Below are 54,649 nucleotides of genomic sequence, written 5' to 3' on the forward strand. Positions count from 1 at the left end.
GCGGGAGGGGGTGGGGGAGGGCAGGGTGTCTCACCGAGCCGCCCGCCCGACGCATCAGGCCAGCGGCGACCACGTGATCTCGTCCTCGCCCTGGTCATTCTCCGGCACCGCATCGGCCCCCGGACCCATCTGCTCCAGCAACTTGTCGAGGACCCAGTCGACGCCGATGCCCGCCGCGCCCGACAGCGGGATCACGTCTGCGCCGCTCGCCTCGGCCAGTTCGGCCGACAGCGCCTCGATCAGCTCGTCGTCGAGCGTGTCGATCTTGTTGAGCGCGATGATGTGCGGCTTGTCGATCAGGCCCGCGCCATAGGCCTCCAGCTCGTCGCGCACGATGCGGTAGCTTTCGGCCACGTCCGCGTCATTGGCGTCGACCAGATGCAGCAGCACGCGGCACCGCTCGATATGCCCCAGAAAGCGGTCGCCGATCCCCGCCCCGTCCGCGGCCCCTTCGATCAGGCCGGGAATGTCGGCGACCACGAACTCACGCTCGCGATGCCGCACCACGCCCAGCTGCGGCCGGGTGGTGGTGAAGGCATAGGCGCCGACCTTGGCCTGCGCGTTGGTCACGGCATTGATGAAGGTCGACTTGCCCGCATTGGGCAGGCCGACAAGCCCAGCATCGGCCAGCAGCTTCAGGCGCAGCCAGACCCAGGCCTCCTCGCTGGGCCAGCCGGTGCCGTGCTGGCGCGGCGCGCGGTTGGTCGAGGTCTTGTAGGTGGCGTTGCCGCGCCCGCCGTCGCCACCGCGCAGGAACACCTCGCGCTGGCCGACCTTGGTGAAGTCGAGCAGCACCTCCTCCTTGTCCTCGGACAGGACCTGGGTGCCGACCGGCACCTTGATGACCAGATCGTCGCCGCCGCCGCCGGTGCGGTTCGAACCCGACCCGCCATGCCCGCGCGGCGCCCGGAAATGCTGGGTATAGCGAAAGTCGATCAGGGTGTTCAGGCCTGCGACGGCCTCGAAGACGATGTCGCCGCCCTTGCCGCCGTTGCCGCCGTCGGGGCCGCCATATTCGATGAACTTTTCACGGCGGAAGGATACGGCGCCGGGGCCGCCCGCGCCGGAACGGACGAAAATCTTGGCCTGATCGAGAAAATGCATGGCGTCGCCTTTACCGCTGACCGCGCCGACTGACCAGCCCGGCCTTTTATGGCGGGGACGATCAGGCGACCAGCGTGGCCGCGCCGCATCGCACGCCGTTGACCGTCACATCCGCCTGGCCGACATGCAAGCCCAGCAACCCGGTCAGATCGCCGATCAGCGTGTCGAGTATGGGGGCGACCGGCGTCAGCGCCGCCCCGACGATCCCGGTCAGCCCCGACAGGTCGAACCCCTCCAGCCGCAACGTCACCTGCCGGATCAGCGACGCGGCGACCCCGCGCACCGCCGAATTGGCGGTGACCGTCTTGGTCGTCCGCTGGCTGATGTCGCCCCGGTCGAAACGGACCTGCTGCCATGCGCTGTCGCTCGCCAGATCGAGCCTGGCATAACCCCAGACCCGCGCCAGCACCGCCTGGCCTAGCACGGTCTGGCCCGTGATGGGCGAACGGCTCATATCGTCGAAGCGGCTCCGGTCGACCTGCGCGATGGCCAGCGTGCCGGGGGAGGGCAGGGCGTCGATCGTCACCGTCTGTGCGGGGCCGGCGCAGGAGACACCGCTCAACCGGGCCTGGGCCGCCGCGGTTTCGACGAAGATCGGCAGGCGGATATTGGCGAGCACGGGCACGCCGATATCCGTGTCGATCAGGAATCGTTGCTGCGCGGTCCGCACGACGGTCGAGCCGTCCTGTGTCACCGCCAGCCAGGGCGTGCCGGCCGGGCGTTCGCCGACAGCGACCAGTATCCTGGTCGACAGCAGCCCCATGACCGAACCGCCCAGGTTCAGCGCGACCTGTCGCTGCCCGTTGGCAACCGACAGCGATTCGCGCAGGATCGAATAGGCGTCGATCCCGATCAGGTCGCGCGACGGCGCCTTGGTCGCATTGCCCAGCGGTCCCAGATCGATCAGCCGGGTCAGCGGGACCCTCGACCCCGGTACGCGCAGCGCCATCCGGCGCAACACGCCGGCTGCATCCGGCTTGCCGGTCGCATCGGCCATGGCGCCAAGCACCTGCGGCAGCGTGACGTCGGCGGCCAGGATCCTGTCGAAGCTCGCGCCCGTCAGGCCGATCTTGGTGCCCAGCCCCTGGAGCATGGGCAGCAGGTCGACCTGGGCGCCCACCAGAGCCTGGTAATCGCCGATCGACAGCGACAGGTCGCTGCCCGCCAGTCCGTTAAGCAACGCACCGGGCAATCCGCCGGACACATTGACCAACCGGGTGCCGACCGAAAAGGCCGCCATGTCGATCCGCCGCGCCACCGCCCTGGCGGACACCGGCGCGGTGTTACGCCCGGTAAGCACCCGTCCGAAGAACAGCGGGACCGGGCGGCTGAGCGCGACACGCAACGCTCCGGCATCGGCGCCCGGCACGAATCGGTCCTGCGGCGCGATCGCGGCGTCCGCGCGGTAGCGACCCGGCGTGATGGTGCTGGTCACGTCGCCCAGCCCATTGGCGGCGAGCAGACGACGAATCGCTTCATCGCGCCGATCGGGGCTGGAGGAGGCCGCCGCCAAAGCGGCCTGGTCGGCGATGCCCTGCAACCGGCGCTGCGACAGGGTCAGCATGCCGACATCGACGCCGAATGCGGAAAAGCCGATCAGCGCCATGGTCATGATCGCGGTCAGGATGCTCACCGCGCCGCGCCGATCCCCCCGCAACCTGCGCATCACAATCCGCCGACCATCGCGATACCCTTGGCGGTCATGGTGCGCCCCGGGGAGGGAATGAAGGGCAGGTTGAGCAGCGGATCGGACGTGGCGTCGTAGCGGATCGACACCGTGATCATATTGTCGACCTCGACCGCGTCCACCTGCCCTCGGCTGCTGCGCAGGATGCCGGTCGAGTCGATCATGCGTCTGGCGGTGTCGATGGCGATGCCCTTGCGCTCATTGACGCTCATGCCCGCCAATGCGGCGCGGGCGGCGTCGTTCGCGGCCTGCTGGACCAGATGCGCGGTCAGGAAATACTCGCCGAAGCTGACGATCCCCATCAGCATCGCCAGCAGGATCGGTAGCACCAGCGCGAATTCGATCAGCGCCGCGCCGCGCCGGTCATGCAGCGGCAGGGGCCGGGCCAGACGGGGACGACGGCGCCACACGGATCGGGCGATGGAACAGGACACCGAAGGTTTGCCTCCCTGCGGCAGAATGAACGTCTGCCGACATAGAACGCTGAATTTCTTATCGATCGGTTACCATGTCGGATCGACGACCAATTTCGCCTCGATAATATAGATCAGTGTCCAAAGTGGATCAATAGATGGGGTCCCTTGTTCTGGTTTCGACCGATTTGAGCATGACGACGGCGTGACGGTGTAACCTAATGGCGGGTGCTGCGACTCGCGCCCTGTGGTTGCGATACTCGGATTGGCTGAAAATGAATTTGGATGGATGGCGGCAAAGGTCGGATATTGCAGAGAATAATTGATCGCGATACGCCCCGAGCGCGCGCTCCATCGACATTGTGGCGCACGATTCTCGTCCATTCCCCTTGCCCTTCGAAAAGGACGTGGGCGCAGCATCGGATTGATGGGCTTTGGCCGACTTTGTCACGCATATCGGGACGGGCGGGGATCACGTCCGCGCCATAGCATGGTGACGCCGCGCGGGGACGCAGCGACCTGGCCGTTCCTGCTAGGCCCGAATCCCTCCCTTCATGGGCAGGAATTCGGGCATCGCATCACTCAGGCGGCCAGCGGCATCGCGGAATTTCGCTCGACTTCCAGGTCCAGCGCATAATGGAGGCTGGGCGACAGCGTGTCGCGCCCGGCCGAGGCACGGGCCATGCGGTGGCCGGAGGGGCGGAAGCCGAGCTTGGTCAGCACGCGGCCCGAGGCGGGGTTGTCGGCGAAGTGCCACGCCCCGAGTCGCGCGATGGGCAGGGCATGGCGCGCCATGGCGATGACCGCATGGCCCGCTTCGGTCGCATAGCCGCGACCCCAGGCCGAAGGCGTCAGCCAATAGCCGAGTTCATGGCCTGTATCGCCTGCGATGATCGCGATTCCGCCGATCAGCTCGGGCGCGCCGCCGTGATCCAGCGCGGTGATCAGGAATTGCGGTTCGGTCGGGCCGCAGGGCCGGGCCAGCCACTGTTCGGCATCGCCGATGGTATAGGGATAGGGGACACGCGCCGCCATGCGGGCGACGGCTTCATGGCCGATGGCCCGGGTCAGGGCGGCGGCATCTTCCGGCCAGGCGGGCCGTAACAACAATCTTGGGGTCCGCGCGAACATCACTCGACAACTCCTCGTCGCGTCGGGCGCTTGCCACACGCCCATGACGGGACGGCGACACTGGCCCAAACGGTGGAGGGAGCATGAAAAAAGGGAGCCGGGGTGACCCGTCTCCCTTTTTTGCTGGTTCCTGCGCGGAACCCGGGTCACCCTGGTGGGCAACCCGGCGCGGTTGCCCGATTATTCGGCCGCTGCGGCCAGTTCGACCGAGCAGAATTTACGGCCGAGCTTACCTTCGTGGAACGCGACGCGGCCATCGACGAGCGCGAACAGGGTATGGTCCTTGCCCATGCCCACGTTGCGACCCGGATAGAACTTCGTGCCCCGCTGACGCACGAGGATGTTGCCAGCGATGGCTTCCTGGCCACCGAACTTCTTCACGCCAAGGCGACGGCCGGCCGAATCACGACCGTTACGCGACGAACCGCCTGCTTTCTTATGTGCCATTGCGAACTACTCCTGGATTTCGTTGGGGTGGCGCGGCTGAAATTCAGGCGCCGACCGACACGATCTTCAGGATCGTGTGCTGCTGACGGTGGCCGTTGCGACGACGATAGTTGTGGCGACGGCGCTTCTTGAAGACGATGACCTTGTCGGCCTTCGCCTGAGCGATGATCTCGGCGGCGACCGTGATGCCGTCGACGGCCTTCAGCTCCGAGCCTTCGCCCGCCAGCAGAACGTCACCCAGCGTCACCGACGCGCCGGCTTCGCCCTCGATCTTTTCGACGACGATCTTATCTCCGGCGGCGACGCGATACTGCTTGCCGCCCGTGCGCACGACTGCGAACATGGCTGTTATCACTTCCCAAATACATGGCTCCCGCGCGGGAACGCCCGTCGGGAAAGAACGGCCAGCTAGGCAAAGGTGGCCGGATTGTCAACCGGGGATTCGCATTTTCGGGCCTTCGACCGGCCCCGCCCGCATGCCCGAAAGGCCTTAATGCCGGTGTTCGCGCTTCAGCAGATAGCGGCCATCGGCATAGCCGGTGAACAGGCCCGCAATGGCGGGGTGCTCGATCGGTTCGTCGCTGTCGTCGTGCAGCAGGTTCTGCTGGCTGACATAGGCGACATAGCTCGATTCGGCATTCTCGGCGAGCAGGTGGTAAAAGGGCTGGTCCTTGGCCGGGCGGATCTGTTCGGGAATGGCGTCATACCATTCGTCGCTATTGGCGAAGACGGGGTCGACGTCGAAAATGACGCCGCGAATATCGAACATGCGATGCCGCACGACATCCCCGATCGCGAACCGCGCGGTCGCGATCATCGGAGCCTCCACGTCCAGGCGCGAGGTGAGGGGGAGGGTGTCGGTCAGGTCCATGCCCCATGATTTAATGTCTTTGTCGCGCCGCACAAGTTTAGGCGCTTGCAATGCGCAAAAAGCTGATCTAACAGCGCGCCTCCAATCGATCAGCCCCGGCGGTTTCCCACCGCCCGGACGTCCTCGCGGAGAGGTGGCAGAGTGGTCGAATGCACCGCACTCGAAATGCGGCGTACCGGCAACGGTACCGAGGGTTCGAATCCCTCCCTCTCCGCCACTTACTGACGATCGCCCCGGATGCACCGGGCAAATTCCCCCGGCCGGCATGGACAGCCTAGAACGTTCGGCGTCGGCCTGTGCGATACGCTGTCGATCGTCGTCGGGTTTGCGTGGGGAGCTGCGGCCATAGAGCGCACGCGCCGCGTCGCGCCTGAGTCTGCGTAGACCAGTATAATCAGGTCGGCATGGAAGGACGGGATGCGCCGAAGCGAAGATCCCCGCCGACATGACGTTCGAGTGACGGGGTTCGATTGGCGGGCCAAGGGACGCCCCGTTCATTCCGTAGTGACACAGTGCCTGAACGGGGCGCCGAGGACGTGCGGAAGCTCGACCTCGCACGCCCAGTAACGTGCTTTGGTGACAAAAGCTGCGCCTTCCTTTGCGCCGTACAAAAATAAAGCCTTCGGGAAGGGCCGTGGCGACCTGTCCGATGGGTGCCGATGTCACGGAAATGACTTGGATATGTCACGAAAGTTTCTCCCAAAATGCATCTTCGCGTCATGAGACGCGCCTAACGCCCGGGCAGGGATCGACAGGGGGACTTGTCTTGAGTCGGTCATCGGGCGGCGTTCGCCCGGCTTAGTAACGATAAGATCGGGAGTTTTTCGGCGATGGGCAGCTTCAAGCGCTTCGGCCTCATTCTCATGACCAGCTCGGCCTGTGCCGCCCTTTCCGCATGCGGTGGCGCCGACAGCGTCGCCTCGCCGGGGGCGGGCAACGTCGTGATCGTACAGCCCCAGCCGACCCCGGCCCCGTCGCCCACGGCGACGCCGACCGCCAACATCACTGCCGCGCAGTTCGCCGCCGTGACCAAGGTCAACGACGTGACGATCACCGCCGACGAGCAGCTGGCGATCGTCAATGCAGGCACGAACAACAACGTCAACGGCACCGGCGGTGCGCTGAACGGCATCTATCCGACCAGCAGCACCTCGCTGGTGACCGCGACCGATCCGTCGACGCTGAACAGCTTCTACACCTCGACCAACTATGTCGGCGCGCTGAACGGCCCGTCGGACACCGCCTTCCAGGGCTGGACCTGCAACTCGACCTCGGCCGAATTCGGCGGCTCGGGGGCGCGCTGCACCGCGGTTCCGTCGATCGGCACCTATGCCGCCGCGACCTCGGTCTGCCCGACCGGCACCACCGATGACGGCACCAACAGCTCGTCCTCGCCGACGCTGCGCTATTGCCGCCTGCCGCAGACCATCACCGCCGACCTGACGCTGCCGAAGATCGCCGGTGTCGTGTACCGCCTGCGCGGCCAGACCGAAGTCGGCACCGATCTGGGGTCGACCGGCGGCACCGGCGTCACGCTGACCATCGCGCCGGGCGTCGTGGTCGCGGCGGACTCGTCGGAGGCGACCAACGACCTGCTGCTCGTCAATCGCGGCTCGAAGATTTCGGCGGTCGGCACCCGCGATGCCCCGATCGTCTTCACCTCGCAGCAGAATCTGGCGAACAACGGCGTGTCCGACGCCAGCCAGGGCCAGTGGGGCGGCATCATCCTGCTCGGCCGCGCGCCGACCGCCGTATGCGCCACCGGCACCGGCCCGAACAACGCATCGGGTTCGTCGACCACCTGCCAGCTGGCGATCGAGGGCGTGACGGGGCGCTTCTATGGCGGTGCGAACCAGACCGACTCGTCGGGCCAGATGTCCTATGTCCAGATCCGCTATTCGGGCATCGCCATTTCGGACGGCAACGAGCTGCAGGGCCTGACCCTGGGCGGCACCGGTTCGGGCACGGTCCTGGATCATATCCAGAGTCACAACTCGGCCGATGACGGCATCGAGATCTTCGGCGGCACGTCGAACCTGAAATATATCGCGATCACCGGCGCGGACGATGACGGCTTCGACATCGACAATGGCTATCGCGGCTTCATGCAGTTCCTGATCGCGGCGCAGCGGACGATCGGCGCGACGGCGGACAGCTTCTCGACCGAGATCGACTCGAACAATGCCGAGGATTTGCTGCCGCGCACCTTCGGTCGTTACGCCAACTTCACCTTCGTCCAGACCGCGCTCGCGCCCGCCGCGATCCGTCTGCGCGGCGGTGCCGACATGACCTTCATCAACGGCATCGTGAAGGCGCCGTCGAATGTCGCCTGTATCAACCTGATCGCGGGCGAGGGTTCGGGTTCGGGCCGCACCACGATCCGCGCCGCCGACTCCTCGCTGCAGGATGTCGGGCCGCCGGTCTTCACCTCGGTCTATTTCAGCTGCAACGGCCGCTAAGGCCCCGCTGACCATGCGTCCGGCACCGTTCGGGCGCTCTCGGCAGGCCGGGGTGGCGAACATCGCCGCCCCGGCTTTCCTCCATAAGATATTCATACGGGATGACCCGGCCATGCAGCGACGCCTCGCTTATGCCTCCCTCCTTCTGCTGACCTCGCAACTCGTCGCGCCTGCCCTGCTGGCGCAGACGGCGGGCGGGGCGACGCCTGCGCCGACGCAGACCAGCACCACCGCGACCAGCCCCGACGGGCAGGCGACGCCGCAGAGCCAGACCCCGACCGGCCAGGACGGCCAGGCGGCGGACGAGCCGGTCGAGATTTCCGCGCCCGGCGTCGATGCCACGGCGGGCAACGAGATCGTCGTGGTTGGCCGCAACATCCCCAACACCATCCGCGCCACGCCGCAGATCGTCTCGGTCCTGTCCGCCGCCGACATCGCGCGCACGGGCGAGGGCGACATTGCGGGCGCGCTGACCCGCGTCACCGGCCTGTCGGTCGTCGGTGGCGGCTTCGTCTATGTCCGGGGTCTGGGCGACCGCTATTCCTCGTCGCTGCTCAACGGCTCGCCGCTGCCCAGCCCTGAGCCGCTGCGCCGTTCGGTCCCGCTCGACATCTTCCCGACCACCATCGTCGGCTCGGCGCTGGTCCAGAAGACCTATTCGGTCAACTATCCCGGCGAGTTCGGCGGCGGCGTCATCAACCTGACGACCAAGGCGATCCCGGCGAAGAACTTCATCTCGGGCGGCTTCACCGTCGCGGCCGACGATGCGACGACCAGCGAGCTGGGCTATACCTATGCGGGCGGCGATGCCGACTGGCTGGGCTATGACGACGGCACGCGCGGCGTCCCGCAATTCGTGCGCGACGTGCAGGCGGGTAAGGGCTCGGGCATCGTCCCCGCGTCGCAGGTGCTGGGTCTGTCCAACGCCTCGACCACCCTGCTCCAGCGCAACAACCAGTTGCCCGCCAATCTGTCGGGCGAGCTGTCGGCGGGGTCGGTGTTCGACATCGGCAGCGACCGTCTGGGCGTGATCTCGTCGCTGTCGCTCTCCAACACCTTCCGCACCCGCTCGGCGATCCAGCAGGACTCGGTGTCGGCGGACGGCACGATCCGCAACGATTTCCGCACGCTGCTGACCGACAACCGCATCGTCGCCAACGCGCTGGTCGGCCTGGGCTATGAGTTCGGTGACAATACGGTGCGCTGGACCAACGTCTATATCCACGACACGCTGAAGCAGGCGCGCGGCTCGGCGGCGGAGGTCTACAACAATGCCAGCGGGCTTCGCTTCCAGCAGAACACCAACTGGTTCGAGCGCCAGCTGATCGAAAGCCAGCTGGTCGGCGAGTTCAAGCTGACCGACGCGTTGAAGTTCGACGCGCGCGGCGCCTTCGCCAATTCGAAGCGCAACGCGCCCTATGAGCGCCAGTTCGACTATCTGTGCTCGGGCCGCACGACCACCGGCCTGCCTATCAGCTATGACGGCGCGAATGGTGCGGGCGGTTTCCAGTGCAACGGCGCCTATCAGGTGACGCAGCGCTTCACGCCCTTCGCCTCGATCATCTTCTCGGAACTGAACGAAAATCTGTGGACCGGCCAGGCGGACCTTTCCTACAAGATCGATGGCGATCGCCCGATCACGCTGAGCACCGGCTATTTCTACCAGGGCACCGACCGCTATTCGAGCCGTATCCAGTTCAACTACCAGACCAGCGACGGGGCGGGCACCGCACCGGGCTTTCCGTACAATCTCTACCGCCCCGATTACCTGTTGAGCCCGGACGTCATCAACAATGCCTGTCCGTTGCGCGGGCAGGGGGCCTGTACGCTCCAGCTGCAATTCTCGACGCAAGCCGGTGCCTATGCGTACGACGCCAAGCTGAACGTCCATGCCGGTTACGTCCAGGCCGAGGCGGAGGTCGCCAACGGCCTGCGCGCGGTGGCGGGTGTCCGCTACGAGACGGCGGTCGAGACGGTGACCCCGGTGCAGAGCGCGACGACGCGGCTGAAGAACGATTACTTCCTCCCCGCGGGCACGCTGACCTGGAATTTCGCCGCCGACATGCAGCTGCGCGCGAGCGGCGCCAAGACCATCTCGCGACCGCAGTTCCGCGAATTGGCGCCGCAGCAGTTCCGCGACCCGGACTCGGATCGCCTGTTCTTCGGTAATCCGAACCTGCGCGACAGCGAGTTGTGGAACCTCGAAGCGCGCTACGAATGGTTCTACGCGCGCGACCAGCGCTTCACCCTGGCGGGCTTCTACAAGCGGATCAAGAATCCGATCGAGCAGGTCGGTTTCTATACCGGCGCGGACGATCGGTTGCAGACGGGCTTTACCTATCTGCCTTCGGCGACCCTGTACGGCGCGGAAGTCGAGCTGCAGAAATATGTGCCGCTGGCCGGGATCGGCGACTTCTTCGCCACTCGTCGCCTCGTCGCGATCGCGAACTACACCTACACCAAGTCGAAGATCAACGCGGACGCGTCCTGCGTGCCCAACCCGGCGGCGGCGCAGGGCTCGCCGGGGCTGGCAGGCTGCGCCTCGGGCTTCGGCCCGGCGCGGCTGCTGTTCCGCGACGGCGCGTCGCTGACCGGCCAGTCGGACCATCTGGTCAATCTGCAACTGGGGGTCGAGGATACGGCGGCGCTGTCGCAGATCACGCTGCTGTTCAACTATGCCAGCAACCGCGTGACCAATCGCGGCCCGTCCAACCTGTCGGGTACGGGTTTCCAGCCCGACATCGTCGAAGTGCCCGGCATCCGCCTCGACCTCGTGGCGCGCCAGGGCTTCGAGTTGATGGGCGGCAAGTTCGAACTGAAGGCCGAGGCCCGCAACCTGACCCGCACGCGCTACAATGAGCGGCAGGATTTCGGTAATGGCCGGTTCGTGTATTTGAACCGGTATAATCTGGGTCGTGTGTTCTCGCTGGGGATCAGCACGACCTTCTGATTTTTGGGGTATGCAGGGGGCCGTCATCCGGGAGTGTCCGGGTGGCGGCCTTTTCGTTTTTGGTGCGGGAGGGGCGTGGGCCTCGACTTCGCTCAGCCTGAACGGTGGTGGGGGAATTGGGGGTCTTATACCGACAGCCGTTCAGGCTGACCGAAGTCGAAGCCCACGGGATGACGCCCGCCCATAATCCACGCAGGATCAGGTTCGTATCCGGCGGTTCCCGTGAAACGGATATGACGAACATGTTTCAGGGCTTTGACGCCGTGCTGTAACATGCCATGCCTAGAGCCCGAAAATGCGTACGGGGTGGGTTTCATGCGGTTGAGGCTCGACGCGCGCGGACGTCGCTGGTTGCGACGCCTGCCGGTCGTGAATGTCTATTCGGTGGCCGAACTGGCGCTGATGGCGGTCCTCGCCGTTCAGGGCGCGCGGCTGCTATGGGTGATCGTCACGCCCGTCTCGCCGCTGGGCGAGTGGCGGCCGCTGGCGCCTGCCATTGCCGGGTCGACATCGGCCATATTGGAGGGATTCGACCCGTTCTTCCGCTTGCAGGGGCAGCAGGCCGCCCCCGCCGCCGTCACCACGCTGCAACTGACGCTGTTCGGCACCCGGCTGGACGAGGCATCGGGGCGCGGCTCGGCGATCCTGGCCGGGCCGGATGGGGTGCAGCGCTCGGTGTCGGTCGGCGAGGAGATCCAGCCCGGGGTCACGCTGAAGGCCGTCGCCTTCGACCATATCACCATCGATCGCGGCGGCGCGACCGAGGATTTGTATCTCGACCAGTCCGATGCGCCGCCCGCCGCCGCCGGAGCATCCGCTCCCGGTGCGCCGTCCGTGCAAGCGCCCGGATCGGTTCCCCCGGCGGGCGGCGTGGCGATCGCGCAGTTGCGCAGCGATATCGGCTTTATCCCACGGCTCGACGGCGGGCGGGTGTCGGGCCTGGCCGTCCGGTCGCAGGGCTCGGGTGCGGCGTTCCGCGCGGCGGGGCTTCGCGAGGGCGATATCGTCACCGCGCTCGGCGGGCGTCCGGTGACGGGGCCGGGCGATCTTGACCGTCTGGCGGCGGACTTCGCACAGGGCGGTTCTCTTTCCATCACGGTCGAGCGGGGCGATCAGACGCTGCCGCTCTCCCTTCAGATTGCGGCACCACGGCCATGAAGAAACTCATCCTCGGTTCGGTCCTGGCGCTGGCATTGGCCGCAGGCGCACACGCCCAGACCACGCTCAACGTCCGCGATGCCGATATCCGCGCCTTCATCGCCGATGCCGCCAAGGTGACGGGGCGGACCTTCATCATCGACAGCCGGGTCAACGGCAAGGTGACGGTCGTGACCGACCGGCCGCTGTCCCGGTCCGAATATTTCGAGATTTTCCTGTCCACCCTGCGCTCCAATGGGCTGGTCGCGGTGCCGACCTCTGGCGGGGCGTTCCGGGTGCAGCCGGTGGACAATGCCGCGTCGCAGCCCAGCCGGATCGGCGTGGGCGGCGCGAACCGCAATTCCTATGTGACCGAGATCATTCGCCTGCGCGCGATCGACGCGAACAGCGCGCTGGAAACCGTGCGCCCGCTGGTCAGCGCACAAGGATCGGTCACGGCCAATCGCGGCGGCAACAGCCTGGTCGTGGTGGACTTCGCCGACAATATCCGCCGCATCCGCGAAGTCGTGCGCCGGATCGATGCCGACAACGCCTCGACCCGCGTCATCGCGCTGCGCAATGCGGGCGCGCGGGAGATCGCGACCGCGCTTCAGACGCTGGCGGGCGGCGGCGGGCAGGGCGGTGCGCCCGCGCAAGGCTCAACCGGCGTGTCGGTCGTCGCCATCGACAGTTCCAACTCGATCGCGCTGCGCGGCGATCCGTCGAGCGTGGCGCGCTTCGCCCAGGTCGCGATCGATCTGGACAACAAGGCCAAGAGCGGCACCGAAATCCGCGTCGTCTTCCTCGAAAACGCCGATGCCGAGCAACTGCTGCCCGTACTCCAGCAACTGGTCGGCCAGACGCCCGATCCGGTGCAGGAGACCACCCTGTCGCGGGGCAGCTTCACCCAGACCAATGCCCAGGCGGGATCGGCCGCGGGCGCTTCCATCGCCCAGCGTATCCAGCCGGTGGCCCAGCCCCAGACTGCGAGCGCACCCGGCGCGGGCGGGCAGAATGGCCAGCAGCCCGCGATCAGCACGCAAGGGGGGCGCACCGCGGCGGTCGTGACCCGCTTCACCGGCGCGAACGCGATCGTCATCGCCGGGCCTGCGGATATCCAGCGCCAGATCGGCGAGGTCATCCGCCAGCTCGACGTGCGCCGCGAGCAGGTGCTGATCGAGGCGATCGTCGCCGAGGTGTCCGACCAGACCGCGCGGCGGCTGGGCGCGCAGTTCCTGCTCGGCAGCCTGTCGGGTGGCGCGTTCGCCGCCTCGACCTATGGCAATACCGCGCCCAACATCCTCCAGATTGCGGGCGCGGTGGGCGCGAACACCATCGGCGGGACCACGACCACCGTCGTTGCACCCGATGGCACGCGCACCACGACCAATGTCCCCAACCAGGCCTATAGCCAGCTGACCCAGTCGGCGGTGCAGTCGATCCTCGGTACGACGGGCGGCTTTGCGGGCTGGGGCGGCAAGATCGGCGACACGGTGTTCGGCGCGATCATCAACGCGGTGAAGAGCGACACCACCTCCAACCTGCTCCAGGTCCCGCACATCATCACGCTGGACAACCAGCAGGCGCACAGCCTGGTCGGTCAGGAAATCCCGATCACGACCGGCCAGGCATTGTCTCCCAATTTCGACAATGCCTTCCGCACCGTGCAGCGCCAGAATGTCGGCATCCAGCTGGACGTGAAGCCGCAGGTCAATGCGGGCGGCTCGCTGAAACTCTATGTCCGCCTGGAGGTCAGCTCGATCGCCGGACCCGTGTCGAGCAACAATAGCGAGCTGATCCTGAACAAGCGCGCGTTCGAGAATGTGTTCACCCCCGACGACGGCCAGATCACCGTCATCGGCGGCCTGCTCGACGATAACGAGCGGCGGACGATCGAGAAGATTCCGTTGCTCGGCGACATTCCGGGGCTGGGCGCGCTGTTCCGGTCCAAGGCGCGCAGCCGGTCGAAGACGAACCTGATGGTCTTCATCCGCCCGACCATCTTGCGCACGCCCGAGGACAGCCGCCGCGTCACCGAACAGCGCTACGGCTATCTCCGCCAGCTCCAGGGCTATGCCCAGCCCGGCGTCGAACCCTCGATCGACGAACTGGTCCGCGACTATATGAACGCCGCGCCGCCGATCCCGCACGCGCCGATGCCCGGCAATATCGAGGACCCGCGCATCGCGGTTCCCGTCGCCAAGTCGGTCGAACCGATCAAGCGCCGTGACTGACGACGAGCAGCCTATCACCACGGGGGACACCGTCCCCCTGCCGCTGGGCACGCCCCTCCCGCAGGCGGAAGGGGATGGGGGAGAGCCACCCGCTCTCCCGCTCCCCACGCCCGACGAAGCGCTGGAACTGGTCGCCCCGCTGACCATTCCTTATGCCTTTGCGCGTAAGTTCGGCACGGTCGTCCACACCGCCGACCCGCTGACCATCGCCCTGCGCGAAGGCGCCGACCCGCGCGCACTGATCGAGCTGCGCCGTCATATCGGTCGCCCCTTCGCCATCGCGCGGGTGGAAGGTCCTGCCTTCGACCGGCTGTTGTCCGACGCCTATGCGATGGACGGACAGGCGACCGCGATCGCGGCGGTGGGCATGGGCGACGAGCTGGACATGCTGGCCGACGGCATCCCGACCGCCGAGGACCTGCTCGACACGGCCGACGACGCGCCCGCCATCCGGCTCATCAACGGCATCATCGCCGACGCCGCGCGCAACGGCGTGTCGGACATCCATATCGAGCCGTACGAGACCGGCCTCGTCGTGCGGATGCGGATCGACGGCGTGCTGCGCGAGACGCTCAGGATGCCGCCGCATGTCGCGCCGGTGGTGGTCAGCCGCATCAAGGTCATGGCCCGGCTCGACATCGCCGAGCGGCGCGTGCCGCAGGACGGGCGCATGGCGCTGACCCTGGGCGGCAAGCTGCTCGACGTGCGTGTCTCGACCCTGCCGAGCCGGGCCGGGGAGCGCGTGGTGCTGCGTATCCTCGACAAGGAGAATGCGGGTATCGACCTCGACGCGCTGGGTATGAACCCGGCCATGTACGCCCTGCTGCGCGAGGCGTTGAGCGAGCCCAACGGCATCATCCTCGTCACCGGCCCGACCGGCTCGGGCAAGACGACCAGCCTCTATGCGGCCTTGCGCCTGCTCAACGACGGCAGCCGCAATATCCTGACCGTCGAGGACCCGGTCGAATATGCGGTCGAGGGCGTCGGCCAGACCCAGGTCAATGCCAAGGTCGGGTTGACCTTCGCGGCGGGCTTGCGCGCGATCCTGCGCCAGGACCCGGACGTGGTGATGGTCGGCGAAATCCGCGACCGCGAGACCGCCGAGATCGCGGTGCAGGCCTCGCTGACCGGACACCTCGTCCTGTCGACGGTCCACACCAACGATGCGGTCGGCGCGATCACCCGGATGCGGGACATGAAGGTCGAGCCGTTTCTGCTCGCCTCCACCTTGCGTGCCGTGATCGCCCAGCGGCTGGTGCGGCGGCTGTGCCCGGCGTGCCGGCGCCCGGTCGAGGCCAGGAACACGGTCGCGCCGCTACTCGGCATCGACGCCCATGCCACGGTGTATGAGGCGATCGGCTGCCCGCAATGCAACGGCAGCGGGTATAAGGGCCGGACCGGCGTCTATGAGGCCGTGCGCGTCGACGACACGATCCGGCGACTGATCAACGAAGGCGGCGACGAACAGGCGATCGCGGCGCACGCCTTTGCCCGGCAACAGCCGCTGGCCGCCGTGGCGCGGGCGCTGGTGCTGGACGGCATGACCACGGCGGAGGAAGCCATCCGCGTATCCCGCCGCGACTCCGACGCGGGGTGAGGGGGGTGTATACTGCCCAACCACTATGCACCACCCCGGCGAAGGCCGGGGTCCAGTTGCCGTGCCGTTGGTGGTTGGTCATGGTCGGCCGTCCCGAGGCCCTAAGTTCACGCGGAGACGCGAAGACGTGGAGAAGAAGTTTCTGTTCGCGCAGAGGCGCGGAGGGCGCAGAGGTGTCTCGTGCGCGGCAGCGCACTGCATCTATAACTGACAGAAGCAAGAGGGCCGCTGGCGCGGCGGGTATGCCCTCTCTGCGTCCTTTGCGCCTCTGCGCGAACTCATTATCTCTCCGCGTCTCCGCGTCTCCGCGTGAGAAAAAATTTCCATCCGATACCCCGCTTCTGAATCAGTATCGCGACTGGACCCCGACCTTCGTCGGGGTGGTCGCCGTTGAGATGGCAGGGCACTGACATGGCCGGGTTCGACTATGTCGCCATCGACACCAGGGGCACGGAGAAGCGGGGCTTTATCCCGGCCGAAACCGCCGACGCCGCCCGCGCCGCGCTGGAGAAGCAGCGGCTTTATGTCGTGTCGGTCAAGCCCGGTAGCGGCGACACCGCCGAGCGGCGGCCGCTCTTCGGACTGAAGCTCGGCCGCGCGCGCATGTCGGTCAAGCAGCTGACGCTCTTCACCCGCCAGCTCGCCACGCTCAACCGCGTCTCGCCGCTGGAGGAAAGCCTTCGCACGATTACCCGCCAGACCGAGCAGGAGCGGGTGCGCGCTATCGTCGCGACCGTGCATCAGGGCGTCACCGAAGGGCGTCGTCTGGCCGATGCGATGGCGCGCGAGCCCAAGAGCTTCCCGCCCCTCTACCGTGCGATGGTCGCGGCGGGGGAGAGTTCGGGCACGCTGCCGACCATCCTCGAACGGCTGGCGGCGTTGCTCGAACGGCAGGCGGAGATTCGCGGCAAGCTGATCACCGCGCTCGCCTATCCGACGATCCTGGCGGTCGTGGCGATGGGCGTCGTCACCGCGCTGATGATGTTCGTCGTGCCGCAGGTGGTCGAACAGTTCGATACGGTCGGGCAGGAGCTGCCCTTCCTGACGCGCATGGTCATCACCGTATCGGACCTGCTGGTCGGCTGGTGGTGGCTGATGGCGGGGATCGTCGTGCTCGGCGGCGTCGGGTTCTGGCGCGCGCTGAAGGTGCCGTCGATCCGGCTGTCCTTCGACAGCTGGCTGCTGAAGCTGCCGCTGCTCGGCCGGTTGTTGCGCGACCTGCACGCGGCGCGGATGGCGCGCACGCTGGGGACGATGGTGGCGAGCCGGTTGCCGCTTCTCGAAGGGCTGACGTTGACCGCCGGGACCATCCATAACCGCCGGTTGCGCGTGGCGTCCGACGCGATCGTCGATGCGATCCGGGGCGGCGGCAGCCTGTCCGCCGCGATGCGGCGCGCCGGGGTCTTCCCGCCCTTGCTCACCTATCTGGCCGCCAGCGGCGAGGCGGCGGGGCGGCTGGACGAGATGCTGGAGCGCGCCGCCGATTATCTGGAGCGCGAATTCGACCGCTTCACCGCCACCGCTTTGTCGCTGCTGGAGCCGGCGATCATCGTCGTAATGGGCGGCGTGGTCGCCACCATCGTGCTATCCATCCTGCTGCCGATCCTCCAGCTCAACACGCTGGCGGGACAATGAGTCGAGAGGACATGTCCATGCGTACCCCCAATCCCCGGCGGATCCGCCGCAAGCGTCCGGCGAACGGCTTTACCCTGGTCGAGCTGATGGTTGTCATCGTCATCATCGGCCTGCTGGCGACGATCGTGGCGCTGAACGTGCTGCCGTCGGGCGACACCGCCAAGATCCAGAAGGCCAAGGCCGATATCTCGAACATCGAGACGGGGCTGGAGATGTACAAGCTCCAGAACCTGACCTTCCCGACTACGGCGCAGGGGCTGCCCGCGCTGGTGTCGATGCCCGCCGGGCTGGCCGATCCGTCTCGCTATCAGAAGGGCGGCTATCTGAAGAAGCTGCCCGACGATCCCTGGGGCCGCCCCTATCTCTATGCCTCGCCCGGCCAGCATGGCGAGGCGGATATCTGGACCTATGGCGCCGACGGCAAGGAAGGCGGCGAAGGGGTCAATGCGGATATCGGCAACTGGGATAAGTGACGCGGGCTGCCCGCCTGGATACCGGTGACGGTGGCGGGCGCGGCCTGCATGGAGGGCGCGGAACGTGGCCTTCGACTTCGCTCAGGCTGAACGGGGGGGGAGGTCTGGTCCCGACCTCCGTTCGCACTGAGCGAAGTCGACGTGCATGGGCCAACGGCTTCACCCTGGTCGAACTGATGATCGTCATCACCGTGATCGGCCTGGCCTCGGCGGTGGCGGTGCTGTCGCTGCCCGACCGGCGGGGCCGCGTCACCGACGAGGCGTTGAAGTTCGCCGCCCGCGTCCGCGCCGCGCATGACGTGGCGGTGGTCGAGGCGTCGCCGGTGAGCATATGGGTCACGCGCGGCGGTTATGGTTTCGACCGGCGGGCGAATGGCGCGTGGAGCCCGATGACCGCCAAGCCCCTGCGCGTCGCCCAGTGGGAAGACGGCACCCAGGCGGTGATTCCCGATGCGAGCGGCCGGGTGCGGATCACCTTCGACGTGACGGGGCTGGCGGACCGCCCGGTCGAACTGCGCCTGACGCGGGAGCGGGCGAGCAGCATCGTGCGGATCGGCGCGGACGGCACGGTGCGTGTCGATGGGTAAGGAGCATTTTTATCCTCCCCGGCACGGGGAGGTGGCAGCGCAAAGCGCTGACGGAGGGGGGCTTCCTCATGAGTCGACCCTTGCGGCGATCCCCCTCCACCATCCTGTGGATGGTCCCCCTCCCCGTGCCGGGGAGGATGGCTTCACCCTGATCGAGATCATGGTCGCGCTGGCGGTGTTCAGCCTGGCGGCGATGGCGCTGGTGCGGCTGGAGAGTGCGACGATCCGGGGAGCCTCGACCCTGGACGAGACCGTCGTGGCGCAGATGGTCGCGCGCAACATCGCCGTTTCGGCCGTCACCGACCCGCAGGCGCCCGCGCTGGGCCGGACGACGGGCGCGGAGGTGAATGGCGGGCGCAGCTGGAAATGGACGCGGATCGTCAGCGGCACGGGCGATGTGCGGGTCGTGCGGATCGACGTGGCGGTGACGAATCCGGGGGGCCGCGTCGTCGGGCGGATGACGATGGTCCGCCCGCCCATGGCCGCGCCGTCGGTCGGGGTGTCGGTGTCGTGACGGGCGTGTCGACCCATCTGTTCCCCCGCGCAGGCGGGGGGCCGGTTCCTTCCGCTGTCGGTCGGGCGGGCCAATCGAGCCACAGATTGCCAACGGAGCGAGCACCGGACCCCCGCCTGCGCGGGGGAACGGGGGAACAGGGCTTCACCCTGGTCGAGGTCATGGTGGCGCTGCTCATCTTCGCGATGCTGGCCGCCGCTGCCGTGGCGATCCTGTCGCTCAGCGTCCGGGTGCAGGGGGTGACGGGGCAGAAGCTCGACGCGATGGCGGCGGTCAGCCGCACGACCGCGATCCTGTCGGCCGATCTGGCGCAGGCGGTCGACCGGCCGACGCGCGACGAGGGCGGCGTCCTGACCCCCGCCATGGTCGCCGGGCCGGATGCGATGCGGCTGGTGCGGGGCGGCTGGAGCAACCTCGACAATGCGGCGCGGCCTTCGGTGCAGAAGGTCGCCTATCGCCTGAACGGCAACGTGCTGGAGCGGGTCGCCTGGCCGCTGCTCGACGGAGCCGCACCGATGGAGCCCGCCGCGCTGATGGACCATGTCCGCGAGTTGCATCTGCGTTACCGCTTCAACGGCGCGTGGCTCGACCAGTGGCAGGGGCAGCCGGGCGTCGCCCTGCCGCAGGCGGCCGAGGTCACGATCGTGCGCGACGACGGCATGATCTATCGCCAGCTGTTCCTGGTCGGCACCGGCTATGTCGGTACGGCCGTGATGCCCCAGCCCGGTCCGTCTCCCAGCCCGACGCCGACACCCAATGGCTAGACCGCTGCCGCCAGCGGGCGAGCGCGGGGCCGCGCTGCTGACCGTCCTGATCCTGGTTGCCGTGATCGCGGTGCTGGCCGCCACCGCGCTGGAAAAGCTGCGCCTGTCGACCCGGCTGGGCGGCAATGCGGTCGCGATCGAGCAGGCGCGCGGTTTCGCCTATGCGGCCGAGGCGCTGGCGATCATCCGCATCGGCGACCTGCTGGAACGCGCCCAGGGCAAGGTGTCGCTGCTCGGCGGATGGAGTGACCGGCCCTTCGCATTGCCGTTGGGCGATATCGCGGGCGGGGGCAGCGCGGTCGCGCGGGTGACGGACGGGGGCAATTGCTTCAACCTCAACGGCCTGGTGCAGGACCTGCCCGGCCAGCCCGGCATGCTGGTCGGCAATGCGGTCGAGGTCGCGCATTTCGCCAAGCTGATGCGGCTGCTGAACGTGCCCGGCCAGGTCGCGCAGCAGGTCGCGACCGCCGCGTCCGACTGGATCGACAGCGACCAGAACCCGCAAGGGGGCGGCGCGGAGGACCCCATCTATCTGGCGCGCGATCCGTCCTATCGGACCGGCGGCGCGATGATGGCGGATGTCAGCGAGCTGCGCATGGTCAGCGGCGTCACACCCGAGCTTTATGCCCAGCTTCGCCCCTGGCTCTGCACCTTGCCCGAGGCGAAGCCGACGAGCGTCAACATCAACACGCTGGCCCCCGAACAGGCGCCCCTGGTCGCCATGGCGCAGGTCGATACGATTTCGCCCCCCGCCATCGCCCAGGCCCTTTTGCGCCGCCCGCCGCAAGGCTATGCCGACGCCGGTGCCTTCTGGGCGCAGATACCGGGGGCGAGCGGGGGCGGCGGCGTGGCGGTGACGACGCGCTGGTTCAACTTGCGGATCGATGTCGGTCTGGGCAGCGTGACGGTGCAGGAGCGGGCGCTGGTCGACGCCACGCGACAGCCGCCGCGCCTGGTGGCACGGATTTGGGGGGAAGAGTGATGAGTGCGACCAACCTCCTGTTCCTGCCGCCGGGCGAGGGCGGCGACTATCGCTGGATGCGGATCGAGGACGAGCGCGTCGCCGCCGCCGGAGACGGCCTGCCGCAGGGTGATGGCGAGATCATCGCGGTCGCGCCCGCCGATGCGGTGTCGCTGCACTGGGCCGAGATTCCTGCCCGCTCGACCGCCCAGGCCGCCGCCGCGGCGCGCCTGCTCGCCGCCGAGGTGAGCGCCGCGCCGATGGACGAACTGCACGTCGCGGTGGGTGAGGACGAGGCAGGCAGCCGCCCGATCGGCATCGTCAATCGCGGGGCGATGGCGGGTTGGCTGGCGCGGCTGGGCGCGGCGGGGGTCGATCCGGTCGCCGTCGTGCCCGCACCGCTGCTGCTGCCGCGTCCTGACGAGGGGTATGTGCGTGGGCATTTGGCCGGGCAGGGCGTGGTCCGCGGGCGCGCGTCGGGCTTTGCCGACGAGCCGGGCTTGACCGAGATCGTCACGGGTGACGCGCCGCTCGACGATCTGGATGATGCGGCGGTCGCGGCCGCGCTGGGCGCGGTGGCGGCGGTGCCCGCGCTCGACCTGCGGCAGGGAATTTTTGCGCGGCGGCGGGGCTTTTCGATCGACTGGCGGCTGGTCAAGCGGCTGGCATGGCTGGGCGTCGCCATCGTCGTCGCCACGCTGGCGATCGATTTCGTGCGCTGGACCAAATACAGTTTCGCCGCCGACGCGACCGAGGCGAAGATCGAGCAGGTCGCCCGCACCGCCCTGCCGCGCGGCGAGACGTTGGTCGATGCCGATCGCCAGCTGACCGAGCGACTGTCGGGGTTGCGCGGGCCGGGCCAGGGGTTCAGCCGGACGGCGGCGGCGGTGTTCGCGGCCGTGCGCGCGGTGCCCGGCACCGAGCTGACCGCCCTCGACTTTCAGCCCAGCGGCGACATCCGTTTGGGTGTCGCGGTCGATCGCGAGGCGCTGGCCACCGACCTGAAGCGCGCGATCGAGGCGGAGGGCTTTACCGTTCAGCCCAGCACCTTCGTCGCGGCGAACGGCCGAATCACGGGAGAATTCACGGTGCGCGCACGATGAAGGCGCTGAAACTCTGGTTCGATGGGCGCAGCCTTCGTGAGAAGCGGCTGCTGCTGGTCATGGGGGCACTACTGGTCGTGACGCTCCTATGGGGCGGCCTGTTGCGCCCGCTGGACGACGGCCTGTCGAGTGCGCGGGAACGCCACGCCGATGCGGTGATCCGGCTGGGCGAGGCGCAAGCCATCGCGGCCGAGCTGAACCAGCGTCGCCGCCGTCCGCCGGCCCTTTCGGGCACGCTGGCCGACACGGTGCGTCTGTCGGCGGAGCAGGTGGGCTTCGGCCTTTCGGCGCTGACCGAGGACGGCCCCGGCCGGGTGCGCGCGCAGATCGCCTCGGCGCGGCCATCCGCGCTGACGCCGTGGCTGGCACGGCTGGAGCGGGGCGGCGTGCTGGTCGAGCAGGCGACATTGACCGACAATGGCGACCGGACGGTCGGTGTCGCCCTTATCCTGCGGACGCGGGTGTCGTGATGCGGTTGCGGATGACCACGCGGCCCTTGGTGTTGTTCGCCGCCATGCTGACCGTGGCGCTGATCGTCTTCCTGCCGATGCGGCTGGCGCTCGGCGCAACGGGTCTCGCCGATCAGGGGTTGAGCGCGCGCCGGGTCGGCGGCACGATCTGGGGCGGCAGCATGATCGAGGCGCGGTTCGGCGCGGTGGCGCTGGGTGATCTCCGCGTGTCGCTGTCGCCGCTCGCCCTGCTGGTCGGGCGGGCGAAGCTGGCGTTCGAGGGAGCGGGCGCCGATGGCCGTCCGATCGCCGGGTCCGCGACGGTCAGCCGCCACGCCATGGGCATCGACGGCGTCACCGCCTCCTTGCCCGCCGCGACGCTCTTTGCCCCGCTGCCGGTGACGACGCTGGCGCTGGAGGATGTGACCGTCCGCTTCCGTGATGGCGTGTGCGAGGAAGCGGCGGGCCGCGTCCGTGCGACCGTGGCGGGCGAGGCGGGCGGCTTGCCGCTGCCGCCGACGATGATGGGCACCGCGCGGTGCGAGGCGGGCGCGCTCCTCCTGCCGATGACGGGGCAGGGTGGTGCGGAGGGCGTCAACCTGCGCATCCGTCCCGATGGCCGCTACACCGCCGATCTGGTCCTGACGCCCGGCGATCCGGCGGCGGCAGCGAAGTTGGAGCAGCTGGGTTTCGTGGCCGGGACAGGGGGCGGATATCGACTTTCGGCAGAAGGACGATTTTGACCGCTTGACGAAAGCGGGTGATCCCGTTTAGGGGCGCAAGCCTTCGCGGCGACCGTAGTTCAATTGGTTAGAGCGCCGGCTTGTGATGCCGGAAGTTGCGGGTTCAAGTCCCGTCGGTCGCCCCATTCTTCTCCGGCCATATCCTGGCCACGGCACCGGCCCCTTTCGCGCCCGTGTCCCCCCTCAATCCTCACCGATAGGGTGGCCGGGTCGAAAGTCTCGGTCCGGTTCCGCTTTTGTCGGACCGAAGGACGAGCATGACGGACTGGGGCTTTCCCGATTTCGACGCGCATGAAGGCGTGCACCTGTTCACCGATCCCGCTTCGGGTCTGCAGGCGGTCATCGCCGTGCACTCGACGCATCTCGGCCCGGCGGCGGGCGGCGCGCGCTTCTGGCACTATGCCACGCCTGCGCTCGCCATCACCGATGCGCTGCGCCTGTCGCGCGGCATGAGCTACAAGAACGCGATGGCGGGTCTGGCGCTGGGCGGCGGCAAGGGCGTGGTCCTGGCGGCGAAGCCCGGCGACGTCATCACCGCCGCGCAGCTCGAGGCGTTCGGCCGTGCGGTCGAGTCGCTCGGCGGTCGTTACGTGACGGCCGAAGACGTCGGTATGTCCGAGGAGCGGATGAAGGTCATTGCGACCCAGACCCGTTATGTCTCCGGCCTGCCGGTGGCGAGCGGTGCGGCGGGCGGCGACCCCGGTCCCTATACCGCGCACGGCGTCTATCTGGGCGTGAAGGCCGCCGCCAAGCGCGGTCTGGGCGCGACCGACATGAAGGGCGTGCGCGTCGCGATCCAGGGCGTCGGCTCGGTCGGCGGTGGCCTGGCCAAGCTGCTGGCCAAGGACGGTGCGGTCCTGACCATCGCCGACGTCAACCGGGCGCGCGCCGAACAGATGGCGGCCGAACTGGGCGCTAGCGTCGCCCCGGCCGACGAGATCCTGTTCGCCGATGTCGATCTGGTCAGCCCCAATGCGCTGGGCGCGGTCTTGACCGCCGATTCGATCCAGCGGCTGAAGGCCAAGGTCGTCGCGGGTGGCGCGAACAACCAGCTGGCGACCCGCGAGGACGGCGCGCGCGTGGCGGAGGCGGGCATCCTCTATGCGCCCGATTACGTCATCAATGCAGGCGGCATCATCAATGTCGGCCTGGAATATCTGGGCCAGGGCGACGAGGCCGAGGTCATGGCGCGCATCGCCAAGATCCCCGAGCGTCTGGAACAGGTGTGGCAGCGCTCGGCCGAAACCGGCCATCCGGCCTCGGACGTCGCGGACGAAATCGCGCAAGGCCTGATCGGGCGGTAAAACCCCACGCTCTTGAGACTCACGCCCCTCCCGCAAGCGGGATGGGGGAGGGCAAGGCCACGAGCTACGGGCTCTGTGAGACCTCGTGCCCTCCCCAAACCCAGTTTCAGGTAAACGATGCCCCGCATCGTTTAGGTCATGCTGGGAGCATGACCGACCTGAAACTCGCCTGCGGGAGGTGCTTAAGAAGAGAGTGAGTCCCCCTCACTCACACCCATCGAAATTCCCGCACCGAAACCCGGTTGACGAACCGCCCCCTCGCGCCCATTTGCCAATCGGATCAAATCCATCCGATTGGGAGTCCATGCGCCTTTCCAGCCTCGCCGATTATGCGGTCGTGATGATGACCGCCGCCGCGCGCGAAGGCGTAGGCGGGCGGAGCAACGCGACCTTGCTGGCGGGGCAGACGGGGGTGCCTTTGCCTACCGCCCAGAAGCTGGTCAGCCGTCTGGCGGGCGCGGGCCTGATCGAGAGTACGCGCGGCACCGGCGGCGGTATCCGCCTCGCCCGCGATGCGGACACGATCAGCCTGGCCGATATCGTCGAGGCGGTGGACGGCCCGATCGCGCTGACCGCGTGCGTCGATGGTGCCGCGCATGACTGTGGCCTGGAAATGCAGTGCCGAGTCCGGCCGCATTGGCATGTCGTCAATCAGGCGGTACGCGCCGCCTTTTCCGGGGTGACGCTCGCGACGCTCGCCGCCGATCCTGTTGAATCGCAAGTGATGGACGCGTCCCCGCGTCCGGGGGTATTCGCCTGATGGCCACGAAGAATGCAGAGGCGCTCGCCGCCGCCAACAAGAAGTACGAGTGGGGCTTCGCCACCGACATCGAGCAGGACTTCGCGCCCAAGGGGCTGAGCGAGGATACGGTTCGCTATATCTCGGCCAAGAAGGGCGAGCCCGAATGGATGCTTGACTGGCGGCTGAAGGCGTTTCGCCTGTGGCAGTCGCTGGAGACGCCGGACTGGGCCAAGCTGAACATCCCGCCGATCGACTATCAGGACGCGTATTATTACGCGGAGCCCAAGCAGAAGAAGACGATCGCGTCGCTGGACGAGCTCGATCCCGAGATTCGCCGGACCTACGAGAAGCTGGGCATCCCGATCGCCGAGCAGGAAGTGCTCGCGGGCGTCGAGGGTGCTCGCAAGGTTGCGGTCGACGCGGTGTTCGACAGCGTCTCGGTCGCGACCACCTTCCGCAAGGAACTGGAAGCGGCGGGCGTGATCTTCCGTTCGATCAGCGAGGCGATCAAGGAATATCCCGATCTGGTCCGCAAGTGGCTGGGCAAGGTTGTGCCGCAGCGGGATAATTATTTCGCGACGCTCAACTCGGCGGTCTTCTCGGACGGGACGTTCGTCTACATTCCCGAGGGTGTTCGCTGCCCGATGGAGCTGTCGACCTATTTCCGCATTAACGCCGAGAATACCGGCCAGTTCGAGCGCACGCTGATCGTGGCGGACAAGGGGGCCTATGTCTCCTATCTCGAAGGCTGCACCGCGCCGATGCGCGACGAGAACCAGCTGCACGCCGCAGTGGTCGAGCTGGTCGCGCTGGACGATGCCGAGATCAAATATTCGACCGTCCAGAACTGGTATCCGGGCGACGAGAATGGCGTCGGCGGCATCTACAATTTCGTCACCAAGCGCGCGCTGTGCCAGGGCAAGAACAGCAAGGTGTCGTGGACGCAGGTCGAAACCGGCTCGGCGGTGACGTGGAAATACCCGTCCTGCGTGCTGGCGGGCGACGGCTCGGTGGGCGAGTTCTACTCGGTCGCGGTGACGAACAACCGCCAGCAGGCCGATACCGGCACCAAGATGATCCATCTCGGCAAGAACACGCGGTCCACCATCGTGTCGAAGGGGATTTCGGCTGGGCGTTCGGACAACACCTATCGCGGGCTGGTTCGTGTGGCCGCGACCGCCGAGAATGTCCGCAATTTCACCCAGTGCGACAGCCTGCTGCTGGGCGACCAGTGCGGCGCACACACCGTGCCCTATATCGAGGTGAAGAACCCCAGCGCGCAGATCGAGCATGAGGCGACGACCAGCAAGATCAGCGAAGACCAGCTGTTCTATGCAATGAGCCGTGGTCTGGATCAGGAAGCGGCGGTCGCGCTGATCGTCAACGGCTTTGCACGCGAGGTCTTGCAGCAACTCCCGATGGAGTTCGCGGTCGAGGCGCAGAAGCTGCTGGGGATTTCGCTGGAGGGGTCGGTCGGGTGACACTGACGCCGCGCGACGACGCCCGACGCCACGACACCCCTCCCCTTCAGGGGAGGGGCCGGGGGTGGGGCATGTCCGCAGGGGCGCTCGACCGTTTGTCGGGCTATGCTCGCACGATGCGTCGTGAACCGACCGAGCCGGAAAAACGAATCTGGGCGCGTCTTTCGCGGTCGCAACTGGGCGGTTTCAAATTCCGTCGGCAGGCCGTGATCGGCAGCTATATCGCCGACTTTCTCTGCCCGGCACCGGGCTTGATCGTTGAGGTCGATGGCGAAACCCATGCCGATGCACAGCGGGATGTTCGGCGCGATGCGGCACTTGCGGAATTGGGTTTTAGGGTCGTTCACATCGGCAATACTGATGTGATGCACAATATCGAGGGTGTATTGGCGCACCTGCTCGGCACGCTGCAAGCGATGCCCGCGCGGCGGGCGCCCCACCCCAACCCCTTCCCTGAAGGGGAGGGGCTAGAAGGGCTATGACAATGCTGAAAATTGAAAACCTCCACGCCGAAATCGACGGCAAGCCGATCCTCAAGGGCCTGACGCTCGAGGTGAATGCGGGCGAAGTCCATGCGATCATGGGGCCGAACGGCGCGGGCAAGTCGACGCTGGGCTATGTGCTGGGTGGGCGTCCGGGGTATGAAGTGACCGAGGGTTCGGTGACATTTAACGGCGTCGACCTGCTCGAACTGGAGCCGAACGAGCGCGCCGCCGCCGGGCTGTTCTTGGGCTTCCAGTATCCGGTCGAGATTCCCGGCGTGTCCAACGTCCAGTTCCTGCGCGAAAGCCTGAATGCGCAGCGCGGCCAGCGCGGCGAAAAGCCGCTGTCGGGTGGCGAATTCCTGAAGCTCGCCCGCGCGCAGGCCGATGGGTTGGGACTGAATCAGGACATGCTCAAGCGTCCGGTCAATGTCGGCTTCTCGGGCGGCGAGAAGAAGCGCAACGAAATGGTCCAGATGGGCATCCTGAACCCCAAGTTCGCGATCCTGGACGAAACGGACTCCGGCCTCGACATCGACGCATTGCGAATCGTCGGCGACGGCATCAACCGGATCATGCGCGCGCCCGACAAGGCGGTGCTGCTCATCACCCATTATCAGCGGCTGCTCGACTATGTGCAGCCCGACCGGGTGCATGTGCTGGCCGATGGCCGCATCGTGCGTTCGGGCGGCCCCGAACTCGCGCTCGAACTGGAGCGTGAAGGCTATGTGGGCGTCGAGGGAGCGGCGGCGTGACGACCACGCTGGAACTCCCCTCGACCCGCGAAGAGGCGTGGCGCTGGGCGGATATCGACGCGCTTCGCCGCGCGGCCGAAAGCGAGCGGGCGGTGCCGGTGGCGGGGGCGGATCGCTTCCTCGACCTTCCCGGCGCGCGGTTGCTGTTCGTGGACGGGGTGCTGGATGAAAGCGCCAGCAACCTCGGCCCGGTGCAGCTGACCCAGATCGACGCCAGCGATCATCCGCTGGGACGGCAGGCGCTGGGGCGCGGCTGGTCGCTGCGGCTTGAGCGCGATGCGGTCGCAGAGCCGGTGCAGATCGTCCATGTCGCCAGCGGCGCGGCCAACCATCTGCCCGCCGAGATCGTGCTGGCCGAGGATGCGGCGGCGCAGGTCTATGAGACCTATGTCGGGCGCGGCTGGACCAACCGGCTGACGCGGGTGAAACTGGCGGCATCGGCGCGGCTGATGCGGGCGGTGCGTTTGTTGCAGGATGACGGCTTCGTGTCGCTGCGCGAAGAAGCCGAGCTGGGCGAGGGCGCGAGCCTGACCGCGACATTCCTGGCTGCCGGAACCATGGGCGTGCGGATCGACGGCGGCATCACCCAGACCGGCGACGGCGCCTATGCCGAGTTCGGCGGCGCGCTGCTGACCAAGGGCGAGTTGAAGCAGGAGTGCGCGGTGGCCCTCCGCCATGCCGCACTCAACGGCCAGAGCCATCAGCTGTGGCGCGCGGTTGCCGCCGATCGCAGCCAGGCAAGCCTCGCCGCGCGGGTCGAAGTGGCGCGCGACGCGCAGAAGACCGATGGCGAGCAGAGCTTGCGCGGCCTGCTGCTCCAGCGGACGGCAACGGTGAACCTGAAACCCGAGCTGGAAATCTTCGCCGATGACGTGAAGTGCGCGCATGGCGCGACGGTGGGCGAGCTGGATGCCAAAGCGCTGTTCTATATGCAGAGCCGTGGCATCCCGAAGCCGCGTGCGCAGGCGCTGCTGACCCGCGCCTTCGTGGCGGATGCGATCGATCGGATCGGCAACGAGGTGGTGCGCGAAGCCTTTGCGGGGGATGCCGACGCCTGGCTGGAGGCGGCGCTTTGACGAGCGCCGCGCCTCTCGACCGGGTGGCGGATTTTCCGGCGATCCCGGATGGTTGGGCCTATCTCGACACCGCCGCGACCGCGCAGAAGCCGCAAGCCGTGATCGACGCGATCACCCGCGCCTATGACACGAGCTATGCCACCGTGCATCGCGGCGTCTATCAGCGTTCGGCCGATATGACGGTGGCCTATGAGAAGGCGCGCGAGGCGACGGCACGGTTCATCGGCGCGGGGTCGGCGAACGAGATCGTCTTCACGCGCGGCGCGACCGAGGGGATCAACTTGGTCGCGCAGTGCTGGGCGGCGACCAACCTGAAGGCGGGCGACCGCATCATGCTGTCGATGCTGGAGCATCATTCCAACATCGTGCCGTGGCAGATGGTCGCCGAGCGGTTGGGCGTGGCGATCGACGTGCTGCCGCTGACCGCCGATCACCGTATCGACTTGGACGCGATGGCGCGGATACTCAGCCCAGCGCACAAGCTGGTGGCGCTGGGCCATGTGTCGAACGTGCTGGGCTCGGTCCTCGACGGGCATCGCGCGGCCGATCTGGCGCATGGTGTGGGCGCGAAGATCCTGCTCGACGGCTGCCAGGCGGTGCCGCGTATCGCGGTCGATGTGAAGGCGCTGGATTGCGACTTCTACGTCTTCTCGGGCCACAAGCTTTACGGTCCGACCGGCATCGGCGTGCTGTGGGCGCGCCCCGAATTGCTGGAGGCGATGCCGCCCTATCAGGGCGGCGGGTCGATGATCGACCGGGTGAGCTTCGAGAAGACGACCTATGCCCCGCCACCCGGCCGGTTCGAGGCGGGGACGCCGCATATCGTCGGCGCGCTGGGGCTTCATGCCGCGATCGACTATGTGTCGGCCATCGGGCTGGACGCGATCCATGCGCATGAGGCGGCGCTGGTCGCGCAGGCGCGGGAAGGGCTGTCGGCGATCAACTCGGTGCGGCTGCTGGGGCCTGAGGACTCGGCCGGAATCGTCAGTTTCGCGGTCGAGGGGGTTCATCCCCACGACATCGGCACCATATTGGACGAGAGCCGGGTGGCAATCCGCGCAGGCCATCATTGCGCCCAGCCGCTGATGGACGCGCTCGGCCTGCCCGCCACCGCGCGGGCGAGCTTCGGCGTGTATAACGGACCCGATGACGTCGCGGCGCTGGTGGATGGCGTCCGGCGGGTCACGAGGATTTTCGGATGAGCGATTATAGAATCGAAGAGGTCGACAGCGTGGCGCAGCCGCCCAAGGCGCGTGTGCAGGATGTCGTCGAGACACCGGCGACGGAAGCTGGGGCGGAGCGCCAGCGCGACTATCTCTCGGGCTTCCTCTCGCAAAAGCCGACCGCCGACGATCCGACCCAGCCGGGCGGCGCGCTGTATGATGGCATCATCGACGCGCTGAAGGATATTTTCGACCCCGAAATCCCGGTCAACATTTATGACCTGGGTCTGATCTATGGCGTCGAGGTGACCGAGGGCGGCCATGCGGTCGTCACCATGACGCTGACCACCCCGCACTGCCCGGTCGCCGAGTCGATGCCGGGTGAGGTCGAACTGCGCGTCTCGGCGGTGCCGGGGATCGCGACGGCGGACGTCAACCTTGTCTGGGACCCGCCCTGGGACCCGCAGAAGATGTCGGACGACGCCAAGCTCGAACTGGGGATGCTCTGACCATGGCCACCACCCTGCGCCCGCGCCCCGCCGCGCTGAACCTGACCCCCTCCGCCGAGGCGCGGATCGCCGAACTGATGGCGCGCGCGCCGGAGGGGGCGATCGGGGTGAAGCTGTCCACGCCGCGCCGGGGGTGTTCGGGACTGGCCTATTCGGTCGATTACGTGACCGAGGCCAAGGCGTTCGACGAGAAGATCGACACACCGGGCGGCACCTTGTTCGTCGATGGCGGATCGATCCTGTACCTGATCGGATCGACCATGGATTGGGTCGAGGACGACTTCACCGCGGGGTTCGTGTTCCAGAACCCCAACGCCAAGGGCGCGTGCGGGTGCGGAGAGAGCTTTACGGTTTAACGGGGGGGGCGGTGGCCATTCCTTCGACTTCGCTCAGGCTGAACGGAGGTTGGGGGTAAGGGCTTTTGACACCTGTTCCCCGGCGAAGGCCGGGGTCCAGTTTCTTCCCGGTTGAGATTGCGGGGCGCCGCCATGTGGGAGGCAAAGGTCCCTGCCGACGAAACCGCATCGTAACTCGATCCCGGCCTCCACCGGGTTACAGCCGTGGCCTAAACCCGGTGGTCCAGCTTCAGGCTGGCGCCGTCCCACTCCACCGCCAGGTCGCGATAATCCCCGACCGTCGCATGGGCGGTATCCATCACCCCACGATGCGTCTCGGTAATCACCACCACCGTCATCCCTGCCGCTTCGGCCGCAGCGATCCCAGCGGGGGCGTCCTCGAAGGCCAGGCATTCCTCTGGCGCGACGCCCAGCCGTTTCGCGCCCAGCAGGAAGCCGTCGGGCGCGGGCTTGCTCCGCTCCGCATCCTCCGCCGTCACGAACACGCCGGGTAAAGGCAACCCCGCCGCCTTCAGCCGCACCTCCGCCAGCCGCCTCGGTGCGGAGGTCACGATGGCCCAGCGATCGGGGGGCAGGGCGGCCAGGAATGCCGCCGCGCCACCGATCGGCACCACATCGTCGACGTCCAGCATCTCCGCCTCGGTCAGCGCATGCGCCTCGGCCACCGGATCGATACCGGGCAGGTTCAGCCGCCGGATCGTCTCGACCGACTGGACGCCGTGGATGGTCGGCAGGAACGCTTCCACGTCCAGCCCCTGCCGCTTCGCCCAGACGGTCCAGGCACGCTCGGCCGACGCGATGGAACTCAGGATCGTCCCGTCCATGTCGAACAGGAAGCCGCCAAAGGCGCGTATCGGCAGGGGTGTGGACATGCCGTTCAGTTGGCCTGGAACACGCCGCAGGCGATGCGGCCGCCGCTATTGCCGCTGGGGTCGGTCTTCAGATCGTCGGCGGCGGCGTGGATCACGATCGCCGAGCCGTCGGCATCCAGCAGCCCCGCCATGGTCGCGCCCGGCAACACCACACCCAGCGTCCCGCGTCCGTCATTGCCAACGGTCATGTTGGGCATGTCGCCCTCATGCGGCCCCTGCGGGTTCATGCTGCCATGCTGGCGCTGCGTCGGGTTCCAGTGGCCGCCCGCGGTGGTGAAGTCCGGCGCGTCGCAGCGGCCGACGGTGTGGACATGGACGCCGTGCATGCCCGCCGGCACGTTCATCGCGTCGAGGGTGATGCGCAGTCCCCCGGCGACTTCGGTCGCGGTGGCGCGGCCCGCATCCCCACCGGTGCCGGTCCGCAGGCTCGCGGTCGCGCTGGCGCCGTTCGGGGTGGGAGAGCCCGTTTCCATCTTCGTCTGGTCGCAGGCCCCCAGGCCCAGCGCGGCGGTGCCGATGGCCAACAGCGTGAGATATTTCATGACGCAAGCTCCCTGTTCGATACGCATAGTTGCGGCGTGTTACCCGCCGGTTTCAAGCGGCCAACGCATCACGGGTTCATAGGATGCGCCGCCATGGCCCAGATGGCTTTGGTAGAGGACCAGATGGCCCATGGTGAAAGGCTCGCTGGACAGGCCCGCATGGACCGCACGCCACCCTTCGATCTCGGGCGCGCGTCCCGCCGAGCCGGGCAGGCGGGCCAGCGTGACATGCGGCAGATAGGCGCGCGCCTCGGGCGACAGACCCGCACGGACACAGGCCTGGTCGACCTTGCGATGGAGATGGGCCAGCGCGTCGTGCGGCGTGACGCCCGCCCAGAGCGTGTCGACCCGCCCCTTGCGATCGAACGTGCCGACGCCGGAAATCCGCACCATGGGGGCGGGGGCGCGAACCTGGCCCAGCGCGGCGGCGATATCCTCCGCCACCGGGCGGTCCACCTTGCCGATAAAGCGCAGGGTCAGGTGCAACTGGTCGTCATCCTGCCAGCGGGCTTGGGGAACGCCGTCCATCGCATCGGCGAGCAGGTCGCGAATGGCGGGCGGTGGGCGGAGCGCGACGAACAGACGAACCATGACAAAATATGTCTATCGCATTCCGTCGCGTTCGCGGGAACCTCCTCCGCTTGAAAAGCGTCCCCAACAGAGCGATATTTGGCCTAACCGGCATATGGCCGGGCAAAGGAGCAATAGTTCACCATGGCAAACTGGTCTGATCCACGGCCGAGCGCCGCGCCGTTCGGTACCACAGCCACCACGGGCTCGACCGCCTATGATGCGGGTCTGCGTTCGTACATGCTGTCCGTCTATAACTACATGACGTCGGGCGTGCTGCTGACGGGTATCGTCGCGCTGCTCTTCGCATGGGGTGGTCGCGACAGCATGGCCGCGCAGGTCTTCCTGAACGGCGGCGCGCTTCGCTACGTCATCATGTTCGCGCCGCTGGGCTTCGTGTTCGCGCTAAGCATGGGCGTGAACCGCATGAAGACCTCGACGATGCAGCTGCTCTTCTGGGCGTTTGCGGTCGTCATGGGGCTGTCGCTGTCGACCATCTTCCTGGTGTATAGCGGCGGTTCGATCGCGGGTGCCTTCTTCGCCACCGCGGCGGGCTTCGCGGCGCTGAGCCTCTATGGCTACACCACCAAGCGTGACCTGTCGGCGTTCGGCACCTTCCTGATCATCGGCCTGGTCGGCCTGATCGTCGCCAGCGTCATCAACATCTTCCTCCAGTCGGGGACGATGGGCCTGGTCATCAGCTTCGTCGGCGTTCTGCTGTTCGCCGGCCTGACCGCCTATGACACGCAGCGTACCAAGTCGATGTATTACGAGGTGCGCGGCACGTCGATGCAGGACCGGGTGGTCATCATGTCGGCGCTGAGCCTGTATCTCGACTTCATCAACATGTTCATGTTCATCCTGCGTCTGACCGGCTCCAGCCGCGACTGATCGGGTCGACAGAACAGATCCAGAAGGCCCGGCGGCATATCCGCCGGGCCTTTTTTCATGCGAAGGGGATGCGGCCATGCGCCTGTCGATCGACGTGACGCTCGACTATGTTCTGAAGCAACCGGCCGATATCCTGCTCCAGATCGAGGTGGCGGCGACGCCCGACCAGCGGCTGGAGCATCAGTCGCTGACCATCTGGTCCGATCATCCGGTCGCGGCGGTGCGCGGCGAGGATGGAATCGGGCAACGTTGCTGGGTGCGCGCCGATCACGGCCTGCTCGCCCGTTATGAAGCAGTGGTCGCGGTCGAACGGCCGGTCGTCCGGCTGGAGCGGCTGGCGGCGACCCCGGCGCGCGGGCTGCCCGGTGAGCTGATCCCCTATATGCTGCCCAGCCGTTACTGCGAGTCCGACCGGCTGGAGGGCTTCGTCCGCCAGCGTTTCGCGGGGCTGTCAGGCGGAGCGATGGCGGCGGCTCTGGCCGATTGGGTGGCGACGCGCATGACCTATCAGTCGGGCGGGTCGAGCGGCGTCACGACCGCGCTCGACACCTTCGGATCGCGCAGCGGGGTGTGTCGCGACTATACCCATTTGCTGGTCGCGCTGGCCCGCGCGGCGGAAATTCCGGCACGCTGCGTCGCCGCCTATGCGCCCGGCGTCGATCCGCCCGACTTCCATGCGGTGGCCGAACTGTGGCTGGAGGGCGGCTGGCATCTGGTCGACGCGACCGGCATGGCGCAGGCCGACGAGATCGCGCGGGTGTGCGTCGGCCGCGATGCGACCGACATCGCCTTCATGACCGTGTTCGGCGAGGCGCAGCTTTGCGATCAACGGGTGAAGGTGCGGCGGTTGGACGGATCGGCGCAGGAACGCTTGTCCGATCTGGCTCGTTGATCCGGTCCACTATGATGGGGAAGTGACATGAACGACAGCATCGACGATCGCGCGCTGGACAGCGTCTCGGTCGCGCCGGGCGGCGAGCAGGCCGAGCAGGGCAACCGCCCGCGTCCCCCCGAACAGGATGCCGGGCAGGATCCCGCCATCACCGAGGACCTGCAGAAGAACCCGCAGGATGTCGACGCCCAGCTCGACGAGAGCCTGGACGAATCGATGGACGCCAGTGATCCGCCCTCGATCACCCAGCCCGGCCGCGATGGCCCGGCCGAGTCGTCGGGTTATACCGAAGAGGATCGCTGACCCGCACCGCATGACCGGGGGCGAGGGCCAGACATGGGCCTCTCCCCGGCTTCTTCCCTATGAAAATCACCCGCCGTTGCGCGCTCGCAACAAACTTGCCGAATATGTCGGGGTTCGGCGTATCCCGGAAAATTGATTGCTCCTATGGCGGTTCGTCGCAATCTATGTTGCGGCGCGGTGCTTTTCATGTTCGTCTGGCCCGGCTCGTTCAGCGTTGCGTTAACCAAATGCGCGCATGATGATCGGGTCAGTTTCGATTGGGCGGGGTGATGATATGGGATCGAGGAGCAGACCGGCCGAAGGCGCGATGACCTTGGCGGAAATGAAGGAATTTGCAGGCTTTGCGGCGGCGACGCAGCGTTATATCCGCCGGTCGCTCGATATCGGGCTGGACCGTGAGGATGCGATGACGCGCTGGTCGCGTGACGTGGTCGAGGCGGCGAGCATCCGCGCCCAGGCCCGGCTGTACCGCAATCTGCCGGAAATCCGGCACCTGATCCCGGTCGATAGCGGCCTGGAGTCGCTGGAGCCGTTCATGGCCCCGTTCGTCACGATCGCGGCTTTCGACCTGGGGCAGGGGCGGCTGACCAGCTTCTCGGCTTTCCGGTTCCTCTATGAGCGGCTGGTCGGGGCCGAGGTGCGCCCATGGCTGCCTTCGATTTTCTGCGCGGCGGCGGCCCTGCCGCATCTGCATCCCGAATTGCGGCGGCAGCTGCTCCAGTCGATCAGCGAAGCGGCGGCGACCGCGGCGGGCTGGTCGAGCCGTCAGCCCGCCTTCTTCCCCCACTGGGTCGAGAAGGTCGACACGAACGGCACGTCGCTGGCCAACTGATGCCGTGCGATGGCGGGGCCGGGGGGCGCCGCCATCGTCCGCTTGTTCCTTACCGACACGCACGCCAGCCCATCGACCCGCGATAGGCCTGATCGAGATGGAAATGGTCGGCATGCGCGGCATTGTAATCCGGCGATAACGTGGTCGCGAACAGGTCGCACGCCTGGTCGCGGACCCGGCGCAGGAACTGCCCCTTCGCCCCCTGGTCCTTCCAGTCGCGCAGCACGCTGATCCGCCGCCCGTCCTTCAGGCGAAAGGCCGCGATATCAACCGCATTGGCGCGGGCGTGCTCGCTCCAGTCGCTGGTGCTGCGGCCGCTGATCCGGCGGCAATTATAGCTGCCCAGATGATCGATCGCGACGACCTCGCTGCCCAGCAGTTCGCGTGCGGCGGGCTGGACCGCATCCCATTCCCATAAGGCCAGCGAGGCCGCGACCGGGCAAGACATGCCCAGTGTTGCGGGGCGATAGCCGATGATCCTGGCCCCGCCCGCCGTGAAACGTACCGCATCGTCATAGCCGCATTGCGCGCCGTCTGACCGGGTGGGCAGCGCGGTGTAGCGGATACCCGCCCGGTCGAGCAGCCCGAGGCATTGCGTCCTCTCCTGGGTCAGCGCGGTCAGCTTGCGCCCAGTGAACATTCCTACCGGCTGGCCCAGATCGAGCGGCACCCAGGGCACGTCCTGAGGGTGACGCCGCGCCCAGCCCCATAGCAGCAGCGCGAGCATCGCCATGGCGACGATCCCGATGAGTACGGTCGTCCATCGCCGGACAGCCCGCATCAGCCGCGTCTTGCGCTGGCGACGGGTTCCGCCGTGATCGGATAACCCAGATCGTCGGGGATGCACAGAAATGGCACGCCGTCACGCTCCACCTGAAAAGGAATGATCCGTCGGATCGGCCAGGCCCGCGCGTCGGCGGTGGCCGAAGCGAAATCGCGGTAGAGCGCCAATCGTTCCAGCGTCCGGCGCGTGGGGAAAATGATGCGGATCGCACCGCTGTCCGCCTGGGTCAGCGCGTCGCGGGCGGTCATCCAGAGCGCGCCGACCGTTTCCGAACCGTCGATCGCGGGGTTGGACGCCTCCCGCGCGACCGCCGCCAGATAGAAACGGGCATCGAAGCGGCGGACCGGCACATGTTCGGGGCACCAGCGGGCAAAGGGGGTCAGCGCCTGTGGGTCGATCGTCAGGTCATGATCGGCAAGGGCCTCGGCAAAGGATCGTCCCGCCGCCATGGTCGCGCGCAGGCGGGGCAGGGTCGTCGCATTGGGGGAGGGCGACAGGCCGACGCCCAGGCCCACCTCTTCGATCGTCTCCCGGATCGCGGCGATGCGGGCGGCGGCTTCGTCCCGGTCGGGGGCCTCGGCGGGGACCAGCGCATGATCGCCCGGATCGACCCGCCCGCCCGGAAACACCATCGCACCGCCCAGAAAGGCCAGTGTCGCACCACGCTCGACCATCAGGATTTCGGGATACGCTTCGGGGCCTGTGCCTTCGCGCATCAGGATCAGCGTGGCGGCGGGAATCGGATCGGGAATCATCGCATGGACAACGCACCAAAGGCGTTCGCGGGTGTCGGCGATGGAAGGGAAGGCGGGGTGGTGGAGCTGAGGGGAATCGAACCCCTGACCTCTGCAGTGCGATTGCAGCGCTCTCCCATCTGAGCTACAGCCCCGCCCCGTAACCCGACCATGGTCGGGAGCGACGCCATTAACCCGTGATTCGGGGCGACGCAACACCGCTTTGACGGGCGGGCTCAAAAAAATTGGCCTGCTTTCGGCCTTTCGCATCACTCCGTCCGTCGCGGCTGGCACGTCGCCAACGGAACATGTCTTGACGTGCCTCATTGAAACACCCGGAAGGCACGGCCCGCCGGACGAGCGGCGTCGGCCCCCGCAGGATCGAATTTCAGGAGGGTTTAGGATGGCTTACGACCGCTATTCCCGCGACGCCAATCGTGGCGACCGCGACTTCGACTATGGCCGGGACTACGGCTCGGGGCGCGACTACACCTATTCCAGCGCCCGCGACTATGAAGCGGCAGGCGCGTATGACGACGACCGGAACGACAGCCGCAACGACAGCCGTCGTGGCTATGGCGCGCGCGATTACGGCAATCAGGGCTATGGCCGTCAGGGTTATGACCGCGACAGCTACAACGCGTCGCGCCAGGATTTCGGCGGCCGCCAGAATGAAGGCCGTTACGGTGAAGGCCGTTCGGGCCAATACGGTGCCTATCGCGGCGGCGAGAATCGTTATGACCGCGACACCGGCCGTGAAGGCTATCGCAGCGCGTCGAGCTATGGCGATTCGTCGCGTGGCTATGGCTATACCGGCGACCGTTATGGCCGCGACGACCGCCAGGGGCGCCGTGATTATGGTCGCTCGGACTATGGCCGTTCGGACTATGGTCGCCAGCAGCCGTCGGGCCGCGACTATGGGCGCCAGCCGCAGGGCTATGACTATGAGGATCGCGGATTCTTCGCGCGCGCCGGGGACGAGGTCCGCTCGTGGTTCGGCGACGAGGAAGCGGAGCGTCGCCGTGAGGCGGACGCGCGCATGGACGAGCGCTATTACGCCCAGCAGGACCATGACTATAACCACTGGCGCTCGGGCCAGATCGCCGCGCTCGACCGCGATTATGACGAATATCGCAGCGAGAACCGCACCAAGTTCCAGAACGAATTCTCGAGCTGGCGCACCGAGCGCGAAGGCCAGCGCGGCCTTCTGCCCAAGGTGAAGGAGCATCAGGAAGTCGTCGGTTCGGACGGCAGCCATGTCGGCACCGTCGACAAGGTGCGCGGCGACCGCATCCTGCTGACCAAGAACGACAAGGATGCGGGCGGCCAGCACCACTCGATCCCGTCGCGCTGGCTGAAGTCCGTCGAGGACAAGGTCACGCTGACCAAGACCGCCGAGGAAGCCAAGGCCCAGTGGCGCGATGAGGAAAATGCGCGCGCCATGTTCGGCGACAACACCCGTGAAAACGACCGCTACGGTCAGGCCAATCGCTACGGCCAGACCGGCATGGGCGGCCAATCGAGCGGCTACGGCCAGAGTGCGACCGGTACGACCAGCTCGGCACAGAATAACAGCAGCACGACGGGTACGACGTCGGCCACCGGCACCACGACCGGCACCGGCACGACCACCAGCGCCACGTCGGGCAGCACCTCGAACACCAGCCGGGGTTATTGATAAAGAAAAACGTCACCGACTGGTGACTTTTCTTGGAGGGCTCGGGTGGACATCACCCGGGCCTTTTCCCATGTCCGATCCAGATGATGAAAAGGATATGATGATGAAGGCTTGGACCCTGGCGGCCCGCCCCAAGGGCACGCCCGTTGACGGTGATTTCGCGCTGGTGGAGCGCGACCTGCCCGCCCTGAACGAGGGCGAGGTGCGGATCGTCAATCGCTGGCTGTCGGTCGACCCCTATATGCGCGGGCGGATGAACGACACGAAGAGCTATGTCCCGCCCTTCCAGCTCGGCGAGCCGATGCAGGGCGGCGCGATCGGCGAAGTGGTCGAAAGCCGCGCCGACGGCATCGCGGTCGGCACGATGGTCAGCCATATGGCGGGCTGGCGCGACGAGGCGGTGCTTCCGGCCGCGCATGTCCAGCCGTTGCCCGATCTGGGCGTCGACCCGCAGGCCTATCTGGGCCAGTTCGGCATGCCGGGCATGACCGCCTATTACGGCCTGCTCCAGGTGGCCGAGGCCAAGCCGGGCGACACGGTGTTCGTCTCGGCAGCGGCCGGTGCGGTCGGCTCGACGGTCGTCCAGATCGCCAAGGCCAAGGGCATGACCGTCATCGGATCGGCCGGTGGCGCGGAAAAGTGCGACTGGGTTCGCTCGCTCGGCGCGGATGCGGTGATCGATTACAAGTCGGGCCAGTCGGTGGTCGACGCGCTCGGCGAAGCGGCGCCAGACGGCATCGACGTCTATTTCGACAATGTCGGCGGCGATCATCTGGATGCCGCGCTGGCCCATGCCAAGCCCAATGCGCGCTTTGCGATCTGCGGCATGATCGACGTCTATAACGACGCCAAGCCGACGAGCCTGAAATATCTCGCGCGGCTGATCGGCAACCGCGTGCGGATTCAGGGCTTCATCGTCAGCGACTTCAAGGATCAGCCGGGATTCTACCGCGACATGGCCGGGATGCTGAAGGACGGCCAGCTCAAGCGCGAGGAGACGGTGTTCGAGGGACTGGACCGGACGCCCGAGGCGTTCCTGGCGCTGTTCACCGGCGGTAACAAGGGCAAGATGCTGGTGAAGCTGTAAGGGGCGGGGCGCGGAGGATAGTCTCGGTGAGACCTCCGGTCCTCCCCCCGGCCCCCTCCCGCCTGCGGGAGGGGGTGCATCTGCGGCGGGGTTCCGCGCTATGCAGATCGGAGACAATTGCCGGATAAATACACCGAAATCGCCGCCGCATCCTGTCTCACTCCCCTCCCGCAGGCGGGAGGGGCTGGGGGAGGGAAAGGCCACAAGCGACGGGCTCGGTGAGACTCCTGACCCTCCCCCCGACCCCCTCCCGCTTGCGGGAGGGGGAGTATGGGGTGGCGTAGTATGGCTTGATATCTATCGATAGCCGGGGACTGGCTCTTTCCCGAAATCGCCGCCGCATCCTGTCTCACTCCCCTCCCGCAGGCGGGAGGGGCTGGGGGAGGGGGAGGGAAAGGCCACAAGCGACGGGCTCGGTGAGACTCCTAGCCCTCCCCCCGACCCCCTCCCGCTTGCGGGAGGGGGAGCATTTCACTCGCTCAGATCGTGCCCGAAAACGTATCGCACTGCGCCGGATCGCCCGTCTCCATGCCCCGCCGCAGCCAGCGCATCCGCTGTTCGGAGGTGCCGTGCGTGAAGCTGTCCGGCACCACCCGGCCCTTGGCTTCGCGCTGGAGCGTGTCGTCACCGATGGCGCGGGCGGCGGTCATGCCTTCCTCGACATCGCCGGGCTCCAGCCGGTCGCGGTTCTTCGCGGCCCAGACGCCCGCATAACAGTCCGCCTGCAACTCCAGCCGCACCGACAGGGCATTGCCCTCGGCCTGACCCGCCGCCTGCTGCGCCTGGTGCACCTTGTCCGACGTGCCGAGCAGCGTCTGGATATGATGGCCGAACTCATGTGCGACGACATAATAGCGCGCGAAATCGCCCTTCGCGCCGAAGCGGTTGGCCAGCTCGTTGAAGAAATTGGTGTCGAGATAGATCTTGCGATCGGTCGGGCAATAGAAGGGGCCGACCGCCGACTGCGCCACGCCGCAACCCGACTGGACGCTGTTCGCATCGGGCTTGAAGAAGCGCAGGCCGGGTGCCTGGAAACGCTGCCCCGACTCCGCGAAGATCTTTTCCCACGTATTGTCGGCACTGCTGAACGCGCGGCAGGTGTCGCGGCGCTCGGGCGAGGCTTCGCAAATCTGGCGGACGCTCTGGCCGGAGGTCGAGTCCGCAGACCGCGTGACCGGGGCATTGCCGCCGCCACCACCGCCGGTGAGCAGGCCAAGCGGGTTCATGCCGACCACCGCCAGGATGATGAGCACGACGACGATGCCGCCGCATCCGAAGCGGCTGCCGATCAGCGGCAACAGGCCGAACAGCAATCCGCCGCCACCGCCACCGAAGCCGCCGCCCGACTGCGCCTCGCCGACATCGATATTGTTGTCATAATCGTCGAGCCGCATCGTCTCACCCCTTTGTCATAATGCCCGCCTATGCGGGTCTTCGGCGAGAGGTTGAACCCGCAAAGCCTTCCGGCGGTTGCACGGGTCGGAATTGGACCGCATGATGCGGTGCACAGCACGGGAGAATGGCATGTTCCTGAAGGGCAAGACGGCGGTGATCTCGGGTTCCACCTCGGGCATCGGGCTGGCCTATGCCAAGGCGCTGGCGGCGGAGGGCGCGGCGGTCGTGCTCAATGGTTTCGGCGAGGCGGACGCGATCGAGGCGAACCGTGCCGCGCTGGAAAAGGCCAGCGGGGCGGCGGCGCTGTACGACCCCGCCGACATGACCCGGCCCGACCAGATCGAGGCGATGATCGATCGCGCGGCGGCCGAGACGGGTTCGGTCGACATCGTCATCAACAATGCCGGTATCCAGCACGTCGCCCCGATCACCGAGTTCCCGGTCGAGAAATGGGATGCGATCATCGCGATCAACCTGTCCTCGGCCTGGCACATGATGCGCGCGGCGATCCCGCATATGCGTGCCAAGGGCTGGGGCCGGATCATCACCACCGCCTCGGCGCACAGCCTGGTCGCCAGCCCCAACAAGTCGGCCTATGTCGCGGCCAAGCATGGCGTGGTCGGCATCACCAAGACCGTGGCGCTGGAGGTCGCGACCGATGGCATCACGGCCAATTGCATCTCGCCCGGCTATGTCTGGACGCCTTTGGTCGAAAACCAGATTCCCGACACGATGAAGGCGCGGGGCCTTAGCCGCGAGCAGGTGATCGACGATGTGCTGCTGAAGGCGCAGCCGACCAAGGAATTCGTCACCATCGAACAGGTCGCGGCGCTGGCGCTGTTCCTGTGCCGTGACGAAGCCAGGTCGATCACCGGCGCCAACCTGTCGGTCGATGGCGGCTGGACCGCGCAATGAGGTGGCCGCTGGTCCTGCTCGGCACGGCGCTGGCGGCGGGCGGCATGGCGGCCGCGCAGGCGCAGCGGGTCGAGGAGGCCAATGACTGGCGGCTGGCGGCGACCGAGGATGACCGTATCCGCCTGCGCGGATGGCGCAGCGCCTGGGTCAAGGGGCTGGCCCAGGCGCGGGCGGGCGGGGCGACGGCCGAGATCGCCGCGCTGGGGCAGCTCGCCGATCCCGACTATTCGATCGCGGACCCCAAGCTGCCCGATGGGAATTATCGCTGCCGCACGATCAAGCTGGGGTCGCAGGGGCGCGCGACGCTGACCTATGTCGCCTATCCCTATTTTCGCTGCCGGGTGGCGGGTGGCGGGCAGCAGCTGGCCAAGATCGACGGGTCGCAGCGGCTGACCGGGCGCATCTATCCCGATACCGATGCGCGCAGCATCTTCCTGGGCACGATGATCCTGGGGGACGAGGAACGCTCCTACGCCTATGGCCGCGACCGGGCGCGCGACATGGCGGGCGTGGTCGAGCGGGTCGATGCGACCCATTGGCGCATCGCCTTTCCCTTCCCGGCTTACGAATCGGTGGTCGACTTGCTCGAACTGGAGCCGGTCGCGCCCTGAACCGGGGCGGGAGTCGGTGAAACCGGCGCGGCAGGCAGCGGCGGCAGCGAGGCGAGATAGGCCTTGCCGTGCAGGCCCAGGACCGTGACCCGGTCGGCATTGGCCTGCGCCACCGCCTTCAGATAGGAACGCGGCTTCTTCATCAGGTCGGGGCGGTCGAGTCCGACCAGTCCCAGCCGCCGCGCGGCCTCCTGCACGAAATGCACGCAATTGCGGTCGTTCAGATTATAATGCGAGTCACCCGTCTTCTCGTCCCAAGCCGCGACCAGCGCCAATATGTCACCATATTGCGCATCGGTCATGACATAGGAAAACTGCGCGTCGCTGGTCGAGATGTAGAAGGGCTTGGAGATGTCCAGCCGCCCCTTGACCGTGCCCATCAGAATGGCTGGTGACACGGACCGGGCGGTGAAACCATAATTGGCGTCCACCGGCTGGCCGGTCGCGTCCACAGTGCCGCGCAATGAGAAAAAGGCATGGGGAAAGCTGTCGCCCAGTTCATGGCTCCAGAAGGTGATCGTGACCGCCGCCTGCGCGGGCAGCGCGCAACCGAATGTCAGGGCCAAGGCCATTGCGAGTCGCAGGAACATCGTCATGACGGCCCTCATAACCCATGTTGCGGGGTCGCCACAGCCGCATTCTCCTGCTTCTCGGGCCGGATATAGATGGACGACAGGCTGGGCACGGCGAGTCGCAGGTCGTCCTCCAGCCCCTCGATCATCGTCTCTGCCGCACCCATGGGAAGGCTGTCGACGAAATCGGCGCTGATCGCGGCGAAGATGCTGTCGGGCGCGGTGTGGATCGTGCGGACATGATTGACATGGGTGATCCAGGGCCGCGCGGCGACGATGCCGCGGATCGTCTCGACCACCTCGGGGTCGGCGCGCTCGCCGATCAACAGTCCCTTGGATTCCCGAGCGAGCAGGATCGCGACCAGCCCCAGCACCAGCCCGATCAGGATCGAGGCGATCCCGTCGATCCGGGCATCGCCCGTCTCGTGCGACAACCAGACGCCGAGCGCCGCGATGACCAGGCCCGCCAGCGCCGCCGAATCCTCGAACAGGACGATGAAGCCCGGCGGGTCTTTGGAATCGTGGATGGCGCGCCACCAGCCGCTCTTACCCTTGGTGCGGGAGAACTCGCGCACGGCAATGGTCCAGCTGGCGCCTTCGAGCGCGAAGGCGATGGCGAGCACGATATAGTTGACCGTCGGATCGCGCAGCGGCTCGGGCGATCGGATGTGCAGCCAGCCCTCATAGATCGAGATGCCGGAGCCGAGCGCGAAAATCAGGATAGCGACGACGAACGCCCAGAAATACAGCTCTCGCCCATAGCCGAAGGGATGGATCGCATCCGGCCCGCGCTTGGCGCGCTTCTGGCCATAGAGCAGCAGGACCTGGTTGCCGCTGTCGACCACCGAATGCACGCCCTCGGTCAGCATCGAGGAGGAGCCGGTGATCCCGGCCGCGACGAACTTGGCGACGCCGATCGCCAGATTGGCCGCCAGCGCGCCGTACAGGACGATATTCTCGCGAATGCGGGCGGTCAGGCCGGTGTCGGGCATGGCCGGTACAGCGTGCGATGGGGTCGGTTGTTCCGTGGAGTCTACACAGGGTGGTTGGCAGTGCATCTGTCCCAACCCCCGTTCAGCCTGAGCGCAGTCGAAGGCCAAGGGATTCTCGGCGAAGGTTTGGGCGTGCACTTCGACTTCGGCGCGATGCGCCGAAGTTTATCCTGAGCGGCTGGCTTGCCAGCCAGCCGAAGGGTTCAGTGCGAACGGGGGTGGGGGGAGCTTGCCACCCCCGTTCACGAGCCGTCACCTCAGGACGCGATCCGTCCCAGCCGGTGGTAGAGATGGGCGAACTTGATCGAGCGGGGGTCATCGGCGACCCGCTTGATATGTTCGGCAATGGCTTCCTTCATCAGCGCGAAGTCCTCGGTGGAGAAGACGGCGCGGCTGCGTTGCGGTTCGGTCGGCATGGCATATTCTCCTTCGTAATGGGTCAGGCGGCCTGGACGAACTGGGCGGCCTCGGTGGATTCGGCGAGCGCGGTGGTCGAGCTGTCGCCGCCCGCCGCGATCTGCGCGATCAGGTCGAAATAGCCGGTCCCCACTTCGCGCTGGTGGCGGGTCGCGGTATAGCCGTTGGCCTCGGCGGCGAACTCGGCCTGTTGCAGTTCGGAATAGGCGGCCATGCCGCGATCCCGATATCCGCGCGCCAGCTCGAACATGCCGTAATTGAGCTGGTGGAACCCGGCGAGCGTGACGAACTGGAACTTGTACCCCATCGCGCCGATCTCGCGCTGGAACCGGGCGATGTCGTCGCGGTCCAGATTGGCCTCCCAATTGAAGCTGGGCGAGCAATTATAGGCCAGCATCTTGTTCGGATGCTCGCGCCGGATCGCCTCGGCAAAGCGGCGGGCATCGGCCAGATTGGGCTTGGACGTCTCCCACCACAACAAGTCGGCATGGCGCGCGAAGGCCAGGCCGCGCTTGATGCAATGATCGACCCCGGTGCCCGGCTTCAGGCGGAAAAAGCCCTCCGCCGTCCGCTCGCCGGTCAGGAAGTCATGGTCGCGCTCGTCCACGTCGGACGTGATGAGCCGCGCGCTCTCGGCATCGGTGCGGGCGCAGATGACCGTCGGCACGCCCGCCACATCCGCCGCCAGCCGCGCCGCGTCCAGGTTGCGGATATGCGCCTGTGTGGGGATGAGCACCTTGCCGCCCAGATGGCCGCACTTCTTCTCCGAGGCCAGCTGGTCCTCGAAATGCACGCCCGCCGCGCCCGCCGCGATATAGGCCTTCATGATCTCATGGCAGTTGAGCGGGCCGCCGAACCCGGCTTCGGCATCGGCGACGATGGGCGCGAACCAGTCGCGCGTCGTAGCCCCTTCGGCATGTTCGATCTGGTCGGCGCGGGTCAGCGTCGCGTTGATCCTGCGCGCCAGCTCCGGCCCGGCATTGGCGGGGTAGAGCGACTGGTCGGGATACATCTGCCCGGCGGTGTTGGCATCCGCCGCGACCTGCCAGCCCGAGAGGTAGATGGCCTTCAGCCCGGCACGGACCATCTGCATCGCCTGATTGCCCGACAGCGCGCCCAGCGCGGGGACATAATCCTCGGTCTGGAGCAATTCCCACAGCTTCAGCGCGCCGCGTCGGGCCAGCGTATGCTCGACCGTGATCGATCCGCGCAGCCGTGCGACATCGGCGGGGGTGTAGGGACGGGCGATGCCGTCGAACCGCCCGGCGGGGGCGGGGATCAGATCCTGGAAGCTCGGCATCGCATCATCCTTTACAGTTTGACTGTTCTTGACCGCGAGATTGCCGCGAGGTTGATCGAAACATAAGGGATGGCGCGCGTATGACCGCGTCGCGCCGTCGCCAATGCCGCTGACATGACCTGTCGACTTGTAAAGAATTGACATGGTCCCAGGCGCGGCGCAGCCTGGGCCGCAAGGAGAGCGGCGATGAGCGGAGCCAAGGTGATTGCGGGCCATGCCGTTCGGCGGCTGCGGCGGCAGACCGGCCTGTCCCAAGCGGCGATGGCGGAGATGCTGGAGATTTCGCCCAGCTATCTGAACCTGATCGAGCGCAACCAGCGGCCCGTGTCGGCCGCGCTGCTGGTGCGGTTGGTGGAGACGTTCGACTTCGATCCGCGCGCGCTGACCAGCGGCGCGCCGGGCGGCGGCGCGGCGGCGATGCGGCGGCGGCTGGCCGATCCGCTGTTCGCCGATCTGGAGATCGACCGCGCCGAACTGGAGGAATGGCTGGCAGCCGCGCCGGGCGGGGCGGAGGCGTTCGCGCGTGCCTTCGACCGGCTGGCCGGGGCTGGTGGAGGAGGAGCCGAGGCTCCGGCAGCCCCCGAGCCGACCGTGACCGTTCGGCGCGAGATCGAGCGGTGGCGCAATCATTTCCCCGATCTGGACGCCGCCGCCGAGGGACTGGCCGACGAACTGCGCATGGGGGCCAGCGATCTCTATGCCACGCTGGCCGAACGGCTGCGAGTCCGCCATGCGCTGACCATCCGCATCCTGCCGATCGACATATTGCCAGAGCTGCTGACCCGGTTGGACCTCCATGCGCGCCAGTTGCAGCTTTCCGAGATGCTCGACGGCCCGGCACGGGTCTTTGCCCTGGCGACTCAACTCGCCCAGCTGGAGGCGCGTGCCGAGATCGAGGCGCTGGCGCGCGGCGCGGCCTTTGGCGACCGGCTCGCCGAGCGGTTGTTCCGGCGCTATCTGCACCGCTATTTCGCGGCGGCGCTGGTCATGCCCTATGCCCGTTTCCTGCGCGCGTGCGAGGCGACCGGCTATGATCTGGACATATTGGCGCGGCGCTTCGGTGTGTCGCACGAGCAACTGGCGCACCGGCTGACGACGCTGGGGCGGGTCGGAGCGCGCGGACTGCCCTTTTTCCTGATGCGGATCGACCGGGCGGGACAGGTGTCCAAGCGCTATGCCGGGGCGGCGAACCCGGTCCTGGTCGAGGCTGAGGGACGCTGCCCGCTCTGGCAGGCCTTTGCCGCCTTCGAGCGGATGGGGGAGGCCCTGTTCCAGCTGGTCGAGATGCCGGACGGCAGCCGCTTTGCGACGATCACGCGCGCGCAGGAGCGGGCGGGGCGTGACGCCTCCGGGGTGCGGGCGCGCTTCGCCATCGTCCTGGGTCTGGAGGCGGGGCTGGCGGGGCAGGTCGCCGCGGCGCGCGGCCATCCGCTGACCGAGGCGGCGACACCGATCGGACCGGGGTGCCGCCAATGTTCGCGTCCCGCCTGTCCGCAACGATCCCTGCCGATGGGCGGCCGGGTGTTGGCTATCACCGAGCGGGACCGGGCGATCAACATGCTGGTCTTTGCGCAGGACTGAGCCGGAAGAGGGCAGGTACGTGGCGATTGCTTAACCTGTTTTAAGAGGAAGCCCTATACGCCAGTGACCATGATCTGGCTTCGTCGTCGCATTCAGTCCCTCGAATTTCGCTTTGCGACGATGCTGACCGTCGTGCTGGGAATCAGTCTGGCGCTGGGGAGTCGCGGACTTCTGTTGAACAACCAGTTGCTTGGGATGGTCCGGTCGACCCATGAGATCGCGTCCCTGCTGGACGAGCATGACAAACGGGATGCGCGCCTTCGCGATTTCCGAATCCAGGTCGGCGATTTGACGCGCCAGTTGGAAAGGGGGCAAGCCGTGCCTGCCGAGCGCTGGCAGGGACTGGATGCCGCAGCGCGGACGTGGCTGGCGGAGCCGTTGATCCGCCATGACGGGATGCCGCGCCCCATCCGTTCGGCCCAGCTGGCGGCGGTGTCGTCGGAACGCCGCTTCCTGCGCACGGCGCGCCGCGTGATCGGCGGGGCGGCGGTCGACACGGCCCTGATGAAGCGGACCATGCCGCTGTTCATCGCCAGGCTGCACGACATGGAGCGTCATCGCGAGCTGGTACACGAACGACTCGGCAGCCGCCTTACTTGGCAAACCCGCGAGGTGGAGGCGCTGGCGAAGCGGGTGCTGACCCGGATGATGCTGGCCGGACTGCTCCTCGTGATCCTGGCTGGCGGGCTGATCCTCTGGCTTCGTATTCGGGTCATGCGGCCGCTAATGGATATCGTCGCGGGGATGCGCGCGATGAGCAAGGGCCAGTCGCTGAAGCCGTTGTCAGTGCATCGCCGCGACGAACTGGGCGAGCTGGCACGGGGCATGGACATGCTGGCCCGCGCCGCCGAGGAACGCGAGCGTATCCAGCGGCAGGTCGAATATCTCGCGCATCACGATCCGCTGACCGGGCTGGCCAACCGCATCGTTTTCGCCGACCGGCTGGATGCCGCATTGCAGGCGGGGCGCAGGATCGCGTTGCTGGCGATCGATCTCGATGGGTTCAAGGGGGTCAACGACACGCTCGGCCATGCGGCTGGCGACATCCTGCTCAAGCGTGCCAGCGACCTGCTGGCGGTATCGGTGGGCACCGGCGACACGGTCGCGCGCATCGGTGGCGACGAATTCGCGATCATCCACCATCTGTCCGCCGACGAAGAGGATGCCGAGCCGCTGGTCCGCCGCATCTATGCCGTCATTGCCGAGGACCCCGTAAGCCCGTCGGTGCGGATGAGCATCGGCGTTGCGCTGTCGCCCCGCCACGGGCTGGAGGCCGACGAGCTTCAGGCCTGCGCCGACATCGCGCTCTATCGTGCCAAGGCCGATGGCCGCCACTGCGCCCGCCGTTACGACATGGCGATGGACGAGGAGCGGCGGCAGCGCCACTGGCTGGCGCATGAACTGCACGAGGCCGTCACGCGCGGCGAACTGCACCTGGTCTATCAGCCGATCGCCGATTGCGCGTCGCGCGGGATCATCGGACAGGAAGCGCTGGCGCGTTGGGATCATCCGGTGCTGGGGCCGGTCAGCCCGGACGTGTTCATCGGCCTGGCCGAGGAAAGCGGCCTGATCGGCGAGATCGGGCAGCGTCTGTTTGTCGATGCGCTGGCCACCGCGCGCACTTGGCCCGCCGAATGGATGCTGGCGATCAACCTGTCGCCGGTGCAGCTTCGCGAACCGAACCTCGCCCGGCGGATGCTGGCCGCCACCGCGTCCCAGGGGATCGATCCTCGCCGGATCGAGGTGGAAGTGACCGAAGGCGTGCTGATCGACAATCGCGAAGCCACCACCGCCAATCTGGCGGCACTGCGGGCCGCGGGCGTGGGAATCGTGATGGACGATTTCGGCACCGGTTATGCCTCGCTCAGCAGCCTCCAGCAATTTCCCTTCGACAAGATCAAGATCGACCGCAGCTTCATCCAGGCGATGGACGAGGACGGCCCGGCCCTGTCGATCGTTCGCGCCTCGATCGGGCTGGGACGCAGCCTGAACATCCCGATCGTGGCAGAGGGGCTGGAAACCGAAGCGCAATACCGGATGCTGTGCGATCTGGGATGCGACCAGGTGCAGGGTTATCTGATCGGTCGCCCGATGGCGCACCTGGCCAAGGCGGCATGATCCGCGGCCGGGGCGGCTATGCCGGTCGTCAGCTGACGCATTCCCGGATCATGCGGATGATGTCGTGGCCTGTATAGGGCTTGGGTATGAACTGGACCCCGGCGGGCAGATCGGCAGCGACATTGCGCTGTTCGCCCGACGTGACGATGATCGACATATGGGGATGCGACTGATGGGCCTTTTCCGCCAGTGCTGCCCCGTCAATCGAACCGGGCATCGCGACGTCGGTGAACATCGCGCAGATTTCGGGATGGCGATCGAGTGCGATCAGCGCCTCGTCAGCGCTGCCCGCCTGGATCACCACATAGCCGGCATCCTCGAATGCGAATTGCGCGTGCATCAGCAGAAGCGGCTGGTCGTCGACGATCAAAATGGTCGGAGGCTTCATATAATTTGTATCAATTCTGCAATGCGGCGTCTGTTCCGGATTCGGTGTCATTCGGCGTTCATGGGAGCGTCAGGCGCCACTGTCCGTGAGCCGGGCCAGCTGCGCCTCCGACAGGGACAGGCGCATGGCGGGCGTCAGCTCGGACAGCTGCTTCACGCTGGTCGCGCTGGCGATGGGCGCGGTGACGCCGGGCTGCGCCATCAGCCAGGCGAGCGCGACCTGGGCCGGGGTGGCCCCGGTCTCCTCCGCCACCGCGTCCAGCGCCGCCAGCACCGCGGCCCCCTTGCCATGCAGCAGCTCGCCCATCTTCGCGCCGCGCACGCTTTGCGACAGGTCGGCGTCGCTGCGGTACTTGCCGGTCAGGAACCCGGCGGCGAGCCCGTAATAGGGGACGACGCCGACATTCTCCGTCACGCAGTAATCCTGTAACTCGCCCTCGAACTTGTGGCGGCTGACCAGATTATATTCGGGCTGCAGGACATGATAGCGCGGCAGCCCGGCGTCGCGCGCGGCTTCGTTCGCCGATTTCAGCCGCGCGGCGTGGAAGTTGGATGCGCCGATCACCCGCACCTTGCCCGCCTCGACCAGTCTGGCAAAGGCCTCCATGACCGCCTCCTGCGGCTGGTCCTCGTCGTCCTGGTGCGCGAAATAGAGATCGATCCGGTCGGTGCCGAGCCGCTTGAGCGACGCTTCCGCCGCCGCCGTGATCCGGGCGGGGGCCAGTTTCTCACCGCCTTCGCCAGGCAGCATCCCGACCTTCGTCGCGATCAGCACCCGGTCGCGCTTGCCGCTGGCCTTCAGCCAGTGGCCGATCATCGCCTCGGATTCGCCGCCCTGATGCCCGTCGACCCAGGCGGAATAGACATCTGCCGTATCGATCATCACGCCGCCCTGATCGACAAAGGCGTCGAGCACGGCAAAGCTGGCCGCGCGGTCGGCCGTCCAGCCAAAGACATTGCCGCCCAGCACCAGCGGCGCGATCATCAGGTCGGTCGAGCCCAGGCGGCGAAGCGGCATGTCGGTCATGGCGTATCAGCTTTCGTTTTCGATGGGATTTTCCTCCCCAACGCCCGAAGGTGCCATCGCGTTCAGATCGACCGCATTGGCGTCGAGCATCGCGGCGGCATCGTTCAGCTGGTCATTCTCCGCCGCGCTCAACCCCTGCGGCTGGTCGTGGGAGGAGCAGGCGGGCAGCGCCAGCAGCGCGGCGGTCATCAGGATGCGGATCATGGGTGCCATCATGCCAAAATCTGGGGGCGGTGGGGAAGGGGGGAACCCGGCGGCGGGGGGCGTGCGTTGTCGCGGCCTGATTTTCGCTCATGAGGTCAATGCCATGTCCGCTCCCCTGCCTGCCCATCTGCTCGCGCCGTTCAAAATGGGTCTGGTCGGCGGCCAGCGCGCGATGACGCCGCTCGCCGCCGTGTCGATCGCGGCGGCGCGCGGGCAGTTGCCGGTGGGCAAGGGCGTGCTCCGCTGGCTGGCCAACCCCGTCGTCGCGGCGGGCACGCTGGCCCTCGCGATCGGCGAGATGGCGGGCGACAAGCAGAAGACCGCGCCGAACCGCATCGTCCCCATCGGACTGGTCGCCCGTTTCACGACCTCGGCCATTGCGGGCGCGGCGCTGGCCAGCCCGAAGCATCGCTGGCTGGGCGCTGCGATCGGCGGCGTGACGGCGGTCGCCGCGTCCTATCCCGGCTGGCGCGGGCGGATGGCGGCGCTGGGCCGCTACGGCCAGACCAAGACGGGCTTTGCCGAGGATGCGGCGGTTCTGGCCGGTGCCATCGGCGTCGTGCGAGGACGCGCAGCGGCCTGAGGCGATGCAGCCTCCGATCAGGAGGCGGGTTTGGGTGGCTGGATGCCGGTATATTGGGCCGACACCATCTTCCATTCCCGGCCGACCCGCTGCTCGACATAGGTCACGCGCACGCTGCGCGTGACCGTGCCGCCATTGGGACTGGGCAGCGTATAGTCGACCGAGCCGATGACGATCGCGCTGTCACCATGTCGGCGCACGTCCTGCGTCTGAAAGCTCATGGGTGGCACCTGGCTCGCCTTTTCGGGCGCGTAGAAGGTGAGGACCTCCGGTCGCCGGTCGATCTCGCCCCGCGGCGAGACCTCGATATAGTCCGCCGCCAACAGGCCATCGAGTGCCTTCGCATCGAAGCGGTTGCGCGCGTCGTTGAACGACTGGACGAGCTTCAGGATCGCCGGATCGCTCGACCCTTGCGCCGACGCCGGACCCGCGAGCAGCGCCAGACCGACGACCATGTACCAAGACCGCATGTTTCTCTCCCCCCGATGGGGATCAGGCTATCCGCTCAGCATCGCCGCGTCTACCACGGGAAACGCCGTCCATTTCTCCTGCGACTTCGCGCTGTCCAGCACCGCCTCGACGAACGCCATGGTGCGCAGTCCCGGCTCCAGCCCCGGATACCAGTTCGCCTCGCCCGGTACTTGGTCGTTGGTCGCGTCACCATCCCGCAAGGACCCTGCCACCGCGCGATAGAGGTTCCCGAACGCCTCGATATACCCTTCAGGATGGCCCGAGGGGGTACGCAGGCGGGGCAGGGTGGTGGGGCTGAGGCCCGGCCCTCCGGCGCGGACGATCTCGGCGGGGCGGTCGAGCCAGCGCAGGGTCAGCGTGTTCGGCTCCATCTGCGACCATTCCAGCCCGCCCTTCTCGCCATGGATGCGCAGGCGCAGGCCGTTTTCCTCGCCCGCCGCCACCTGCGTCGCGCGCAACGTGCCGCGCGCACCCTCGGCGAAGCGGAGCAGGACGTTGACGTCGTCGTCGAGCATCCGCCCCGCGACATGCGTCGTCACGTCCGCCGACAGCGCCTCGACCCGCAGCCCCGCGACATGCTCGGCCAGCTGGAAGGCGTGGGTGCCGATATCGCCCAGCGCCCCGCCCAGCCCCGCGCGCGCCGGATCGGTGCGCCACTCGGCCTGTTTGTTGCCCTCGCGATCCAGCGGGCTGCTGAGCCAGCCCTGGACATATTCGACATGGACCAGCCGGATCGCCCCGAAATCGCCGCGCGCGACCCGTGCCCGCGCCTCCTCGACCATCGGATAGCCGCTATAGGTGAAGGCCAGCGCATAGAGCTGGCCCGACGCGCGCGCCGCTTCGGCGATGGCGCGGGCTTCGGCGAGGTTCATCGCCATCGGCTTTTCGCTGAACACGGGGAAACCGGCGTTCAAGGCGGCGATCGCCATCGGCGCGTGGAGGTGGTTGGGGGTGACGATCGCTACCGCATCGACCTGCTCGTCCTTGGGCCGCGCACGTTCGTCGGCCAGCAGCGCGTCGATCGAATCATGCACCCGGTCGGGGGAGAGGCCCAGCTGCTCACCGCTCCGCCGGTTGCGCGCCGCATCGCTGCTGAACGTGCCCGCGACCAGGTCCCAGTCGCCGTCCAGCGCCGCCGCCATCCGGTGCACGCCCCCGATGAACGCGCCTTCGCCGCCGCCTGCCATGGCCAGCCGCAGTTTCCGTCCCGCCATCATCCTCTCTCCTGTCATCCCAATCGCTTATAACGCGATAATCGGTGCTTGCATGGCGTCGGTTTAGCGGTAAACTCAGTCAACAACCAGCGAGTCTGGGCAAGAAAATTTCGGGAGAGAGAGGATGAGGCAGCTCATCGGGCTGGCCGCCGCCGTACCGGCCCTGGTCGCCGGGATCGTGGCCGTACAGGCGCCGTCCACCGCGCAGACCGCCCCCGCCGCAGGCGCGCAGGCCTTTGCCGCGTGCCGGGCCTGCCACACGCTGAACAAGGGCGGGCGTAACGGTGTCGGTCCCAATCTGAACGGCGTAATCGGACGCCAGGCGGGCTCGGTCGCAGGCTTCAACTATTCGCCCGCGATGAAGGCGTCCGGGCTGAAATGGGATGACAAGACTCTCAATGAGTTCATCGCCGCACCGATGAAGAAGGTGCCGGGCACGCGGATGCCGATCGGCGTCGCCGATCCGGCCAAGCGCGCCGCGCTGATCGCCTATCTCAAGGCAGAGACCAGCAAGTGACGGCGGCGGGGGCCATGCGCGGGCCGGGCATCT

General features: G+C 67.3%; 59 protein-coding genes and 3 tRNA genes (1 of these 62 cut by a window edge). 38 read left to right on the plus strand and 24 right to left on the minus strand.

All coding sequences use genetic code 11. From position 1 onward, the window contains the following. Positions 1-54: 54 nt before the first annotated feature. From obgE to hspQ, 8 genes are all read right to left on the minus strand, one after another. Positions 55-1,104, minus strand: a complete 1,050-nt coding sequence (gene obgE / locus BSZ14_RS08125) for a GTPase ObgE (RefSeq protein ID WP_042486015.1) — start codon at positions 1,102-1,104, stop codon at positions 55-57. Positions 1,105-1,165: 61 nt separating this feature from the next. Further along, entirely contained in the window at positions 1,166-2,737 is a 1,572-nt protein-coding gene (locus BSZ14_RS08130; protein ID WP_206744333.1) for a pilus assembly protein TadG-related protein, read from the minus strand. A 32-nt stretch (positions 2,738-2,769) separates the two neighbouring features. Beyond that, complete coding sequence (locus tag BSZ14_RS08135; protein ID WP_076710546.1) at positions 2,770-3,201, minus strand: TadE/TadG family type IV pilus assembly protein; 432 nt, start codon at positions 3,199-3,201, stop codon at positions 2,770-2,772. 93 nt (positions 3,202-3,294) lie between these two features. Further along, positions 3,295-3,588 (minus strand): hypothetical protein, encoded by a 294-nt coding sequence (locus tag BSZ14_RS19300; protein ID WP_139330381.1) that lies wholly within the window; start codon positions 3,586-3,588, stop codon positions 3,295-3,297. A 198-nt stretch (positions 3,589-3,786) separates the two neighbouring features. After that, positions 3,787-4,335: a GNAT family N-acetyltransferase gene (locus BSZ14_RS08140; protein ID WP_198930479.1), complete on the minus strand. Its 549-nt coding sequence runs from the start codon at positions 4,333-4,335 to the stop codon at positions 3,787-3,789. Between the two features lie 180 nt (positions 4,336-4,515). Further along, positions 4,516-4,782 carry a 50S ribosomal protein L27 gene (gene rpmA, locus BSZ14_RS08145; RefSeq protein WP_042486007.1) on the minus strand — a complete coding sequence of 89 codons (267 nt, stop codon included), beginning with the start codon at positions 4,780-4,782 and terminating at the stop codon, positions 4,516-4,518. 43 nt (positions 4,783-4,825) lie between these two features. Next, positions 4,826-5,125, minus strand: a complete 300-nt coding sequence (gene rplU / locus BSZ14_RS08150; protein WP_007405484.1) for a 50S ribosomal protein L21 — start codon at positions 5,123-5,125, stop codon at positions 4,826-4,828. 147 nt (positions 5,126-5,272) lie between these two features. Beyond that, complete coding sequence (gene hspQ, locus BSZ14_RS08155) at positions 5,273-5,653, minus strand: heat shock protein HspQ (protein ID WP_042486005.1); 381 nt, start codon at positions 5,651-5,653, stop codon at positions 5,273-5,275. Positions 5,654-5,780: 127 nt separating this feature from the next. Here hspQ and BSZ14_RS08160 point away from each other — a divergent pair. From BSZ14_RS08160 to BSZ14_RS08280, 25 genes are all read left to right on the plus strand, one after another. Continuing rightward, positions 5,781-5,870: transfer RNA gene (locus BSZ14_RS08160), tRNA-Ser, on the plus strand. Between the two features lie 613 nt (positions 5,871-6,483). Then, complete coding sequence (locus BSZ14_RS08165; protein ID WP_076710548.1) at positions 6,484-8,112, plus strand: hypothetical protein; 1,629 nt, start codon at positions 6,484-6,486, stop codon at positions 8,110-8,112. A 112-nt stretch (positions 8,113-8,224) separates the two neighbouring features. Continuing rightward, positions 8,225-11,062: a TonB-dependent receptor domain-containing protein gene (locus tag BSZ14_RS08170; RefSeq protein WP_076710549.1), complete on the plus strand. Its 2,838-nt coding sequence runs from the start codon at positions 8,225-8,227 to the stop codon at positions 11,060-11,062. 315 nt (positions 11,063-11,377) lie between these two features. Next, positions 11,378-12,220, plus strand: a complete 843-nt coding sequence (locus BSZ14_RS08175) for a type II secretion system protein N (protein WP_076710550.1) — start codon at positions 11,378-11,380, stop codon at positions 12,218-12,220. After that, entirely contained in the window at positions 12,217-14,433 is a 2,217-nt protein-coding gene (gspD, locus tag BSZ14_RS08180; protein ID WP_076710551.1) for a type II secretion system secretin GspD, read from the plus strand. Before BSZ14_RS08175 ends, gspD begins: the two co-directional genes overlap by 4 nt. 121 nt (positions 14,434-14,554) lie before the next feature. After that, a complete protein-coding gene (gene gspE / locus BSZ14_RS08185; RefSeq protein ID WP_076710593.1) occupies positions 14,555-16,030 on the plus strand; it encodes a type II secretion system ATPase GspE in 1,476 nt (491 codons plus the stop codon). A 411-nt stretch (positions 16,031-16,441) separates the two neighbouring features. Beyond that, positions 16,442-17,665: a type II secretion system inner membrane protein GspF gene (gspF, locus tag BSZ14_RS08190; RefSeq protein ID WP_042485988.1), complete on the plus strand. Its 1,224-nt coding sequence runs from the start codon at positions 16,442-16,444 to the stop codon at positions 17,663-17,665. A gap of 17 nt (positions 17,666-17,682) precedes the next feature. Next, complete coding sequence (gspG, locus tag BSZ14_RS08195) at positions 17,683-18,138, plus strand: type II secretion system major pseudopilin GspG (RefSeq protein ID WP_076710552.1); 456 nt, start codon at positions 17,683-17,685, stop codon at positions 18,136-18,138. Between the two features lie 104 nt (positions 18,139-18,242). Beyond that, positions 18,243-18,725 carry a GspH/FimT family pseudopilin gene (locus tag BSZ14_RS08200; protein WP_076710594.1) on the plus strand — a complete coding sequence of 161 codons (483 nt, stop codon included), beginning with the start codon at positions 18,243-18,245 and terminating at the stop codon, positions 18,723-18,725. Between the two features lie 106 nt (positions 18,726-18,831). After that, complete coding sequence (gspI, locus tag BSZ14_RS08205; protein ID WP_338012080.1) at positions 18,832-19,239, plus strand: type II secretion system minor pseudopilin GspI; 408 nt, start codon at positions 18,832-18,834, stop codon at positions 19,237-19,239. An 86-nt stretch (positions 19,240-19,325) separates the two neighbouring features. Continuing rightward, positions 19,326-20,003: a type II secretion system minor pseudopilin GspJ gene (gspJ, locus tag BSZ14_RS08210; protein WP_076710553.1), complete on the plus strand. Its 678-nt coding sequence runs from the start codon at positions 19,326-19,328 to the stop codon at positions 20,001-20,003. Continuing rightward, on the plus strand, positions 19,996-20,985 hold the full coding sequence (gene gspK / locus BSZ14_RS08215) for a type II secretion system minor pseudopilin GspK (RefSeq protein WP_241823695.1): 990 nt from the start codon (positions 19,996-19,998) through the stop codon (positions 20,983-20,985). The genes gspJ and gspK overlap by 8 nt, the downstream gene beginning before the upstream one ends. Continuing rightward, positions 20,985-22,067, plus strand: a complete 1,083-nt coding sequence (gene gspL, locus BSZ14_RS08220) for a type II secretion system protein GspL (RefSeq protein WP_076710554.1) — start codon at positions 20,985-20,987, stop codon at positions 22,065-22,067. Before gspK ends, gspL begins: the two co-directional genes overlap by 1 nt. Continuing rightward, on the plus strand, positions 22,064-22,537 hold the full coding sequence (gene gspM, locus BSZ14_RS08225) for a type II secretion system protein GspM (RefSeq protein ID WP_042485977.1): 474 nt from the start codon (positions 22,064-22,066) through the stop codon (positions 22,535-22,537). The genes gspL and gspM overlap by 4 nt, the downstream gene beginning before the upstream one ends. A gap of 11 nt (positions 22,538-22,548) precedes the next feature. Further along, positions 22,549-23,259, plus strand: a complete 711-nt coding sequence (locus BSZ14_RS08230) for a type II secretion system protein N (RefSeq protein ID WP_241823696.1) — start codon at positions 22,549-22,551, stop codon at positions 23,257-23,259. A 48-nt stretch (positions 23,260-23,307) separates the two neighbouring features. Beyond that, positions 23,308-23,384: transfer RNA gene (locus tag BSZ14_RS08235), tRNA-His, on the plus strand. 132 nt (positions 23,385-23,516) lie between these two features. Further along, positions 23,517-24,563, plus strand: coding sequence for a Glu/Leu/Phe/Val dehydrogenase family protein (locus BSZ14_RS08240; protein WP_076710555.1), 1,047 nt, complete (start codon positions 23,517-23,519; stop codon positions 24,561-24,563). A 304-nt stretch (positions 24,564-24,867) separates the two neighbouring features. Then, complete coding sequence (locus BSZ14_RS08245) at positions 24,868-25,323, plus strand: SUF system Fe-S cluster assembly regulator (protein WP_076710556.1); 456 nt, start codon at positions 24,868-24,870, stop codon at positions 25,321-25,323. After that, positions 25,323-26,786: a Fe-S cluster assembly protein SufB gene (gene sufB / locus BSZ14_RS08250; RefSeq protein ID WP_076710557.1), complete on the plus strand. Its 1,464-nt coding sequence runs from the start codon at positions 25,323-25,325 to the stop codon at positions 26,784-26,786. Before BSZ14_RS08245 ends, sufB begins: the two co-directional genes overlap by 1 nt. A 71-nt stretch (positions 26,787-26,857) precedes the next feature. Continuing rightward, complete coding sequence (locus tag BSZ14_RS08255; RefSeq protein ID WP_076710558.1) at positions 26,858-27,268, plus strand: endonuclease domain-containing protein; 411 nt, start codon at positions 26,858-26,860, stop codon at positions 27,266-27,268. A 2-nt stretch (positions 27,269-27,270) separates the two neighbouring features. Continuing rightward, positions 27,271-28,023: a Fe-S cluster assembly ATPase SufC gene (sufC, locus tag BSZ14_RS08260; RefSeq protein ID WP_076710559.1), complete on the plus strand. Its 753-nt coding sequence runs from the start codon at positions 27,271-27,273 to the stop codon at positions 28,021-28,023. Further along, complete coding sequence (locus tag BSZ14_RS08265) at positions 28,020-29,099, plus strand: SufB/SufD family protein (RefSeq protein WP_076710560.1); 1,080 nt, start codon at positions 28,020-28,022, stop codon at positions 29,097-29,099. The genes sufC and BSZ14_RS08265 overlap by 4 nt, the downstream gene beginning before the upstream one ends. After that, positions 29,096-30,301 carry an aminotransferase class V-fold PLP-dependent enzyme gene (locus BSZ14_RS08270; RefSeq protein WP_076710561.1) on the plus strand — a complete coding sequence of 402 codons (1,206 nt, stop codon included), beginning with the start codon at positions 29,096-29,098 and terminating at the stop codon, positions 30,299-30,301. The genes BSZ14_RS08265 and BSZ14_RS08270 overlap by 4 nt, the downstream gene beginning before the upstream one ends. Further along, positions 30,298-30,771, plus strand: coding sequence for an SUF system Fe-S cluster assembly protein (locus tag BSZ14_RS08275; protein ID WP_042485952.1), 474 nt, complete (start codon positions 30,298-30,300; stop codon positions 30,769-30,771). The genes BSZ14_RS08270 and BSZ14_RS08275 overlap by 4 nt, the downstream gene beginning before the upstream one ends. A gap of 2 nt (positions 30,772-30,773) precedes the next feature. After that, positions 30,774-31,127 (plus strand): HesB/IscA family protein, encoded by a 354-nt coding sequence (locus tag BSZ14_RS08280; RefSeq protein ID WP_042485949.1) that lies wholly within the window; start codon positions 30,774-30,776, stop codon positions 31,125-31,127. A gap of 209 nt (positions 31,128-31,336) precedes the next feature. Here the strand turns inward: BSZ14_RS08280 and BSZ14_RS08285 are convergent, their stop codons facing one another. Genes BSZ14_RS08285 through thpR form a run of 3 tightly spaced genes read right to left on the minus strand, consistent with a single transcriptional unit; the run spans position 31,337 to position 33,132 of the window. After that, positions 31,337-31,999: an HAD-IA family hydrolase gene (locus tag BSZ14_RS08285; RefSeq protein ID WP_076710562.1), complete on the minus strand. Its 663-nt coding sequence runs from the start codon at positions 31,997-31,999 to the stop codon at positions 31,337-31,339. A gap of 5 nt (positions 32,000-32,004) precedes the next feature. Then, positions 32,005-32,541 (minus strand): superoxide dismutase family protein, encoded by a 537-nt coding sequence (locus BSZ14_RS08290; RefSeq protein ID WP_076710563.1) that lies wholly within the window; start codon positions 32,539-32,541, stop codon positions 32,005-32,007. A 39-nt stretch (positions 32,542-32,580) separates the two neighbouring features. Then, positions 32,581-33,132, minus strand: coding sequence for an RNA 2',3'-cyclic phosphodiesterase (gene thpR / locus BSZ14_RS08295; protein WP_076710564.1), 552 nt, complete (start codon positions 33,130-33,132; stop codon positions 32,581-32,583). A 123-nt stretch (positions 33,133-33,255) separates the two neighbouring features. Here thpR and BSZ14_RS08300 point away from each other — a divergent pair, with 123 nt between their 5' ends. From BSZ14_RS08300 to BSZ14_RS08315, 4 genes are all read left to right on the plus strand, one after another. Further along, on the plus strand, positions 33,256-34,002 hold the full coding sequence (locus BSZ14_RS08300) for a Bax inhibitor-1/YccA family protein (RefSeq protein WP_042485939.1): 747 nt from the start codon (positions 33,256-33,258) through the stop codon (positions 34,000-34,002). Between the two features lie 76 nt (positions 34,003-34,078). Beyond that, entirely contained in the window at positions 34,079-34,894 is an 816-nt protein-coding gene (locus BSZ14_RS08305) for a transglutaminase-like domain-containing protein (RefSeq protein ID WP_076710565.1), read from the plus strand. Positions 34,895-34,921: 27 nt separating this feature from the next. Then, entirely contained in the window at positions 34,922-35,197 is a 276-nt protein-coding gene (locus tag BSZ14_RS08310; protein ID WP_076710566.1) for a hypothetical protein, read from the plus strand. Between the two features lie 274 nt (positions 35,198-35,471). Further along, the gene (locus BSZ14_RS08315) at positions 35,472-36,029 is read left to right on the plus strand and encodes a hypothetical protein (protein WP_042485929.1); all 558 of its coding nucleotides are present in this window, start codon (positions 35,472-35,474) and stop codon (positions 36,027-36,029) included. A 49-nt stretch (positions 36,030-36,078) separates the two neighbouring features. On the opposite strand, the gene BSZ14_RS08320 is transcribed toward BSZ14_RS08315, so the two are convergent. The 3 genes from BSZ14_RS08320 to BSZ14_RS08330 form a co-directional block, all read right to left on the minus strand. Then, positions 36,079-36,810 (minus strand): extensin-like domain-containing protein, encoded by a 732-nt coding sequence (locus BSZ14_RS08320; RefSeq protein WP_076710567.1) that lies wholly within the window; start codon positions 36,808-36,810, stop codon positions 36,079-36,081. After that, the gene (locus BSZ14_RS08325) at positions 36,810-37,568 is read right to left on the minus strand and encodes an NUDIX hydrolase (protein WP_076710568.1); all 759 of its coding nucleotides are present in this window, start codon (positions 37,566-37,568) and stop codon (positions 36,810-36,812) included. The genes BSZ14_RS08320 and BSZ14_RS08325 overlap by 1 nt, the downstream gene beginning before the upstream one ends. 58 nt (positions 37,569-37,626) lie before the next feature. Beyond that, positions 37,627-37,702, minus strand: a tRNA-Ala gene (locus BSZ14_RS08330). Between the two features lie 248 nt (positions 37,703-37,950). Here BSZ14_RS08330 and BSZ14_RS08335 point away from each other — a divergent pair. Then, a complete protein-coding gene (locus BSZ14_RS08335; RefSeq protein ID WP_076710569.1) occupies positions 37,951-39,225 on the plus strand; it encodes an SWFGD domain-containing protein in 1,275 nt (424 codons plus the stop codon). A 100-nt stretch (positions 39,226-39,325) separates the two neighbouring features. Then, positions 39,326-40,312 (plus strand): NADP-dependent oxidoreductase, encoded by a 987-nt coding sequence (locus tag BSZ14_RS08340; RefSeq protein WP_198930483.1) that lies wholly within the window; start codon positions 39,326-39,328, stop codon positions 40,310-40,312. Positions 40,313-40,791: 479 nt separating this feature from the next. On the opposite strand, the gene ypfJ is transcribed toward BSZ14_RS08340, so the two are convergent. Next, positions 40,792-41,706 (minus strand): KPN_02809 family neutral zinc metallopeptidase, encoded by a 915-nt coding sequence (ypfJ, locus tag BSZ14_RS08345; protein ID WP_076710570.1) that lies wholly within the window; start codon positions 41,704-41,706, stop codon positions 40,792-40,794. 130 nt (positions 41,707-41,836) lie between these two features. Here ypfJ and BSZ14_RS08350 point away from each other — a divergent pair, with 130 nt between their 5' ends. Further along, positions 41,837-42,622, plus strand: a complete 786-nt coding sequence (locus BSZ14_RS08350) for a 3-hydroxybutyrate dehydrogenase (RefSeq protein WP_042485913.1) — start codon at positions 41,837-41,839, stop codon at positions 42,620-42,622. After that, complete coding sequence (locus BSZ14_RS08355) at positions 42,619-43,233, plus strand: DUF4893 domain-containing protein (protein ID WP_052811442.1); 615 nt, start codon at positions 42,619-42,621, stop codon at positions 43,231-43,233. Before BSZ14_RS08350 ends, BSZ14_RS08355 begins: the two co-directional genes overlap by 4 nt. Here the strand turns inward: BSZ14_RS08355 and BSZ14_RS08360 are convergent. The 4 genes from BSZ14_RS08360 to aceA all read right to left on the minus strand — a co-directional run bounded on the left by BSZ14_RS08360 (position 43,185) and on the right by aceA (position 46,514). Then, the gene (locus tag BSZ14_RS08360) at positions 43,185-43,829 is read right to left on the minus strand and encodes a hypothetical protein (RefSeq protein ID WP_042485910.1); all 645 of its coding nucleotides are present in this window, start codon (positions 43,827-43,829) and stop codon (positions 43,185-43,187) included. The genes BSZ14_RS08355 and BSZ14_RS08360 overlap by 49 nt on opposite strands. 8 nt (positions 43,830-43,837) lie before the next feature. Next, positions 43,838-44,797 carry a cation diffusion facilitator family transporter gene (locus BSZ14_RS08365; protein WP_076710571.1) on the minus strand — a complete coding sequence of 320 codons (960 nt, stop codon included), beginning with the start codon at positions 44,795-44,797 and terminating at the stop codon, positions 43,838-43,840. A 257-nt stretch (positions 44,798-45,054) separates the two neighbouring features. Next, entirely contained in the window at positions 45,055-45,213 is a 159-nt protein-coding gene (locus BSZ14_RS19870) for a hypothetical protein (protein ID WP_167334684.1), read from the minus strand. A 23-nt stretch (positions 45,214-45,236) separates the two neighbouring features. Next, the gene (gene aceA / locus BSZ14_RS08370) at positions 45,237-46,514 is read right to left on the minus strand and encodes an isocitrate lyase (protein ID WP_076710572.1); all 1,278 of its coding nucleotides are present in this window, start codon (positions 46,512-46,514) and stop codon (positions 45,237-45,239) included. Positions 46,515-46,700: 186 nt separating this feature from the next. Here aceA and BSZ14_RS08375 point away from each other — a divergent pair, with 186 nt between their 5' ends. Beyond that, positions 46,701-48,095, plus strand: coding sequence for a helix-turn-helix domain-containing protein (locus BSZ14_RS08375; protein ID WP_076710573.1), 1,395 nt, complete (start codon positions 46,701-46,703; stop codon positions 48,093-48,095). A 69-nt stretch (positions 48,096-48,164) separates the two neighbouring features. Further along, positions 48,165-50,213: a putative bifunctional diguanylate cyclase/phosphodiesterase gene (locus BSZ14_RS08380; protein WP_076710574.1), complete on the plus strand. Its 2,049-nt coding sequence runs from the start codon at positions 48,165-48,167 to the stop codon at positions 50,211-50,213. 28 nt (positions 50,214-50,241) lie between these two features. On the opposite strand, the gene BSZ14_RS08385 is transcribed toward BSZ14_RS08380, so the two are convergent. From BSZ14_RS08385 to BSZ14_RS08395, 3 genes are all read right to left on the minus strand, one after another. Further along, entirely contained in the window at positions 50,242-50,601 is a 360-nt protein-coding gene (locus BSZ14_RS08385; RefSeq protein ID WP_076710575.1) for a response regulator, read from the minus strand. A gap of 69 nt (positions 50,602-50,670) precedes the next feature. After that, positions 50,671-51,627: an aldo/keto reductase gene (locus BSZ14_RS08390; protein WP_076710576.1), complete on the minus strand. Its 957-nt coding sequence runs from the start codon at positions 51,625-51,627 to the stop codon at positions 50,671-50,673. A 6-nt stretch (positions 51,628-51,633) separates the two neighbouring features. Continuing rightward, complete coding sequence (locus BSZ14_RS08395; protein WP_206744334.1) at positions 51,634-51,840, minus strand: hypothetical protein; 207 nt, start codon at positions 51,838-51,840, stop codon at positions 51,634-51,636. Between the two features lie 94 nt (positions 51,841-51,934). Here BSZ14_RS08395 and BSZ14_RS08400 point away from each other — a divergent pair, with 94 nt between their 5' ends. Beyond that, positions 51,935-52,414: a DUF4126 family protein gene (locus tag BSZ14_RS08400; RefSeq protein ID WP_198930480.1), complete on the plus strand. Its 480-nt coding sequence runs from the start codon at positions 51,935-51,937 to the stop codon at positions 52,412-52,414. A 17-nt stretch (positions 52,415-52,431) separates the two neighbouring features. Here the strand turns inward: BSZ14_RS08400 and BSZ14_RS08405 are convergent, their stop codons facing one another. After that, positions 52,432-52,884, minus strand: coding sequence for a nuclear transport factor 2 family protein (locus BSZ14_RS08405; protein ID WP_083748174.1), 453 nt, complete (start codon positions 52,882-52,884; stop codon positions 52,432-52,434). Between the two features lie 27 nt (positions 52,885-52,911). Then, complete coding sequence (locus tag BSZ14_RS08410; RefSeq protein WP_076710599.1) at positions 52,912-54,099, minus strand: Gfo/Idh/MocA family protein; 1,188 nt, start codon at positions 54,097-54,099, stop codon at positions 52,912-52,914. Between the two features lie 124 nt (positions 54,100-54,223). Between BSZ14_RS08410 and BSZ14_RS08415 the strand changes: the two genes are divergently transcribed. Both BSZ14_RS08415 and BSZ14_RS08420 read left to right on the plus strand, forming a co-directional pair. Continuing rightward, positions 54,224-54,616: a c-type cytochrome gene (locus BSZ14_RS08415; protein ID WP_076710578.1), complete on the plus strand. Its 393-nt coding sequence runs from the start codon at positions 54,224-54,226 to the stop codon at positions 54,614-54,616. Positions 54,617-54,630: 14 nt separating this feature from the next. Next, on the plus strand, positions 54,631-54,649 hold the 5' end (the start) of the coding sequence (locus tag BSZ14_RS08420) for a sugar phosphate isomerase/epimerase family protein (RefSeq protein WP_076710600.1). The gene runs 1,022 nt beyond the window's last position; 19 of the gene's 1,041 nt are visible here — the first part of the coding sequence; it begins with the start codon at positions 54,631-54,633; the stop codon falls past the right edge of the window.

It is taken from the genome of Sphingomonas sp. Sph1(2015) (assembly GCF_001970915.1).
Taxonomy (GTDB): domain Bacteria; phylum Pseudomonadota; class Alphaproteobacteria; order Sphingomonadales; family Sphingomonadaceae; genus Sphingomonas; species Sphingomonas parapaucimobilis.

What these genes read in the sequence shown, in the direction of transcription:
- obgE (WP_042486015.1), bottom strand. Translation starts at nt 1,104, where the DNA reads ATGCATTTTCTCGATCAGGCCAAGATTTTCGTCCGTTCCGGCGCGGGC.
- BSZ14_RS19300 (WP_139330381.1), bottom strand. Translation starts at nt 3,588, where the DNA reads ATGGACGAGAATCGTGCGCCACAATGTCGATGGAGCGCGCGCTCGGGG.
- BSZ14_RS08140 (WP_198930479.1), bottom strand. Translation starts at nt 4,335, where the DNA reads ATGTTCGCGCGGACCCCAAGATTGTTGTTACGGCCCGCCTGGCCGGAA.
- rpmA (WP_042486007.1), bottom strand. Translation starts at nt 4,782, where the DNA reads ATGGCACATAAGAAAGCAGGCGGTTCGTCGCGTAACGGTCGTGATTCG.
- rplU (WP_007405484.1), bottom strand. Translation starts at nt 5,125, where the DNA reads ATGTTCGCAGTCGTGCGCACGGGCGGCAAGCAGTATCGCGTCGCCGCC.
- hspQ (WP_042486005.1), bottom strand. Translation starts at nt 5,653, where the DNA reads ATGGACCTGACCGACACCCTCCCCCTCACCTCGCGCCTGGACGTGGAG.
- BSZ14_RS08165 (WP_076710548.1), top strand. Translation starts at nt 6,484, where the DNA reads ATGGGCAGCTTCAAGCGCTTCGGCCTCATTCTCATGACCAGCTCGGCC.
- BSZ14_RS08170 (WP_076710549.1), top strand. Translation starts at nt 8,225, where the DNA reads ATGCAGCGACGCCTCGCTTATGCCTCCCTCCTTCTGCTGACCTCGCAA.
- BSZ14_RS08175 (WP_076710550.1), top strand. Translation starts at nt 11,378, where the DNA reads ATGCGGTTGAGGCTCGACGCGCGCGGACGTCGCTGGTTGCGACGCCTG.
- gspD (WP_076710551.1), top strand. Translation starts at nt 12,217, where the DNA reads ATGAAGAAACTCATCCTCGGTTCGGTCCTGGCGCTGGCATTGGCCGCA.
- gspF (WP_042485988.1), top strand. Translation starts at nt 16,442, where the DNA reads ATGGCCGGGTTCGACTATGTCGCCATCGACACCAGGGGCACGGAGAAG.
- gspG (WP_076710552.1), top strand. Translation starts at nt 17,683, where the DNA reads ATGCGTACCCCCAATCCCCGGCGGATCCGCCGCAAGCGTCCGGCGAAC.
- gspK (WP_241823695.1), top strand. Translation starts at nt 19,996, where the DNA reads ATGGCTAGACCGCTGCCGCCAGCGGGCGAGCGCGGGGCCGCGCTGCTG.
- gspL (WP_076710554.1), top strand. Translation starts at nt 20,985, where the DNA reads ATGAGTGCGACCAACCTCCTGTTCCTGCCGCCGGGCGAGGGCGGCGAC.
- gspM (WP_042485977.1), top strand. Translation starts at nt 22,064, where the DNA reads ATGAAGGCGCTGAAACTCTGGTTCGATGGGCGCAGCCTTCGTGAGAAG.
- BSZ14_RS08230 (WP_241823696.1), top strand. Translation starts at nt 22,549, where the DNA reads ATGACCACGCGGCCCTTGGTGTTGTTCGCCGCCATGCTGACCGTGGCG.
- BSZ14_RS08240 (WP_076710555.1), top strand. Translation starts at nt 23,517, where the DNA reads ATGACGGACTGGGGCTTTCCCGATTTCGACGCGCATGAAGGCGTGCAC.
- BSZ14_RS08245 (WP_076710556.1), top strand. Translation starts at nt 24,868, where the DNA reads ATGCGCCTTTCCAGCCTCGCCGATTATGCGGTCGTGATGATGACCGCC.
- sufB (WP_076710557.1), top strand. Translation starts at nt 25,323, where the DNA reads ATGGCCACGAAGAATGCAGAGGCGCTCGCCGCCGCCAACAAGAAGTAC.
- BSZ14_RS08255 (WP_076710558.1), top strand. Translation starts at nt 26,858, where the DNA reads ATGTCCGCAGGGGCGCTCGACCGTTTGTCGGGCTATGCTCGCACGATG.
- sufC (WP_076710559.1), top strand. Translation starts at nt 27,271, where the DNA reads ATGCTGAAAATTGAAAACCTCCACGCCGAAATCGACGGCAAGCCGATC.
- BSZ14_RS08275 (WP_042485952.1), top strand. Translation starts at nt 30,298, where the DNA reads ATGAGCGATTATAGAATCGAAGAGGTCGACAGCGTGGCGCAGCCGCCC.
- BSZ14_RS08280 (WP_042485949.1), top strand. Translation starts at nt 30,774, where the DNA reads ATGGCCACCACCCTGCGCCCGCGCCCCGCCGCGCTGAACCTGACCCCC.
- BSZ14_RS08285 (WP_076710562.1), bottom strand. Translation starts at nt 31,999, where the DNA reads ATGTCCACACCCCTGCCGATACGCGCCTTTGGCGGCTTCCTGTTCGAC.
- BSZ14_RS08290 (WP_076710563.1), bottom strand. Translation starts at nt 32,541, where the DNA reads ATGAAATATCTCACGCTGTTGGCCATCGGCACCGCCGCGCTGGGCCTG.
- thpR (WP_076710564.1), bottom strand. Translation starts at nt 33,132, where the DNA reads ATGGTTCGTCTGTTCGTCGCGCTCCGCCCACCGCCCGCCATTCGCGAC.
- BSZ14_RS08300 (WP_042485939.1), top strand. Translation starts at nt 33,256, where the DNA reads ATGGCAAACTGGTCTGATCCACGGCCGAGCGCCGCGCCGTTCGGTACC.
- BSZ14_RS08305 (WP_076710565.1), top strand. Translation starts at nt 34,079, where the DNA reads ATGCGCCTGTCGATCGACGTGACGCTCGACTATGTTCTGAAGCAACCG.
- BSZ14_RS08310 (WP_076710566.1), top strand. Translation starts at nt 34,922, where the DNA reads ATGAACGACAGCATCGACGATCGCGCGCTGGACAGCGTCTCGGTCGCG.
- BSZ14_RS08315 (WP_042485929.1), top strand. Translation starts at nt 35,472, where the DNA reads ATGGGATCGAGGAGCAGACCGGCCGAAGGCGCGATGACCTTGGCGGAA.
- BSZ14_RS08320 (WP_076710567.1), bottom strand. Translation starts at nt 36,810, where the DNA reads ATGCGGGCTGTCCGGCGATGGACGACCGTACTCATCGGGATCGTCGCC.
- BSZ14_RS08325 (WP_076710568.1), bottom strand. Translation starts at nt 37,568, where the DNA reads ATGATTCCCGATCCGATTCCCGCCGCCACGCTGATCCTGATGCGCGAA.
- BSZ14_RS08335 (WP_076710569.1), top strand. Translation starts at nt 37,951, where the DNA reads ATGGCTTACGACCGCTATTCCCGCGACGCCAATCGTGGCGACCGCGAC.
- BSZ14_RS08340 (WP_198930483.1), top strand. Translation starts at nt 39,326, where the DNA reads ATGATGAAGGCTTGGACCCTGGCGGCCCGCCCCAAGGGCACGCCCGTT.
- ypfJ (WP_076710570.1), bottom strand. Translation starts at nt 41,706, where the DNA reads ATGCGGCTCGACGATTATGACAACAATATCGATGTCGGCGAGGCGCAG.
- BSZ14_RS08350 (WP_042485913.1), top strand. Translation starts at nt 41,837, where the DNA reads ATGTTCCTGAAGGGCAAGACGGCGGTGATCTCGGGTTCCACCTCGGGC.
- BSZ14_RS08355 (WP_052811442.1), top strand. Translation starts at nt 42,619, where the DNA reads ATGAGGTGGCCGCTGGTCCTGCTCGGCACGGCGCTGGCGGCGGGCGGC.
- BSZ14_RS08360 (WP_042485910.1), bottom strand. Translation starts at nt 43,829, where the DNA reads ATGACGATGTTCCTGCGACTCGCAATGGCCTTGGCCCTGACATTCGGT.
- BSZ14_RS08365 (WP_076710571.1), bottom strand. Translation starts at nt 44,797, where the DNA reads ATGCCCGACACCGGCCTGACCGCCCGCATTCGCGAGAATATCGTCCTG.
- BSZ14_RS19870 (WP_167334684.1), bottom strand. Translation starts at nt 45,213, where the DNA reads ATGCCGACCGAACCGCAACGCAGCCGCGCCGTCTTCTCCACCGAGGAC.
- aceA (WP_076710572.1), bottom strand. Translation starts at nt 46,514, where the DNA reads ATGCCGAGCTTCCAGGATCTGATCCCCGCCCCCGCCGGGCGGTTCGAC.
- BSZ14_RS08375 (WP_076710573.1), top strand. Translation starts at nt 46,701, where the DNA reads ATGAGCGGAGCCAAGGTGATTGCGGGCCATGCCGTTCGGCGGCTGCGG.
- BSZ14_RS08380 (WP_076710574.1), top strand. Translation starts at nt 48,165, where the DNA reads ATGATCTGGCTTCGTCGTCGCATTCAGTCCCTCGAATTTCGCTTTGCG.
- BSZ14_RS08385 (WP_076710575.1), bottom strand. Translation starts at nt 50,601, where the DNA reads ATGAAGCCTCCGACCATTTTGATCGTCGACGACCAGCCGCTTCTGCTG.
- BSZ14_RS08390 (WP_076710576.1), bottom strand. Translation starts at nt 51,627, where the DNA reads ATGACCGACATGCCGCTTCGCCGCCTGGGCTCGACCGACCTGATGATC.
- BSZ14_RS08395 (WP_206744334.1), bottom strand. Translation starts at nt 51,840, where the DNA reads ATGGCACCCATGATCCGCATCCTGATGACCGCCGCGCTGCTGGCGCTG.
- BSZ14_RS08400 (WP_198930480.1), top strand. Translation starts at nt 51,935, where the DNA reads ATGTCCGCTCCCCTGCCTGCCCATCTGCTCGCGCCGTTCAAAATGGGT.
- BSZ14_RS08405 (WP_083748174.1), bottom strand. Translation starts at nt 52,884, where the DNA reads ATGCGGTCTTGGTACATGGTCGTCGGTCTGGCGCTGCTCGCGGGTCCG.
- BSZ14_RS08410 (WP_076710599.1), bottom strand. Translation starts at nt 54,099, where the DNA reads ATGGCGGGACGGAAACTGCGGCTGGCCATGGCAGGCGGCGGCGAAGGC.
- BSZ14_RS08415 (WP_076710578.1), top strand. Translation starts at nt 54,224, where the DNA reads ATGAGGCAGCTCATCGGGCTGGCCGCCGCCGTACCGGCCCTGGTCGCC.